Origin of the sequence: Cyanobacterium sp. HL-69 (assembly GCA_002813895.1) — a bacterium.
GTDB lineage: Bacteria > Cyanobacteriota > Cyanobacteriia > Cyanobacteriales > Cyanobacteriaceae > Cyanobacterium.
Window position 1 is genome coordinate 3,056,585 of the sequence record CP024912.1, and the last position, 56,178, is coordinate 3,112,762.

General features: G+C 35.4%; 64 protein-coding genes and 2 pseudogenes (2 of these 66 only partly in view). 26 read left to right on the plus strand and 40 right to left on the minus strand.

Annotated elements, in window-relative coordinates:
• The 9 genes from AA637_RS14225 to AA637_RS14265 form a co-directional block, all read right to left on the minus strand.
• On the minus strand, positions 1 to 1,639 hold the 5' portion of the coding sequence (locus AA637_RS14225) for a glycosyltransferase (protein ID WP_446683301.1). 1,457 nt of this gene lie to the left of the window's left edge; only the first 1,639 of its 3,096 coding nucleotides appear in the window; the start codon lies at positions 1,637 to 1,639; its stop codon lies off the left edge, out of view.
• 75 nt (positions 1,640 to 1,714) lie between these two features.
• Positions 1,715 to 2,233 (minus strand): class I SAM-dependent methyltransferase, encoded by a 519-nt coding sequence (locus AA637_RS14230; RefSeq protein WP_446684612.1) that lies wholly within the window; start codon positions 2,231 to 2,233, stop codon positions 1,715 to 1,717.
• 1,081 nt (positions 2,234 to 3,314) lie between these two features.
• Positions 3,315 to 3,581 carry a hypothetical protein gene (locus tag AA637_RS14235; RefSeq protein ID WP_446683302.1) on the minus strand — a complete coding sequence of 89 codons (267 nt, stop codon included), beginning with the start codon at positions 3,579 to 3,581 and terminating at the stop codon, positions 3,315 to 3,317.
• A gap of 407 nt (positions 3,582 to 3,988) precedes the next feature.
• Positions 3,989 to 4,690 (minus strand): N-acetylneuraminate synthase family protein, encoded by a 702-nt coding sequence (locus AA637_RS14240; protein WP_446683303.1) that lies wholly within the window; start codon positions 4,688 to 4,690, stop codon positions 3,989 to 3,991.
• A 147-nt stretch (positions 4,691 to 4,837) separates the two neighbouring features.
• Positions 4,838 to 5,896 carry a polysaccharide pyruvyl transferase family protein gene (locus AA637_RS14245; protein WP_446683304.1) on the minus strand — a complete coding sequence of 353 codons (1,059 nt, stop codon included), beginning with the start codon at positions 5,894 to 5,896 and terminating at the stop codon, positions 4,838 to 4,840.
• Positions 5,897 to 6,017: 121 nt separating this feature from the next.
• A complete protein-coding gene (locus AA637_RS14250) occupies positions 6,018 to 6,719 on the minus strand; it encodes a cytidylyltransferase domain-containing protein (protein WP_446683305.1) in 702 nt (233 codons plus the stop codon).
• A 288-nt stretch (positions 6,720 to 7,007) separates the two neighbouring features.
• Complete coding sequence (locus tag AA637_RS14255; protein ID WP_446683306.1) at positions 7,008 to 7,199, minus strand: type II toxin-antitoxin system YafQ family toxin; 192 nt, start codon at positions 7,197 to 7,199, stop codon at positions 7,008 to 7,010.
• 2 nt (positions 7,200 to 7,201) lie between these two features.
• Entirely contained in the window at positions 7,202 to 7,462 is a 261-nt protein-coding gene (locus AA637_RS14260) for a type II toxin-antitoxin system RelB/DinJ family antitoxin (RefSeq protein WP_446683307.1), read from the minus strand.
• Between the two features lie 101 nt (positions 7,463 to 7,563).
• Positions 7,564 to 8,025, minus strand: coding sequence for a DUF29 domain-containing protein (locus tag AA637_RS14265; protein ID WP_446683308.1), 462 nt, complete (start codon positions 8,023 to 8,025; stop codon positions 7,564 to 7,566).
• 165 nt (positions 8,026 to 8,190) lie between these two features.
• On the opposite strand from AA637_RS14265, the gene AA637_RS14270 reads away from it, so the two are divergent.
• From AA637_RS14270 to AA637_RS14280, 3 genes are read left to right on the plus strand one after another with little or no spacing between them, the layout of a single operon-like run.
• Positions 8,191 to 8,409 (plus strand): type II toxin-antitoxin system HicB family antitoxin, encoded by a 219-nt coding sequence (locus AA637_RS14270; RefSeq protein WP_446683309.1) that lies wholly within the window; start codon positions 8,191 to 8,193, stop codon positions 8,407 to 8,409.
• Positions 8,410 to 8,628: a type II toxin-antitoxin system HicA family toxin gene (locus tag AA637_RS14275; protein WP_446683310.1), complete on the plus strand. Its 219-nt coding sequence runs from the start codon at positions 8,410 to 8,412 to the stop codon at positions 8,626 to 8,628.
• Positions 8,606 to 8,794: a hypothetical protein gene (locus AA637_RS14280; protein WP_446683311.1), complete on the plus strand. Its 189-nt coding sequence runs from the start codon at positions 8,606 to 8,608 to the stop codon at positions 8,792 to 8,794. Before AA637_RS14275 ends, AA637_RS14280 begins: the two co-directional genes overlap by 23 nt.
• A gap of 30 nt (positions 8,795 to 8,824) precedes the next feature.
• Here the strand turns inward: AA637_RS14280 and AA637_RS14285 are convergent, their stop codons facing one another.
• On the minus strand, positions 8,825 to 9,124 hold the full coding sequence (locus AA637_RS14285) for a type II toxin-antitoxin system HicA family toxin (RefSeq protein ID WP_446683312.1): 300 nt from the start codon (positions 9,122 to 9,124) through the stop codon (positions 8,825 to 8,827).
• A complete protein-coding gene (locus AA637_RS14290; RefSeq protein ID WP_446683313.1) occupies positions 9,117 to 9,296 on the minus strand; it encodes a type II toxin-antitoxin system HicB family antitoxin in 180 nt (59 codons plus the stop codon). The genes AA637_RS14285 and AA637_RS14290 overlap by 8 nt, the downstream gene beginning before the upstream one ends.
• Positions 9,297 to 9,366: 70 nt before the next feature.
• Between AA637_RS14290 and AA637_RS14295 the strand changes: the two genes are divergently transcribed.
• The 3 genes and pseudogenes from AA637_RS14295 to AA637_RS14305 all read left to right on the plus strand — a co-directional run bounded on the left by AA637_RS14295 (position 9,367) and on the right by AA637_RS14305 (position 11,162).
• A complete protein-coding gene (locus tag AA637_RS14295; protein WP_446682652.1) occupies positions 9,367 to 9,663 on the plus strand; it encodes a transposase in 297 nt (98 codons plus the stop codon).
• Positions 9,664 to 9,668: 5 nt separating this feature from the next.
• Positions 9,669 to 10,205: a transposase gene (locus tag AA637_RS14300; protein WP_446684613.1), complete on the plus strand. Its 537-nt coding sequence runs from the start codon at positions 9,669 to 9,671 to the stop codon at positions 10,203 to 10,205.
• Between the two features lie 109 nt (positions 10,206 to 10,314).
• Positions 10,315 to 11,162 (plus strand): annotated as a pseudogene (locus AA637_RS14305) (IS630 family transposase).
• A gap of 133 nt (positions 11,163 to 11,295) precedes the next feature.
• Here the strand turns inward: AA637_RS14305 and rfbB are convergent.
• The 4 genes and pseudogenes from rfbB to rfbA all read right to left on the minus strand — a co-directional run bounded on the left by rfbB (position 11,296) and on the right by rfbA (position 14,644).
• Positions 11,296 to 12,345, minus strand: coding sequence for a dTDP-glucose 4,6-dehydratase (gene rfbB / locus AA637_RS14310; protein WP_446683314.1), 1,050 nt, complete (start codon positions 12,343 to 12,345; stop codon positions 11,296 to 11,298).
• A 3-nt stretch (positions 12,346 to 12,348) separates the two neighbouring features.
• Positions 12,349 to 13,209, minus strand: a complete 861-nt coding sequence (gene rfbD / locus AA637_RS14315) for a dTDP-4-dehydrorhamnose reductase (protein ID WP_446684614.1) — start codon at positions 13,207 to 13,209, stop codon at positions 12,349 to 12,351.
• Positions 13,207 to 13,743: pseudogene (rfbC, locus tag AA637_RS14320) on the minus strand (dTDP-4-dehydrorhamnose 3,5-epimerase); the annotation flags it as partial. The gene rfbD and the pseudogene rfbC, both read right to left, overlap by 3 nt.
• A 16-nt stretch (positions 13,744 to 13,759) precedes the next feature.
• Positions 13,760 to 14,644 carry a glucose-1-phosphate thymidylyltransferase RfbA gene (gene rfbA, locus AA637_RS14325; protein ID WP_446683315.1) on the minus strand — a complete coding sequence of 295 codons (885 nt, stop codon included), beginning with the start codon at positions 14,642 to 14,644 and terminating at the stop codon, positions 13,760 to 13,762.
• A gap of 438 nt (positions 14,645 to 15,082) precedes the next feature.
• Here rfbA and AA637_RS14330 point away from each other — a divergent pair, with 438 nt between their 5' ends.
• Positions 15,083 to 16,366 carry a DNA cytosine methyltransferase gene (locus tag AA637_RS14330; RefSeq protein WP_446683316.1) on the plus strand — a complete coding sequence of 428 codons (1,284 nt, stop codon included), beginning with the start codon at positions 15,083 to 15,085 and terminating at the stop codon, positions 16,364 to 16,366.
• Between the two features lies 1 nt (position 16,367).
• Here AA637_RS14330 and AA637_RS14335 read toward each other — a convergent pair whose 3' ends face one another.
• The 3 genes from AA637_RS14335 to AA637_RS14345 form a co-directional block, all read right to left on the minus strand.
• Complete coding sequence (locus AA637_RS14335; RefSeq protein WP_446683317.1) at positions 16,368 to 17,144, minus strand: hypothetical protein; 777 nt, start codon at positions 17,142 to 17,144, stop codon at positions 16,368 to 16,370.
• Positions 17,145 to 17,209: 65 nt separating this feature from the next.
• Complete coding sequence (ileS, locus tag AA637_RS14340; RefSeq protein ID WP_446683318.1) at positions 17,210 to 20,128, minus strand: isoleucine--tRNA ligase; 2,919 nt, start codon at positions 20,126 to 20,128, stop codon at positions 17,210 to 17,212.
• A gap of 172 nt (positions 20,129 to 20,300) precedes the next feature.
• Positions 20,301 to 20,549 carry a Ycf34 family protein gene (locus AA637_RS14345; RefSeq protein ID WP_446683319.1) on the minus strand — a complete coding sequence of 83 codons (249 nt, stop codon included), beginning with the start codon at positions 20,547 to 20,549 and terminating at the stop codon, positions 20,301 to 20,303.
• A gap of 67 nt (positions 20,550 to 20,616) precedes the next feature.
• Here AA637_RS14345 and AA637_RS14350 point away from each other — a divergent pair, with 67 nt between their 5' ends.
• Complete coding sequence (locus AA637_RS14350; RefSeq protein ID WP_446683320.1) at positions 20,617 to 21,840, plus strand: CCA tRNA nucleotidyltransferase; 1,224 nt, start codon at positions 20,617 to 20,619, stop codon at positions 21,838 to 21,840.
• Positions 21,841 to 22,030: 190 nt separating this feature from the next.
• Positions 22,031 to 22,837: an ABC transporter permease gene (locus tag AA637_RS14355; RefSeq protein WP_446683321.1), complete on the plus strand. Its 807-nt coding sequence runs from the start codon at positions 22,031 to 22,033 to the stop codon at positions 22,835 to 22,837.
• Positions 22,838 to 22,915: 78 nt separating this feature from the next.
• Here AA637_RS14355 and AA637_RS14360 read toward each other — a convergent pair whose 3' ends face one another.
• Positions 22,916 to 23,650 carry a 2-phosphosulfolactate phosphatase family protein gene (locus AA637_RS14360; protein WP_446683322.1) on the minus strand — a complete coding sequence of 245 codons (735 nt, stop codon included), beginning with the start codon at positions 23,648 to 23,650 and terminating at the stop codon, positions 22,916 to 22,918.
• A 111-nt stretch (positions 23,651 to 23,761) separates the two neighbouring features.
• Positions 23,762 to 24,460, minus strand: a complete 699-nt coding sequence (locus AA637_RS14365; protein ID WP_069791866.1) for a DUF3318 domain-containing protein — start codon at positions 24,458 to 24,460, stop codon at positions 23,762 to 23,764.
• Between the two features lie 93 nt (positions 24,461 to 24,553).
• Here AA637_RS14365 and AA637_RS14370 point away from each other — a divergent pair, with 93 nt between their 5' ends.
• The 3 genes from AA637_RS14370 (at position 24,554) to AA637_RS14380 (ending at position 27,476) form a co-directional block, all read left to right on the plus strand.
• Complete coding sequence (locus tag AA637_RS14370) at positions 24,554 to 24,952, plus strand: hypothetical protein (RefSeq protein WP_446683323.1); 399 nt, start codon at positions 24,554 to 24,556, stop codon at positions 24,950 to 24,952.
• Positions 24,953 to 25,679: 727 nt separating this feature from the next.
• Positions 25,680 to 26,426 carry a response regulator transcription factor RpaB gene (gene rpaB, locus AA637_RS14375; RefSeq protein WP_069791868.1) on the plus strand — a complete coding sequence of 249 codons (747 nt, stop codon included), beginning with the start codon at positions 25,680 to 25,682 and terminating at the stop codon, positions 26,424 to 26,426.
• 393 nt (positions 26,427 to 26,819) lie between these two features.
• A complete protein-coding gene (locus AA637_RS14380; protein ID WP_446683324.1) occupies positions 26,820 to 27,476 on the plus strand; it encodes a cofactor assembly of complex C subunit B in 657 nt (218 codons plus the stop codon).
• Between the two features lie 24 nt (positions 27,477 to 27,500).
• Here the strand turns inward: AA637_RS14380 and AA637_RS14385 are convergent, their stop codons facing one another.
• Together AA637_RS14385 and AA637_RS14390 are read right to left on the minus strand one after the other, a co-directional pair.
• On the minus strand, positions 27,501 to 28,004 hold the full coding sequence (locus tag AA637_RS14385; RefSeq protein WP_446683325.1) for a tetratricopeptide repeat protein: 504 nt from the start codon (positions 28,002 to 28,004) through the stop codon (positions 27,501 to 27,503).
• A gap of 96 nt (positions 28,005 to 28,100) precedes the next feature.
• Positions 28,101 to 28,541 (minus strand): YbjN domain-containing protein, encoded by a 441-nt coding sequence (locus AA637_RS14390; protein WP_446683326.1) that lies wholly within the window; start codon positions 28,539 to 28,541, stop codon positions 28,101 to 28,103.
• Positions 28,542 to 28,895: 354 nt separating this feature from the next.
• Between AA637_RS14390 and AA637_RS14395 the strand changes: the two genes are divergently transcribed.
• Positions 28,896 to 29,741: a hypothetical protein gene (locus AA637_RS14395; protein ID WP_446683327.1), complete on the plus strand. Its 846-nt coding sequence runs from the start codon at positions 28,896 to 28,898 to the stop codon at positions 29,739 to 29,741.
• A 38-nt stretch (positions 29,742 to 29,779) separates the two neighbouring features.
• On the opposite strand, the gene psaD is transcribed toward AA637_RS14395, so the two are convergent.
• The 4 genes from psaD to AA637_RS14415 all read right to left on the minus strand — a co-directional run bounded on the left by psaD (position 29,780) and on the right by AA637_RS14415 (position 33,706).
• On the minus strand, positions 29,780 to 30,214 hold the full coding sequence (gene psaD / locus AA637_RS14400; protein ID WP_446683328.1) for a photosystem I reaction center subunit II: 435 nt from the start codon (positions 30,212 to 30,214) through the stop codon (positions 29,780 to 29,782).
• Between the two features lie 181 nt (positions 30,215 to 30,395).
• The gene (hisH, locus tag AA637_RS14405; protein ID WP_446683329.1) at positions 30,396 to 31,022 is read right to left on the minus strand and encodes an imidazole glycerol phosphate synthase subunit HisH; all 627 of its coding nucleotides are present in this window, start codon (positions 31,020 to 31,022) and stop codon (positions 30,396 to 30,398) included.
• A gap of 142 nt (positions 31,023 to 31,164) precedes the next feature.
• On the minus strand, positions 31,165 to 32,460 hold the full coding sequence (gene purB, locus AA637_RS14410) for an adenylosuccinate lyase (protein ID WP_446683330.1): 1,296 nt from the start codon (positions 32,458 to 32,460) through the stop codon (positions 31,165 to 31,167).
• 115 nt (positions 32,461 to 32,575) lie between these two features.
• The gene (locus AA637_RS14415; RefSeq protein ID WP_446683331.1) at positions 32,576 to 33,706 is read right to left on the minus strand and encodes a quinone-dependent dihydroorotate dehydrogenase; all 1,131 of its coding nucleotides are present in this window, start codon (positions 33,704 to 33,706) and stop codon (positions 32,576 to 32,578) included.
• 496 nt (positions 33,707 to 34,202) lie between these two features.
• On the opposite strand from AA637_RS14415, the gene AA637_RS14420 reads away from it, so the two are divergent.
• The gene (locus AA637_RS14420) at positions 34,203 to 34,499 is read left to right on the plus strand and encodes a hypothetical protein (protein WP_446683332.1); all 297 of its coding nucleotides are present in this window, start codon (positions 34,203 to 34,205) and stop codon (positions 34,497 to 34,499) included.
• Positions 34,500 to 34,796: 297 nt separating this feature from the next.
• Here AA637_RS14420 and AA637_RS14425 read toward each other — a convergent pair whose 3' ends face one another.
• From AA637_RS14425 to AA637_RS14440, 4 genes are all read right to left on the minus strand, one after another.
• A complete protein-coding gene (locus AA637_RS14425; protein ID WP_446683333.1) occupies positions 34,797 to 35,453 on the minus strand; it encodes a hypothetical protein in 657 nt (218 codons plus the stop codon).
• Positions 35,446 to 35,670: a DNA-directed RNA polymerase subunit omega gene (locus AA637_RS14430; RefSeq protein WP_069791878.1), complete on the minus strand. Its 225-nt coding sequence runs from the start codon at positions 35,668 to 35,670 to the stop codon at positions 35,446 to 35,448. Before AA637_RS14430 ends, AA637_RS14425 begins: the two co-directional genes overlap by 8 nt.
• A 159-nt stretch (positions 35,671 to 35,829) precedes the next feature.
• On the minus strand, positions 35,830 to 35,946 hold the full coding sequence (locus AA637_RS14435) for a photosystem II reaction center protein I (protein ID WP_069791879.1): 117 nt from the start codon (positions 35,944 to 35,946) through the stop codon (positions 35,830 to 35,832).
• 38 nt (positions 35,947 to 35,984) lie between these two features.
• Positions 35,985 to 36,728: a response regulator transcription factor gene (locus AA637_RS14440; protein WP_446684615.1), complete on the minus strand. Its 744-nt coding sequence runs from the start codon at positions 36,726 to 36,728 to the stop codon at positions 35,985 to 35,987.
• A 256-nt stretch (positions 36,729 to 36,984) separates the two neighbouring features.
• Here AA637_RS14440 and AA637_RS14445 point away from each other — a divergent pair, with 256 nt between their 5' ends.
• A complete protein-coding gene (locus AA637_RS14445; protein WP_446683334.1) occupies positions 36,985 to 37,563 on the plus strand; it encodes a DUF3727 domain-containing protein in 579 nt (192 codons plus the stop codon).
• A gap of 227 nt (positions 37,564 to 37,790) precedes the next feature.
• On the opposite strand, the gene AA637_RS14450 is transcribed toward AA637_RS14445, so the two are convergent.
• On the minus strand, positions 37,791 to 38,318 hold the full coding sequence (locus AA637_RS14450) for a phycobiliprotein lyase (protein ID WP_446683335.1): 528 nt from the start codon (positions 38,316 to 38,318) through the stop codon (positions 37,791 to 37,793).
• A gap of 189 nt (positions 38,319 to 38,507) precedes the next feature.
• The gene (gene ribD / locus AA637_RS14455) at positions 38,508 to 39,590 is read right to left on the minus strand and encodes a bifunctional diaminohydroxyphosphoribosylaminopyrimidine deaminase/5-amino-6-(5-phosphoribosylamino)uracil reductase RibD (protein WP_446683336.1); all 1,083 of its coding nucleotides are present in this window, start codon (positions 39,588 to 39,590) and stop codon (positions 38,508 to 38,510) included.
• Between the two features lie 298 nt (positions 39,591 to 39,888).
• Between ribD and AA637_RS14460 the strand changes: the two genes are divergently transcribed.
• Entirely contained in the window at positions 39,889 to 40,845 is a 957-nt protein-coding gene (locus tag AA637_RS14460) for an RNA polymerase sigma factor, RpoD/SigA family (protein ID WP_446683337.1), read from the plus strand.
• Between the two features lie 75 nt (positions 40,846 to 40,920).
• Here AA637_RS14460 and AA637_RS14465 read toward each other — a convergent pair whose 3' ends face one another.
• Positions 40,921 to 42,858, minus strand: a complete 1,938-nt coding sequence (locus AA637_RS14465) for a transglycosylase domain-containing protein (RefSeq protein WP_446683338.1) — start codon at positions 42,856 to 42,858, stop codon at positions 40,921 to 40,923.
• A gap of 204 nt (positions 42,859 to 43,062) precedes the next feature.
• Between AA637_RS14465 and ndhC the strand changes: the two genes are divergently transcribed.
• From ndhC to AA637_RS14480, 3 genes are all read left to right on the plus strand, one after another.
• Positions 43,063 to 43,425 (plus strand): photosynthetic/respiratory NAD(P)H-quinone oxidoreductase subunit C, encoded by a 363-nt coding sequence (ndhC, locus tag AA637_RS14470; RefSeq protein ID WP_069791885.1) that lies wholly within the window; start codon positions 43,063 to 43,065, stop codon positions 43,423 to 43,425.
• A gap of 149 nt (positions 43,426 to 43,574) precedes the next feature.
• A complete protein-coding gene (gene ndhK, locus AA637_RS14475) occupies positions 43,575 to 44,318 on the plus strand; it encodes a photosynthetic/respiratory NAD(P)H-quinone oxidoreductase subunit K (protein WP_369816760.1) in 744 nt (247 codons plus the stop codon).
• Between the two features lie 6 nt (positions 44,319 to 44,324).
• A complete protein-coding gene (locus AA637_RS14480; RefSeq protein WP_446683339.1) occupies positions 44,325 to 44,855 on the plus strand; it encodes an NAD(P)H-quinone oxidoreductase subunit J in 531 nt (176 codons plus the stop codon).
• A 146-nt stretch (positions 44,856 to 45,001) separates the two neighbouring features.
• Here AA637_RS14480 and AA637_RS14485 read toward each other — a convergent pair whose 3' ends face one another.
• The 3 genes from AA637_RS14485 to AA637_RS14495 form a co-directional block, all read right to left on the minus strand.
• Positions 45,002 to 45,391, minus strand: coding sequence for a hypothetical protein (locus AA637_RS14485; protein ID WP_446683340.1), 390 nt, complete (start codon positions 45,389 to 45,391; stop codon positions 45,002 to 45,004).
• On the minus strand, positions 45,391 to 46,119 hold the full coding sequence (locus AA637_RS14490) for a sirohydrochlorin chelatase (RefSeq protein WP_446683341.1): 729 nt from the start codon (positions 46,117 to 46,119) through the stop codon (positions 45,391 to 45,393). Before AA637_RS14490 ends, AA637_RS14485 begins: the two co-directional genes overlap by 1 nt.
• Positions 46,120 to 46,291: 172 nt before the next feature.
• A complete protein-coding gene (locus tag AA637_RS14495) occupies positions 46,292 to 47,938 on the minus strand; it encodes an acetolactate synthase large subunit (protein ID WP_446683342.1) in 1,647 nt (548 codons plus the stop codon).
• Positions 47,939 to 48,057: 119 nt separating this feature from the next.
• Between AA637_RS14495 and AA637_RS14500 the strand changes: the two genes are divergently transcribed.
• Positions 48,058 to 48,672: a 2-dehydropantoate 2-reductase gene (locus tag AA637_RS14500; RefSeq protein WP_446683343.1), complete on the plus strand. Its 615-nt coding sequence runs from the start codon at positions 48,058 to 48,060 to the stop codon at positions 48,670 to 48,672.
• Positions 48,673 to 48,683: 11 nt separating this feature from the next.
• On the plus strand, positions 48,684 to 49,628 hold the full coding sequence (locus tag AA637_RS14505) for a glutathione S-transferase family protein (protein WP_446683344.1): 945 nt from the start codon (positions 48,684 to 48,686) through the stop codon (positions 49,626 to 49,628).
• Between the two features lie 111 nt (positions 49,629 to 49,739).
• Here the strand turns inward: AA637_RS14505 and AA637_RS14510 are convergent, their stop codons facing one another.
• The 4 genes from AA637_RS14510 to AA637_RS14525 form a co-directional block, all read right to left on the minus strand.
• Positions 49,740 to 50,105 (minus strand): hypothetical protein, encoded by a 366-nt coding sequence (locus tag AA637_RS14510; RefSeq protein ID WP_446683345.1) that lies wholly within the window; start codon positions 50,103 to 50,105, stop codon positions 49,740 to 49,742.
• Positions 50,086 to 50,421 carry a hypothetical protein gene (locus AA637_RS14515; protein ID WP_446683346.1) on the minus strand — a complete coding sequence of 112 codons (336 nt, stop codon included), beginning with the start codon at positions 50,419 to 50,421 and terminating at the stop codon, positions 50,086 to 50,088. Before AA637_RS14515 ends, AA637_RS14510 begins: the two co-directional genes overlap by 20 nt.
• A gap of 4 nt (positions 50,422 to 50,425) precedes the next feature.
• Positions 50,426 to 50,680, minus strand: a complete 255-nt coding sequence (locus AA637_RS14520) for a SemiSWEET transporter (RefSeq protein ID WP_446683347.1) — start codon at positions 50,678 to 50,680, stop codon at positions 50,426 to 50,428.
• Positions 50,681 to 50,825: 145 nt separating this feature from the next.
• A complete protein-coding gene (locus AA637_RS14525; protein ID WP_446683348.1) occupies positions 50,826 to 54,458 on the minus strand; it encodes a hydantoinase B/oxoprolinase family protein in 3,633 nt (1,210 codons plus the stop codon).
• A gap of 135 nt (positions 54,459 to 54,593) precedes the next feature.
• On the opposite strand from AA637_RS14525, the gene AA637_RS14530 reads away from it, so the two are divergent.
• The 5 genes from AA637_RS14530 to AA637_RS14550 all read left to right on the plus strand — a co-directional run.
• Positions 54,594 to 54,821, plus strand: a complete 228-nt coding sequence (locus tag AA637_RS14530; RefSeq protein ID WP_446683349.1) for a hypothetical protein — start codon at positions 54,594 to 54,596, stop codon at positions 54,819 to 54,821.
• A complete protein-coding gene (locus AA637_RS14535) occupies positions 54,814 to 55,071 on the plus strand; it encodes a type II toxin-antitoxin system RelE family toxin (protein ID WP_446683350.1) in 258 nt (85 codons plus the stop codon). The genes AA637_RS14530 and AA637_RS14535 overlap by 8 nt, the downstream gene beginning before the upstream one ends.
• Positions 55,072 to 55,202: 131 nt before the next feature.
• Entirely contained in the window at positions 55,203 to 55,400 is a 198-nt protein-coding gene (locus tag AA637_RS14540) for a type II toxin-antitoxin system HicB family antitoxin (RefSeq protein WP_446683351.1), read from the plus strand.
• Positions 55,397 to 55,600, plus strand: coding sequence for a type II toxin-antitoxin system HicA family toxin (locus AA637_RS14545; RefSeq protein ID WP_446683352.1), 204 nt, complete (start codon positions 55,397 to 55,399; stop codon positions 55,598 to 55,600). Before AA637_RS14540 ends, AA637_RS14545 begins: the two co-directional genes overlap by 4 nt.
• 168 nt (positions 55,601 to 55,768) lie before the next feature.
• On the plus strand, positions 55,769 to 56,178 hold the 5' portion of the coding sequence (locus AA637_RS14550; protein WP_446683353.1) for a hypothetical protein. The gene runs 109 nt beyond the window's last position; the window shows 410 of its 519 coding nt (coding positions 1–410); it begins with the start codon at positions 55,769 to 55,771; the stop codon falls past the right edge of the window.

A 56,178-nucleotide genomic window follows, 5' to 3' on the forward strand; every position in this document is an offset into this window, starting at 1 on the left:
AAAAAATATTTCTATCTTCTATCGCCCTATTTGGATGTTTCCAGTATGTTTCGCAGTATTTCTGCTCTGGAATGAAAACCTCACACATAACATTTTTTAATATTTCGGATTTTTGGATATTAAATCCATAATCTATCATTTCTTGTAAAAATCCGGTGATTGTATAACAATTATTGTTGTAAGCATAATGAGGTTTTATTTTCTCAAAAATGAGGTCTATGTTTAAACAAAGACACCAATAGTTATTGTATGTTTCTCCCCAAAATGTTTTTTCTATAACTCCGTAAAAAGATAGACCTTTTGCAGAAGCTATTTTTATAGTTTCTAGGGGAGATGCTAGTAATTTAACACTATCTTTAAAGATGTGAGCATATTTGTAATTACTAAATTTTTGCTTGGCTTGAATAACCGCTTGTACTAAGTTGGTATATTCTTGATTTTCTATTAAAGATATATTGTTGCTGAGGCAAAATTGTTTAAGTAAATCTATTGAATCTTTTTCTTGATTAGTTCCATCTGTAACAATCACAAGTTGACAATTTTCTAAAAACTTAACATTATCTAACCAAATATTTAGGAGTTTATTATTACCTGACCAATAAATAATTACAAGGTCAACATTTGATTTTTTGACATTTTCTTCATTATTTTTAATTTCTTTTGATTGCCATTGAGTTTGAGGTAGAAAAACTCTGCCTACTCCCTGACGATATAGATATTCTGCTTCGTCTAAAAGATTATTAGTTTCTTGAGGAGATTTCAAGTATTTACTACCTAAGTAATAGTCTGCAAATTGAAGTTGTTGTTTTTGATTGCTAGATAAGTTTTCTATGTCTTCCAATAAATCTGGTGCTCGAATTTGTATATTTATTAAACGTCCAAAATTAACGTTTTCTGTTTGACAGTTATCAGAAAGTTTATAGGATGCCTTATGGGTATTTAAATGAAAGTATTGACAACCAGCTTTTATTGAATAAGGAACATGAGAACCTAAACCATTACCACTAGAATATTTATGGAGCGAACATAGGTGATAAAATCTAAAAAGGAATAAAGGATCTGTTTTATATCCACAGGATACTATTCTTAAACCTTTATTTTGAAAAGGGATATGATTTCCTTGTCGAAAATCATTGTGATGAATGCAAACTGTTACAGGTTGGTATTGTTCGGGTAGGTTGGCTAATTCATCAGCCAAATTCTCCCAATTCGTTTTTACTTTTGCTAAGTATGATGAATGAGAAGGGAAAAAAATAGTGCCTTGTCTTTTCAGTTTACTGAAATCTTTTAGTAGCTCTGTAACATAGACAAAGGGAGCAGTTCCAAGAATTAGTTTTTTATCTATCTTATGATAAAAACAAGCATATTTGTATATTTCAAGTCTATGTTCTGGATATATGCTTATTATTGGTAGTGGATTTGTTAATTCACCTAATAAAACCATTTTTCCAGAAGTAATACCATGGGGAAAAATAATTTTTGGCTGAGTATCGGAAGGTCTTTGAGTATATTGATTGAGTATCAAATTTATTCCATAATATTCGTTCATCCAAAACAAAAAATTTGGATTTTCATTTCTGTACTGACATAGTTTATCTAAATCTTTTTGTTGTTCTAAAGTTTTTTCTAGGGTTAGCATAAAGATTTTCTTAACTTGAACTATAAATAATTTTGTATGACTTTACTTAAATCAGAATATAGCAACAGTGTATTTTTAATACTTATACTGATATAAGATTGTTAGCATTGATTCAAAAAAGGCGTGCTTCAGTGAATTTAAATTATCTTGACAATGATTAGTATACCTAATTGTTCCTTGCTGAATTGAATCACAAAAAGTTTCTATATCTGTGTCTTTTTTATATGGTGAGTCTGAATATAAATCTATAGAATCCACTCTTATAAGGTTGTTCAAAGCCGCTAAATAGTCTAAGTGATGGGATGAAAAATGTTGTATGTGACTGGGATAATGATGTTGAACCCAATTGTGACGATATAAAGTAGCACAGGGGGATGAGCCATTCGGTGTTGCTGTAATAAAAAGATAACCCCCTTTTGTTAGAATTTGAGATAAAGACTGAAATAAACCTCGAAAATCAGGCACATGTTCAATTACTCCTCTTAAAATGACAATATCAAAACTTAAATTTTCGACGATAATATCACTTAAACTTATATAGTAATTTTTTCCTTCAAAATTTTTATGCAGGATTAGATTATCATCTCCTTTAATAAAAGAGGAATATCATTGAGTTTTTCTTTAAAAATATCAGAAAATAACCTCCTGAACATCCATAATCAAAGATACATAAAGGTCTTTCTCTTGAGTGCGTTTTAAAATCAATATGGTTACATAGCCAATCAATTTCTTGATGATAAGATTGCAATCTTAGATCGTTTTTTCTGTAACAGCTTGATGATTTTTATCATGGTATAAAAGATAATGATCATCTAATTCTTGTTTTGAAGGTAAAGGATTTACACTGATAAAATTACAATCAAAACACTTTATATAAATTTTGGGTTTATTAGTCCAAGTATAAACTCGAAGCGAATCACAAAACCTACATTTTTTATTGTGATTATACATAATTTTTGTTAAGCAATATCTTTTTGTTATGAGTAAATTTATAGATAAACTCAAATAATTTTAGCACTTATAATTATTTATAATGGATGCTTTATTTAGATATTCGAGACATATATCAAAAATCCTATAAGATGATTGATCATCTAAATATGCTTTACAAGCAATATGCGTTGACATTAGCTTAGACTTTTGAGAAAAAATCTGATCCAGAATATCTCCATTTGATAATGCCTCTATTGAATCAAATACCCATCCTAATGAATTGTTTTGAAATGAACGCAAAAGAAATGAAGTATCAGAACTTTTTGGGAAATTAATGCTTGGTAAACCTGCATATATAGCTTCATAAGTGGACACCCTCCTTGTAGTAGGATTAATGAACAATTTGACATAACATCCCATAGAAACGATAAGTAGTGGCAAGAACTATTTCATGTTTTGAGTCTTGAGAAATCATAGAACGTAGAATATTAATGTCATGGGGGTAAGAGTTACTTAAAGCAACCCAAAGATAGTTTTGTTCCACTGGCAAAGAATTTCAAGAAGTTTATATGTTAGGTTCTGAGGATCAGTTCCTCCCAAAAAAATTCCTATTGAGGGTTTTCTTTGATACAGAACAGACTCATAATGTCCTGCACTAATTCTTATAGCATTTGGACCCAAAATTGCATAATCACATCCAACAAAAGTAGTAGGAACACTATCAATATTCAAAAAAATATCTTTAGGTTTCTCTAGTAAATAAAAGATCAACTTGCTCAAAGTGATTAAAAATAGGAGACAAAGACACTAAAATTTTACAGTTTTCCCTGACTCTCTCAATTTGTGAAAATGTACAGAATAATAAATCTAAAAAGATAATATCAAACTTTTCGAGTTTTATTTCATCAAAAGATGATGCACGAATAGCTTCAAGTTTCTTTCCTTCTGGAAGTGAAAGCTCTAATTCCGAAATAAGAAAATAATTAAATCTAACATCATAAGATGTCATAAGCAACTTTTTTCAGGAAATTATATGTTCTAAAATAATGTCCAATACAATATCTATTCCAGCGTGGGCAATTATGGCGATTTTTAACATTTTTTCAGTTATAAACTTTTTAAATTAAGATTGAATATCATTGGGAATAAATGGTGAAAAGATATTGATTTTACGTTTAGCTTTTTTCCCAATCAAATGACAAAATTCATCTATCGATATTTGTGTTTCAGGTCGAAGATAAAGAATATCGTTAGAGGTTATAGTTTCACCTGATAAAATATCCCGGGAAGCATATAGACCTCTTCTGGCTCTTTTACGGGTAAAAATTTCTTCTTCTAAAAGACTTCTATCAGTCTGTTCTAACGATATACTTATTGCTTTAACAAGGTTAACAAACTCTTTAAATTCTTTGGGTTCTAATGAATGTTTTGCATCAAGTCCCTCCCAATTTTTGTGATAGCGTAAAATGTTTTTCTATCCACTTTACTCCTAATGCAATTGCAACACCAAGAAGCCGTACTGCCTAACGTATGATCGGAAAATCCCACGTCACATCCAAATTCTTTTTGAAGAGTAGATATGTAACCTAACTGGGACATCGATTCATGATGAGGATAGACAGATATACAGTGCATTAAAACAAAATTATCACAACCTTTTGAATGTAAAAAGTTGACAGTTTTTTCTACATCCTTAAGAGTGGACATTCCAGTAGATATGATTAATTTTATTCCTGTTTGTATTGCTTCCTCGATCAGTGAATAAAAGTTTATGTCGCCAGAGGCTATTTTGATAAAAGGTGGATTGAGTTTTATGAGTTGTTTTAATGAGATAAATCCAAATGGAGTAGCAGTTGCTGGAATACCAATACTATGGGCATAGTTAAATAATTTATTCAGTTCATCTGTTGATAGATGAGATTCCCTACGTTGTTTTCTTACTTCTTCAATATCATAGTTTCCATACTCGTATTTTCCAGGAGAATATAATTCTTTTTCGTCAATCATCTGAAACTTTATGAAATCTGATCCTGTATCTTTCACCGCATCAATTAATTTGAGCGCTAATGAATAATTCCCAAAATGATTGACTCCTGCTTCTGCAATAATTTTGACCATGATGGTTTGTTATATTAAAAAATAAAGTGACTCTTACAATAAATAATAAGTGATATTTGTTATTAAATTCTTAAGTTATTTAATAATTTTTTCTCCTACTTGAATTACAAAGTGCGGTTTTTAAGATTTATTTTGTATTATTTGCACCTATTTCAACATAAGTATTGCTTTCTGTTGAATTTCATATAATTTTGACCAAATAATTTTTGTCTCAGACTTTTGTTTCATCATTTTATGAATATCTAACAATGATAATCTATCTGAAATATCAAGTAAAATATTATCAGATTTTAGAAGGTTGAGATCCCAATCAGCATAACCAATGGTGTGTAATAAACTTAAACTACGCTCATCGTAAGAAATATTAATAACAGGAGTACCCAAAGCCAAGCAAGGTAATGTTGCGTGAACTCGCATACTAACAACCAAAGAAGCTGATTTTATTAAAGATAAATATTCGTACACATCACTGGTATAAACATAAGGGATACCGATAGAGTTTGCGAATATTAAATCTCTTTGATCGTGACATAATATTTTCACTTTTTTATAACCTTTAGAAAAAACAAAATTATTAACTGAATTAATTAAATCGGGAATGGAATTAGCCACTGATAACGGAACATTCATTTGATTTGGATTTCTAATTGAAATTAAACAAATATCGGATTTCATTGTTGTTTGTTTAAAACTAAATGAACTTGTCCATTCATCAAGAAAAAGAGTAGGACACCCCCCCAGAGTAATATGTTTTGCTTCTGGTAAAAGATTTTTTAGATGATGAAATGTGGCGAGATCACGAGCTAATGAAAATTTTGCTTTTTTATTTAGTATAGTTAGCAATGAATCAGGCATGACATCTGTTCTTCGACTTAGATTAAAATCTCTACCATAAATTTTCCCAATAGAAAGACTAAACAACACTAATGGAACTGATAAAGATTCAAGTGCATTTAAATCAATTTTTAGTTCATTATTTTCATAAAGATTTCCGCCTCCAATAATGACAGCATCGGCGATTTGATTAGCTAAATATATGGTTTTTTTGGTTAAGCCACAATTCAAATGTTCCGCCATGGCAGGCAAGGTAATTATATTTGCAGAATGTCCGTAAATTTTATAGATCCATTTGCGAACAGATAAGGCAATGGCAAAGTTTCCAATGTTAAAACCTTCACCAAATGGAGAAATGTGAATAATATTCATTTTTACAATCCTTAAAATAAAATTGACATAGGTTTCTTTGGATGCCTACAAATTTAATCTTTTTTGCTTAGATAATGAGATGTGAAGTTAAATTAATTAAAATTAATGAAATGTTTTAAGACTAGTCTTTTTGTGTGTCTAGTAAATTAGACCAAGTAATTCTCGATGTTTTGTCCTTGGAACACAAACACAATTCCAACTCCATATACAACTTGACGTAATCCTCTATTGTGTCAACTACAAACCTTTTGTTAGTGAAAATTGGTTTTTTGTTAAATATATTAAAAATTTGGACTTGTTTTTTATTTTTCTCAATATATGGTGTTATATGTTCAGACTCCTCTGGAGAGGGTGGACAATTATTTATTAGATCAAGCATGGTACTAACTTTTAAAATTTGAATAGTTATTCCATAAGGGTATGTTCTAGGCATTAAATTAGTAATAATATCAGGCGAATATATGCGGTAGGCATCTATCGCAGTAATAACTAAAGATTCATCAATGAAAGGTGAATCGCAGTTCACTCTCATTACATATTCTGCATTCTGAGAAATTCCTGCTTGTAATATCCTTTTGAAAACATTGTTTGTAGAACCCCTATATACTAATAAACCTCTTTTTTCTGAAAATTTAGCCAGAGGATCATCTATGGAACGTTTCGTAGTTGCAAGTATTGGAGATGTTATGCAATCGAAATACTTTAGATAATCTAGTTGACTTAAAATGAAATCAATTATTGTTTGACCATTGGGTAAGACGAGAAATGACTTACAAGGTAGTCTTGTTGAATCGAGTCTTGCTAAAAGAACGGGAATAATCATAAATATTTAATAATACAAATAATATTATGGAATTTAGTGAATTAACAAATAATCCTTAACAATTAACCATCTTTTAAGTTACCCAATATCTGTGAAAGGTTAATCTAGTTTTTCAGGAGATTTTATAACAAGATACGATCGAATTTGGGAATGGGTAGATGCGATCGCCTTTAGGGTATATATAGAGTGCGATCAATCTTTGGTAAGTTAATTGAATAAATCTGAATGAGTACCTGTTCTTTCAACAATAATCTGATCATTTTGAAGAATTAGTTTATAAATTAACAATCAATCTGGCTCAATATGACATTCTCGACGATCAGTATAATTTCCAATTAGTTTATGATCTTTATATTTCGCTTCCAAAATTTCTTGATTAACTAATTTTATGATTATTTGTTTGAGTTTATCGATATTTTTTCCTCTTTTTTTCATCGTCTTGACATCTTTTTCAAAACGCCTAGTATAAGACGGTGTCACTATTACATCCCCAATTGCTCAAACATATTCTCTAAATTGTCACAGTGGATTAATTCCTCCTCCTGATCCGTTTTTTCCAATATTTTTTGAGTTGTCATATTGGGAATTTTCACTTCAAAAGGTAATCCTTGCTGTAACTCAACTTGTTTGTAAAAAAGATTAATTGCTTCTGTGGTAGTCAATCCTAACTTTTGAAAAATATGTTCTACTTTAGTTTTTAGGTCAGGCTTGATTCTAGCTCTTACAGTTGCGGTTTTAGTCATAATTTAAACATTTAATTTCTATCAACTATTGTAGCCTATTTGGGCTACTTTTAGTGATAATACAATTTTGTCTGACATCTGGTTTTAGAAATGGGGGGCGATTAAGGAAGCCAATTTTCATCTAAAATTTGTTCAATAGGTGCGATCGGTTTTTCGGGGAAGGTATTAAGGGGAAGTTGAGATTTATCGCTGACAATTTCTCTACTATCTTGATAAGATTCTTCAAATATTTCTCGTAAATAGCGTTTAAGACTTGGACTTGCTTTTAATTCTTTTTTTATTTGTTTGCGAAAGTTACGGATTTCCCCTTGCCAATGTCCTTTATTTCTTTCTTTTTCTATTTCCCAATATCCAAGTTTTAAGAGGTGTTCAATTAATCTGGCTAATAAACTTTCGAGTTTTCTTTTATCACTTCGGCTCAAACCTAACACCTCCTCAATTAAATTCTCCCAATCAAGAGAATCTAAATCCCTATTTTCCAACTTTTTGACGGTTTCTAATACCCAAAGATTATAATCAGTATCGTACAAGTTTTGAGCTTCAGTTTTTAATTGAGCTACCATATCTTTTCACTCTATTTTTGGCTTAGATCTACATTATAAGTTATTTTCAGGGAGGGGAGATGCGATCGCCTTCACAAAAAAATAGGGGCGATCGGGGTTTAGGAAAGAAGGAAGTTCGACTATAATAGAAGTTAAGCTCCTTTGCCAAAATCAAGCATATACACAATGAAGTTTCAAGTAATATTTACCTTTGATGAGGAATATAATGGCTATGTTGCTGAAGTACCGAGATTGCCCGGTTGTGTGAGCCAAGGAAAAACGATGGATGAGGCGATCGCAAATGTAAAAGATGCAATTCAAGGATATTTATATGTGCAAGAGAAACACCAAATTAATGAGTTAAAAGAGGAGACAATCTCATTCATTGGGGAAGTTGTTGTCTAAATGGGAATTTTAGCTAATATTTCGGGCAAAAAAGCCGTTAAAATTTTTTGCAAGTTTGGTTATGTTGTGGAGCATCAAACTGGTAGTCATATTATACTCTGGCATGATTCTAAACCAACTCTGTCAGTACCTAATCATAAAGAACTCGCTCCTGGATTGTTAAGGAGTTTAATTCGTCAAGCTAATATTTCTGTTGATGATTTTTTGGCAAAGAAATAATTTGTATTTGAGGAATAAGGAGGTGCGATCGAGTTTTTGGAAAGGGGTAAGGTGCGATAAGTCTTATGGGGGGTTAGACTGCCGTCGATGTTTGGGAATGGTGGAGGTGCGATCAAGTTTTTGGGAAGGGGTAGGGTGCGATCTTGATAAGTTTATAAATTGCTAATAATACCAAATCCGTGAATCAAAATATACCTTAGTTCAATTCATTGAACGATAAACTGTTAGCCTTGTAATTTATTGCAAGGCGGGGATGGCATACTCTACCATTCGGATTTGGTATAAAATCATTAACGGTGACTTGTGCCTGTTTTAGGATACCGCTTAAAGTTCCCACTCTCAATTCTTTGTGAAGTGGCACAACACAAACAATTTCACCACCAGAGATTAACTTTTTTAGAACTATATGGCTACCAGTCTGCCTAGATTTGACAAAGCCTATTTTTTCTAAAGTTTGAACTGCTTTTTTCCCTGAAATAATGGGCAATTTAGGCATAACTTAATTGTCCGTAAGTTACTTCCATCGTTGTTACTAATCTCGGTTGAGTTTCCACAAATGGACATTCTTCTAAATATAATTTTGTTGCTTCTCTTAAGTTATCAATGGCTTCTTCTATACTTTCACCTTGATCTACCGTACCTAACTCCACACACTCAGCAATATACATATTGTCTTCTTTATAGAACCCATTTGGTATCTAGTAGAATATTGAGATGAAAACATAGAGAAATAGAAGGATGGCATATTCTAGCAGTCTAAGTGATGAAGAATGGGAAGTAATCAAACCTCTGTTACCAAAAAAGAAACGAACTTGTCCACCAAAGTGGTCTAAAAGACAAATTTGGGATGGTATTTTTTATCAACTCAAAAATGGCTGTAATTGGTCTGATTTACCCAAGGATTTACCGCCTTATTCTACAGTTTACTGGCATTATAAAAACTGGAAAAAAGAGGGTATCTTTGAAATGGTGATGTGTGAGCTTCATAAGCAACTAAGGGAAAAAGTAAAAAAAAATCCACTTGGACTCGATTAATAATCATTGATTCTCAAGCAGTACAAAATACTTGTAGTGCAGGAGTAGAGAGTAAAGGATTTTGTAGGTATAAACTCACCAATGGTATTAAAAGACATTTAGCAGTGGATAGTCTGGGATTTCCTTTTTTCACTTGTTGCACAAAGGCAAGTGTTTCCGATGATCGAGGATTAATCATGATGTTGAGTGAGAACATAGATTATTTTCGTGCCAAACCCATGAATGTTCATAAAATTACGATCCTCGTGGATTCGGGTTATCATCCTGATTTTATCATGAGGGAATTAGAAAAAGTTTATCCACAAATTGGAAAGAAAATTCGTATGGAAAAATCAGGCAAAATCTCTTCTGAACAAAAAAAATCAGAAGGAAAAAAAGGATTTGTGGTAGTCAAAGCAAGATGGATCATTGAAAGATCTAATGGTTGGATGGAAAGATGTAAAAATTTGGTCAAAAACTTTGAAAGAACCTTATTCAACTCCACCCAAAAAGTTAACTTATGTTTTATTCGATTACTTTTAAAAAGACTCACTGCTTCCTGAGATACCAAATGGGTTCTATACAGAATTACAGTTATAGTCACTTTACTTAAGTATGAACCAATCAAGGGTAAAATAATGGATGAAGTAATTATTTTTATATTTAAGTATAATGCCCCATGATATAGAATTAAGACAAAAAGTAATTGACTATGTAGAAAATAGAGGTAACGTAACAAAAGCATCGAGAATATTTGGAATATCAAGAGCATCAATATATAGATGGTTGAATAGAAAAGATTTAAGACCAACAGTGGTCAAAACTCGTCAAAGAAAATTAGATAAATCAGCACTATATGAAGATGTAGTGAAAAATCCAGATGATAAATTAATAGATAGAGCGAAAAAATTTGGAGTAACAATGTCAGCAATATCTCATGCATTCAAAAAAATGAACATAACAAGAAAAAAAAACAGTTACGTTATAGAGAAAGAAATAGAAAACAAAGAATAGAATACTTACAAAAATTAAGAGAATTAGTCAAAAAATACGGAAGTAAGAGTATGGTATTTATTGATGAGTCAGGATTTGAGGAAATAAGTACTTGCATTTATGGGTGGTCAAAAAAAGGAAAAAAAATTTATGATGAGAAACAAGGAAAACGAGGAAAAAGAGAAAATTTAGTAGCAGGAAGAAGAAAGAAAGAAAAAGATTTTATTGCTCCAATGATCTTTACAGGAAGTTTAAATGCAGAAAGTGTTGAATCATGGCTAAAAATGTATTTATTACCATCACTAAAACAATTTTCAATACTAATAATGGATAATGCACCAATCCACCGAAAAAATATGATAAAAGAATTAGTAGAAGAAGCAGGTCATCTAGTAATGTTTTTACCAACTTATTCACCAGATTTAAATGATATTGAACACGATTTTAGTGCTTTAAAAAGAGCAAAAATGTATAGCAATAGTACAATAACTTTATATGAAATAATTTACAATTATTGTACTAGCTAAATGTCTCAGTCTTATTTTGATTGACTATAATGTTTGTTTCTTCATAGGAATCTTTCTCTTAATAATTTAGTATTAGCTTAACATTGTTTTGAGGGATTAAAGTAAAGAACAGCGATGGTGCGATCGCCCATTATCAAAGATACATAGAGTCATAATACTTAGCATAATCACCGCTGACGATATTTTCTACCCAGTCGAGATTATGAACATACCAATCAATGGTTTCTTTAATGCCCTGCTCAAAAGTATAACGAGGCTTCCAACCTAATTGAGAAGTTATTTTACTATTATCAATGGCATAACGGCGATCGTGTCCTGGTCTATCTTTTACAAATTGAATTAAATTTTCATTCTTATTTAAACTATCAATAATTAAACGAATAATATCCAAATTTGCCTTCTCATTATTACCGCCAATATTATATATTTCCCCTACCTTTCCCCGATGTAAAACCACATCAATAGCATAACAATGATCCTTCACATGAAGCCAATCCCTAACCTGCATACCATCCCCATACACAGGAATAGGTTTATTTTTTAAACAATTATTAATAGTCAAAGGGATTAACTTTTCAGGAAATTGATACGCTCCATAATTATTACTACAACGGGTAATATTAACAGGCATCGCAAAAGTTTCATGGTAAGCCCGAACAATTAAATCTGCACTGGCTTTAGAAGCCGAATAAGGGCTATTAGGAAGTAAAGCCATGGTTTCGGTAAACATTCCCGTCTTACCCAGCGCCCCATAAACTTCATCCGTTGACACCTGTAAAAACTTTACTCCATCTCGATATTTTCCACAGTATTTATCATCAGGGTTAATTTTCCAATACCTTTTCGCCACATCTAATAAAACCTGTGTACCTATGATATTAGTGGTTAAAAAAATATCTGGGTCAATAATACTCCTATCAACATGGGATTCAGCCGCAAAATTGATGACAGTATCAATGGAATAGACTTGAAAAATTTTCTCTACGGTTTCTCTATTCCTAATATCACCTTTTATAAAAGTGTAATGGGGGTTATTTTCAATGGTTTTAAGATTTGCTAAATTCCCTGCATAGGTTAACAAATCAAGGTTAATAATTTGATAGTCGGGGTGAAGATTCAACATTTCCCTGACAAAATTACTACCAATAAATCCTGCACCACCAGTTACTAATATTTTTTTCATAATTTATTTTTCTTTGATTTCTTGTAAATATCTTTTGAGGGCGTTTTTCCAATGGGGTAATTTTTCTAGCCCAATATTTTCTGTGGCGACGGTAGATAAACGAGAATTTTTTGGTCTTTGGGCTTTAGTTATGTATGCTTGGGATGATATGGGTACTATCTTCATATCTTGTGCCAGTTGAGCAAAAATTTCTTGGGCGAATTGATACCAACTACAATAACCTTCATTAACTCCATGGTAAGTGCCATAGTTTTCTGTTTGAATTAAGTTACTGATAAATGTAGCTAAATCTTTAGTATAGGTTGGAGAGCCAATTTGATCGTCAACTACTTGTATTTTCTTTTTTGATTCCCCTAAGTGCATCATGGTTTTAACAAAATTATGTCCGTTAATTCCATATACCCAAGAGGTTCTGATGATAAAATGTTCTTGAATGTAATTTTTGACAATTTCCTCTCCTTCTGCCTTGGTTTGACCATAATAGTTAACAGGATTTATCAAATCTGTTATGGCATGGGGGGTGTTTCCTGAGCCGTTAAAGACATAATCGGTGCTGATATAAACTAATTTAGCGTTTATTTCCTGTGCACTTTGAGCTATATATTTTGTTCCTTCTACGTTAACTGAGTAACATATCTCTTGCTCTTCTTCGGCTTTGTCAACAGCGGTGTAAGCGGCACAGTGGATGATAATATCGGGCTTCGTTTCGATGATAAATTGTCTTGTGCGTTTTTCGTTGGTAATGTCTAAATTATCTTTGGTGGTAGTAATTACCTTGATTCCTATTTGGGATAATTGTTTACTGACATCATACCCTAGTTGCCCATTTCCCCCTGTTACTAATGCTTTGATTTGAAAGTTCACATCACTATCTTTGAGTAAGGGGGCGACTAAGTCTTTTTCGGACATGATGGGGTTTTCAATGCCCCAATTGATACCTAAGGCTGGATCATTAAATTTTAAGGTGCGATCGCACTCAGGACTATAATATTCATCAACTTTGTATTGAACTTCCGCATCATCGGTTAAAGTCAGAAAGCCATGGGCAAATCCTTTGGGAATGAGTAACTGTTTTTTATTTTCCGCCGACAACTCCACCGATACCCATTTTTGAAAAGTAGGTGAACCCTTGCGTAAATCAACAGCCACATCAAGGATACTTCCCCTAGTACATCTAACCAATTTTGTTTGTGCTTTAGGTTCAACTTGAAAATGTAAACCCCTTAAAATTCTTTTTTGTAAAGATAAAGAATGATTATCCTGAACAAATTTAATATTAATCCCTTTTTCTCGTAATCGTTTATCAACATAGGTTTCCATAAACCATCCTCGATTATCCGAGAATAACTTCGGTTCTAAAATTAAAACCCCATCAATAGCTGTTTTACTAATTTGCACAATTGCTCACTCCTCGCTAATAAATAATTTGACCCTCTGCTACCTTCTGTAAATGTTGACCATAAGGAGATTTACCATATTTGATTGCTGATTTTAATAGAGTATTTCGATCAATCCAACCATAATAATAGCCAATTTCTTCGGGGGCAGATATTTTGATACTTTGTCTTTTTTCAATGGTTTCGACAAAATTTGTTGCTTCCACTAAACTATCCATCGTACCAGTATCAAACCAAGCGTATCCTCTTCCTAATAATTCTACATTTAAACTTTGTAGCTCAAGATACATATTATTTAGGTCTGTAATTTCTAGCTCTCCTCTGGGGGAAGGCTTAATTTGCTGGGCAAAATCTACTACTCTATTATCATAAAAATAAAGCCCCGTAACACAGTAGTTTGATTTAGGATTTTTTGGTTTCTCTTCGATAGATATAACTTTAAAATTTTGATCAAATTCTACTACCCCAAAACGCTCTGGATCATTGACATAATATCCGAAGATAGTTGCCTGACCATTTTCTACATTTTTCTTAGCTTTTTTTAATATTTTTGTTAAACCGTTACCATAATAAATATTATCCCCCAAAATCATGGCCACATTATCTTTTTCAATAAAATCTTTGGCAATTATAAAAGCCTGTGCTAAACCGTCAGGAGAAGGTTGTGGTGCATAGGATAGATTTATTCCAAATTGACTACCATCCCCCAACAGCTTTTGAAAATTGGGTAAATCTCTGGGGGTAGAAATAATTAATATATCCTTAATTTTACCCAACATCAATATTGATAAAGGATAATAAATCATGGGTTTGTCATATACTGGCAAAAGTTGTTTACTTGTGACCATGGTTAGAGGGTAAAGCCTAGTACCAGAGCCACCAGCTAAAATGATTCCTTTCATATCGTCATGTCATAAATTTATTGTTATGTTAACCAATACTAAGACTTTCCTCTTCAGTATTTTGTGGGGTTAAGGTATATCAAGGCTTAGGGGGGTTAGGAGCAATCAACTTTTTTATTGTTTTGTGAATGGGAAAAGTGGGTAAATCATGTATAACATTTTTTTGGCGATCGCCCTTATAATAAAATTTTGTAAAGATTTAATATTGTGAAGGGGAGTTTTTAATTCAACCCATGGAGAAATCAGCAGTCAAATTAAAATAAAAGGGTGAGAAAATTCCCACCCTATATATAGTTAGAAATTACCGACTAAGGCTTCCTTACACCGATCGCAAATTAGGGGTTCATCAACAAAAGTGTTGATTATCAAACAATTATAGTTTTTAGGTACTCTATAAGTTTATAATTACAGTCAAACTCAGTATAACCAAACTTTATTATGAGTGCAAAAAAAAGAATCTTATCTTTATTTTCAGGTTGTGGAGGAATGGATTTAGGAATGGAGGGAAATTTTTGGATTCATGAAGATTTTATTAATGAAAAAATACATTCTAATTGGATTATTGATCGAAATCAACATTTAATTAAACTAGCCAAAACATCTTTTGAAACAGTTTTTGGCAATGATATTGAAATCAGTGCAAGAAATGCCTGGTTATCTTACTTTAAGAGAAATATTTTTTACCAGCAAAGTGTCGTTGATTTGGTAGAAAAATATAGTAAAGGAGAATTTACCTTTCCTCAAAATATAGATATAGTAACGGGAGGTTTTCCCTGCCAAGATTTTAGCATTGCTGGAAAAAGAAAAGGTCTAAATTCCCACAAAAGTCATGACGGTAATTATTTAGATGAAAAAAGTCATAATCATCTAAAAAATAGAGGAATGCTTTATTACTGGATGAAAAAAGTCATTGAAATTACTCAACCCAAAATATTTATTGCTGAAAATGTAAAAGGCTTAAACTCTTTATCTGAGGTTAAGAGTCAGATAGAGTCTGATTTTAAAGCAATTAATAATCAAGGTTATATCATTTTTTGCAAATTACTGTATGCTCCAGATTATGGTATTCCTCAAACTAGAGAAAGATTATTTTTTATTGGTATTAATAAACAATACCTTAGTAAAAGATTGCTTAAACTTTCTAACATTAAAGACTTTATTAATCCTTTTCCAGAAATAACTCATTGCGATCCACAAAATAGTATTATTCATAATAATATTTTAAAACCTTATTCTACAGTTAGATCTGCGTTAAGTGGATTACTAGAGCCAGAGTTAGAAACAAAAGATCAAGCTCAAATGAAATTCTCTCGAGCTAAATTTTATGGAAAAACTCAAGGACAAATAGAGGTAAATTTAGATGGATTAAGTCCTACAATTAGAGCAGAGCATCATGGAAATATTGAATTTAGAAGACTCTCTGTAGAGTTAGGGGGGCGTTATCATGATGAAATAAACTCGGGAAAAAAAATGAGACGTTTAACAGTTAGAGAATGTGCAAGAATACAAACTTTTCCCGATAACTATCAGTTTGTGAGAGATAGTAAAATATTAAAAACTGATTTACCTGTTTCTGCGAGTAAGGCTTATAAATTGATAGGTAATGCCGTACCTCCATTATTGAGTTATCATATCGCTATGAAATTAGAATCTATTTGGGACAATTTGTTTGATGATAATTATTTAGATAACCGAGAGCAACAAAAGTTAGGTATTTTTTAAATCAATTATTTTCTATGTTTTTGATTTTTGCTATTAATCTATTTTTATCAATAGATAGTTTGTCCATAATCTCCTCTAAAATTTCTGGATTATGTAAGAGATATTTAATGATCTCAATAACTAAATCATCTTGCCAAGAACTTTTATTAATTTTATTGTTAATGATTCTATTCACTGCTACTTGAGCATACCTTTTAATCCATTCTTTATCTTTTTCTACAACTTTATCATCAGGATTATCTTCTATTTTTTGAAAACCACTCCATGCTAATCTAGGTCGAGGAGTTCTATCTTGAAAAAGATCATTTTCAGTAATTTTTAGACCTTTATAGTATCTTCCATATCTAATATCAAATTGTCGATTATTGTTTTTTCTTAAAACAAAAATAACCCAAATATTTATATCGAGTTTTCCAATGGTGGATCCTGGTATGATGACATCATTAGCCTTTTCTGTATAACCACTCTTTAGTTCTATTTTTCTCTTTATGGTAATTTTACTATCTAAGATAGTAAAAAATATTTTTAAATCAGGTGATTGAACTTCAACGGTAATTTTATTTTTAAATAATGGGTATAAACTGATAATTTCTTGAAAAATATTTTTAGCTTTTTGCCCTGCTAAATAAGAAAAATCTGTATCTGTATTTGCTTCCCCTTCTGCCCATTTACATCGTTGCAATTCTTCTTGAGAGTTTTGTAATTTGCTTGCAATTTGTCTTGTTAATTTGGGCATTAAATCTTGATCTATAAAATCTTCGTAATCTTTTTTCTTCATTTAGTATTTATAAAAATATTTTAATAAAAATTAAAGGGTGAGAAAATTCCCACCCCATAATGTAATTAAAAATTACCAGCTAAGGCTTCCTTACACCGATCGCAAATTAGGGGTTCATCAACAAAACTACCTACAGCATTAGAATAATTCCAACACCGATCGCACTTACGCCCTTCTGCATTAACTACTGCTACCTTAAGAGTAGTATCCGTTAAAGTGATTTCCCCTCGATATTCACTCTCATCCAACGCAGACTCATCATCCACTAACTCCACCTGAGATACTAACAAGAGATAACGCAACTCATCCACCCTGTTACCATCATTAAGCGCATCATCAGGATTTAGACTTGCCAAAGTGTCGGCTAACTTACCAGTGGTGTCATATACCAACACCTTCGCCTCTAAAGAAGCACCGATGAGCTTTTGGTTACGGGCATCATCTAAAATCTTATTAACTCCCGTGCGAATATGGCGTAATTCCTGCCATTTTTGGGCAAATTCAGGGCTTTGCACCCATTCAGGTTTTAAATTAACCCAACCCGCCTCAAACACGGAATTACAAGGTTTCTCATAGGGTAAGTTTTGCCAAATATCCTCCGCCATGTGACATAGTACAGGAGCGATCGCCCTTACCAGATTTTCTAGTATAATAGCCATAACAGTTTGACAACTGCGACGACGAGCAGAATTAGGGTCAGAAATATAAAGCCTATCTTTCGCAATATCCAGATAGAAATTAGAAAGATCAACTACACAGAAATTTTGCACCTTCTGGAAGAACTTGAAAAATTGGAAACTCTCGTAAGCCTCAGTAATTTCCGTAAAAACCTGATGGGTTTCATGCAAAATGTACTTGTCCAACTCAGGTAAATCAGCATAACTCACCGCATTTTGAGTAGGATCAAAATCATGTAAACTACCGATTAAAAATCGAGCCGTATTACGAATCTTACGATAAACATCCGCCAACTGCTTGATGATACTATCCCCAATGCGCACATCCCCAGAATAGTCCGTAGAAGATACCCAAAGCCTCAACACATCAGCACCGTAAGGAGGTTGTTGTTTTTGATTTTTACCCCCATTAATGATTAAATTAGGATCAACCACATTACCGATAGACTTACTCATCTTCATGCCCTTTTCATCCAACACAAAACCATGGGTTAACACAGTCTTATAAGGCGCATGACCATTTACCGCTACACTGGTTAAAAGACTAGACTGGAACCAGCCTCGATGTTGATCAGATCCCTCCAAATATAGATCCACAGGGTATTTCAATTCCTCCCGTTGATTTGCCACCGCCGCCCAAGACGAACCAGAGTCAAACCAAACATCCATGGTATCCATACCCTTACGGTAGGTTTTACCATCGTTGCGGTAACTTTCAGGCAATAACTCCTCCACCGACATCAACCACCAAGCATCAGAACCCTTTTCCTTGATAATATCTCTCACATGGTTAACAGTCTCCTCATTTAACAAAGGCTCATTAGTTTTCTCATCATAAAACACAGGAATCGGTAAACCCCAACTACGTTGACGGGAGATACACCAATCGCTTCTCTCACTTACCATAGGAGTAATTCTATTTTCCCCCTGCGCAGGAATCCAGTTAACCTCTTTGATAGCCTTTAATGCTTCCTCTCTGAAACCATCCACCGAAGCAAACCATTGCTCCGTTGCCCTAAAAATGGTCGGCTTTTTGGTACGCCAATCATAGGGATACTTGTGTTCGTAGGCTTCCTCTTTTAATAAGCTACCTTTACCCGTTAAAGCATCAATAATGGCTCGGTTGGCATCTTTTAAGACATTTAAGCTCTGAAATTCCCCTGCTTCCTCCGTAAGATTCCCTTTATCATCCACAGGAGAAAGAATTGGTAAATTATACTTCTGCCCTGTCATATAGTCTTCTTGTCCATGACCAGGAGCAGTATGTACTAATCCTGTACCAGATTCTGTAGTGATATAGTCACCACCGATAACGACGGGGCTTTCTCTGTCAAAGAGGGGATGTTGGTAAGTGGATAATTCTAAATCTGCACCTTTGATGGTGGTTTTAACTTCTAATTTAACACCGAAGGTATTACCAAGGCTTTCTACTAAATCTTGAGCAACAATGAGGAATTGCCCCCCCCTTATTAAGGGGGGTTGGGGGGAATCATTTTCCGCAATTACCTCCACCACAGCATAATCTAACCTGCTATTAACCGCTACTGCCAAGTTACCAGGAATTGTCCAAGGGGTAGTCGTCCAGATAGCAACACCCAAATTAGGCATATATTTCTCTAAACTAGAGGCTTTATCACTCAACTTAGTGATAGTGAAACTAGCATAGATACTGCGAGAAACGTGTCCTTGAGGATATTCTAATTCTGCTTCAGCGAGGGCGGTTTGAGAACTAGGACTCCAATGAACAGGTTTTAAACCACGGTAAATATAACCATTGATGGCCATTTTGCCAAATACTTCCATTTGGGCTGCTTCATATTCAGGTTTGAGGGTGAGGTAAGGGTTTTCCCAGTCTCCCCAGATGCCATAGCGTTTAAATCCTTCGGCTTGTTTTTTTTGGGTTTTGATGGCAAAGTCACGGGCTTTATACCTTAGTTTAATGGGGGTTAACTCAGCCCTTTTTTCTTTTTCGATGCTTTGTAATACTTTTAATTCGATGGGTAAACCGTGGCAATCCCAACCAGGCACATAACGAACTTTATGCCCTTGTAATAGTTTATATTTATTGATAATATCTTTTAGAACTTTGTTTAAGGCATGACCCATGTGTAAGTCACCGTTGGCATAAGGGGGGCCGTCATGGAGGACAAATAATTCTTTGGGGTTATTTTCGGCTAGATTTTCATATATTTTATTTTCTGCCCAAAATTTTTGCAATTCTGGCTCTTTTTGTACCGCATTAGCTCTCATATTAAAGCTAGTTTGGGGCAAATTTACGGTATCTTTATAATTTTTAGGTTCACTCATGGATAAGAGAGATTAATTAATATAACTTTTTACATTCTGCTATTGTATTGCGAATAGGTGTTGTATCTCAATGTCAAAATTGACGAAGAAAGACTTAATCGAATTATTTTTAACTATAAAAAAAGAGGGATAATCCCTCTGTGATGAAAAAATTAATCAGCTTTGCTGTTATCTAAGTGGGAATTGCTTCTCCGGGGCGTAGTTTTGCCCATTTATTTTTTTCCTCTGTAAAGCTATCACAACCGACAACATCCCACTCAGTTTCTATATAGTCTTCACGGGTGCGAATATTGACGTTTATGGAAGGATTTTCTGGCTCAAAACTAGGATTGTTTGTTAAATGGGGTTGCTCATGTTGAGTTTCTACGGCATGATAAGTATTGCAACGATCAACGTAGTAACAGTTTACACAGATACACATAGGCTTTTTCTCCGACTGTCTCTACTTCCTAATCTAGCTTAATTTTAATAAGGTTGGTTATTTATTAATGTTTATTGCGGATTTTTTAAGACAAGTATTGCCTTTTGATTTGGATTTGTTGCCCCCTGATGCTTTTTTGGTGGGGGGAGTGGTTAGGGATGCTTTATTGCACAGGAGAAGGGATTATATTGATTTAGATTTTGTTTTACCCCATGGGGCTATTCAAACGGCGAAGTTTATTGCTAATAAGTATGGCGCTGGGTTTGTGGTGTTGGATGCGGGGCGGGAGATTGCTAGGGTGGTTTTTCCTTCGGCAACGGTGGATTTTGCTAGACAGGAGGGGGATTGTTTGGTGGATGATTTATATCGTCGTGATTTTTGTCTAAATGCGATCGCCCTTAACCTATATACTGAGGAAATAGTAGATCCCTTAGAAGGTCAAAAAGATTTAGAGAAAGGTATCATCAGAATGGTATCACCAAAAAACCTTGAAGATGACCCCCTCAGAATTTTAAGGGCTTATCGTCAAGCCTCCCAATTAGGTTTTAAAATTACCCCTGATACCCGTAAAACTTTGCAAAAATTAGCCCCTCTTCTGTCTCGGGTAGCGGCGGAAAGGGTAAAGAGTGAATTAGACTATCTCTTACAATCGAAGAATGGTTGTCATTGGTTACAATTGGCTTATGAAGATAATATATTATCCCATTGGTTAGCAAATATTACCTCAGAAAGTATTGTTAATTTATTGAAAATAGATCTAATTTTAAGTAATCTTGCACAAAAATATACCCCATTTCAAAATCTATCTTCAGAGTTTTTAGGATTAGCAAAATTATCTTGTTTAACTTCTAATGTTCCTGAATTAGTTCAAGAGGAATTAATTAATTTAAAGTGTTCTAAAAATGAGATTAAAACGGTAACTACTATTATTAAATATCTTCCTAAGTTACTTAATTTTAATTTTAATACTACCCTTAGAGAACAGTATTTTTTCTTTCTTCATGTTGGTGATACTTTTCCTTTAATAGCTTTTAGGGCAATAGCTTCTAACCCTGAAAATAAATCGACAATATATCAATTAACAGAGCGTTATTTCAACCAAAATGATTTAGTAGCCCATCCTCAATCATTGATTACAGGAAATGATCTTATAAATGAACTAAATTTTAAACCAAGTCCATTAATAAAAGAAATATTAATAGAAGTACAAATTGCCCATTTAGAAAACAAAATTAATAATAAACAAGAAGCCCTTATTTTTGCTCAAAAATATTGTAATGAAAATCTCTAATTATTTACCCATATTAGTCATATATCTAACAAGGGGCTTAAGCCCCTTGCCTTGTCATCACTCCCTCTTTCTTGTCTCTTATTCATCTGATTAATTCATCTTTTCATGAAGCCTTGCGTAGTGATTATTGATTTTGTGAAACCAAATAAAGGACAATAGAAAAATATTAAATCTTAAAAAAATGATACCTATGAAGTCAAAAAAAATAGATAATTTACCTTTAAAAGCTATTTTAGAAGATACCCTAACTATTTTCTGGGCTGAATGGTTAGATTTACGGGCAAGAATGGCTCAAATTGCCTCTACGGGGTTAATTTCACCGTTAATATATGTCCTTGCTTTTGGCTTGGGTTTGGGCAATACCATTGATAGGGTTAGCACTCCTGCGGTGGGGGATAATTATTTAGAGTTTATTTTGCCTGGGATGGTGGCGCTATCTTCCATGACGATTAGTTTTGGGGGGACTACTTTTTCCATATGTGGCGATCGCCTTTTTAGCAAAACTTTTGACGAGTTGTTATTATTACCAGTACATCCCCTTGCTTTACATTTAGGAAAAGTGTTGGCAGGAATTGTGAGGGGGTTAATGACGGCATTTTCTGTGATACTGGTGGCAATTCTGTTTACAGGGAAGGTTTTCAGTTTTATTAATCCCCTGTTTATTTTAGTTGTAATCCTCAATTGTGCTGTTTTTGCTGGAATTGGGGTAATTATCGGTTTAAGGGTCAAATCCCTTGAATCTGTGGGGCTTTACAACAACTTTTTGATCGTGCCGATGTCCTTTTTAGGAGGTACCTTTTTCTCCCCAGAAAGCCTACCGATGGTTTTAAAGGTGATTGTTTATTTACTACCCCTAACCTACACTACCACTGCTTTAAGAGCGGCGGCTTATCAACCCATCAGCGTTTTTCCTTGGTATAGTATTCCTATACTATTAGTAATTGCGATCGCACTGGCTTTTGTGGGTGCTTATCAATTTTCCCATCAACAAGAATAACTAGAGATTAGGTAGTAGGATTTAGGGGTTAGGTATTAGGTTTAATACGCACCGCCGTAAAAGCTGAAGCCTTAGCGGTTAAAAATGATTTTTAAAAAGTAAAGTACCTTTACCCTGTTGCATGGGTAAGGTATTGATGATATTTTCTTGGGCGCAATATTCCAAATCATCCACGAGATTAAGTCTCACTAATCTTTGTCCATGACTGGCGAGGGAGAATAATTTTACTAAATCATGTTGCCATTGTTGATAAAGTGCGATCGCACTAATAACCTCATCATTACCAATCATATCTATATCATAGTTGGAAATGAGCCTGGAGGCGATCTCTCCTGCGCAGATAGTATCCTCAAGGGAATAACCCCCCTCCCAACCTGAGCCCACCAACCAGACATTTTCGGGTTTTGTTTGCTCCAAAAAATCAACTACCGCCCCAAAATTAATCATCGCCCCAGTGACTACCACCTCAGCATTTTGCACCCTCTGCAAAGCCCTAGTGCCATTAGTTGTGCTAATAAACAACTGCTTATCCTTTACCACTTCAGGGGTACAATCAAGGGGAGAATTACCCATATCACAAGACTCAACCTTTTTTCCTCCTCTTTCCCCTAATCTTAACCTTTTCTCAGAAGACAAAGACTCACTCTGTGCTAATAATAAATCAATATCACTAAAAGCCCTTACCGACTCCGCCCCTGCATCTATCGCCGTCGCCATGGTAGTAGTGGCACGAAGTACATCAATAACCACAGCGCAATCAGGCACTTGATTTTCAGGAGTTGACTCAGGAGTATGATAAACAGAAATTTTCACGATGATTATTTTACCTATGCTTTCACAATCAGCAATTATATATCACCGAGGGAATCTCCGTTAGTTTAACCATTGGTGAGGGATAAAAAAGAATCTATCCCTCAATCCTAATTAAATATTGCGCATTCTAGCACTACTACGAGAGCGAGGAGAAGGGGGAGTTTGTAAAGGTTGATTGCCCGTATTTTGTGCTTCCCGTTGTTTAGCCTTTGTGGCACTACGACGCAACGCCTGTAAACGCTCTTCATATTTCTTCCGTTGATTGCGTTTAGGAGTTTGCTCAATTAAAGTTTTAAGGGCGCTACCTAAACTCTGATAAGCATTTTTCAAAGAATAACCGAAACGGGTAGCCAAAATAATTGCTTTCTCATCGGCTTCCATAGCATCCTTGAGATTCTTTTCACCATTATTTTTTTGCCAAAGACGATAACCAGAAATACCACACAAAGATAAAGCTAACAATAACAATAAACCATCTTGTACCCAAAGCTCTCCCACAGCACCCCCTAAACCAATGGCAAGGGCAGCCATTTCCCATCCTTCCTTGGGAATAGTATCATTCTGAATTCTAGCAACTTCATGCCAAAACATCAGATTTCGTTGGTCAATAGCTAAGTTTTCCCATTTTGCTAAGTCGATTTGAATTTCTACCTCATCTTTGCCTAACTCTTCACTGCGGATTAGGGGAGGATTAACTTCAGTGGAAGATTCTACCATTACCCAACTTTGCAATTCTGGGGGTAACAGGGTTTTTAATCTTCTTAATTCATTCATTTCTGCTCTGGCGGAGGATGTTGTATAAGAAGTCATATAATTATTTTACTTAACTATTATCTATAATTTTGATCTTGTTGATCTTATTCTATGGTAATCTAATCTTAATTTGAGTTGCTAAATTCTAACATGGAACGTGGTTTGTTTTGGTTGCCGTTATTAATACTCTTTTTTTGGTTAGCATGGAGCGGTAAAAATGAATACCAAAAGTTAGAAAATTATAAAGTTTGGGCAGAAAATTTTGATAAGTCTAAATATGATATTTACTCGGTATTAGGAAAAAAAGGAAATATCATTACTTGGGGCAAACCGACGGCAAAGGGAATTATCAATGAGAGTCAGTTTTGTTTAGATGACATTCAAGAAATTAATCTATTGAGCAAAGATAAAGTCGTCTCAGAAGCAGATTTATCAGAAAAAGAAGAAGCAAATTTACAGTTTATTACTAAGGAAAATAACTCTATTATTATTCCTTTTACTCAAGGTACATTGGCAGGAAAATGGTATCAATATTTGAAACGATTTTAAAGATTGTAAATAGGCGTAAATAGCTTTGTTAAATCAATTATAGCTTTTATTTTATTAAGACTATTATGAACAAGGGGTTTAAACCCCTTGCCTAAATCGATTTAATTATGCCCACTTACTTAATCTAGCTTACTTTTATCGAGCGATTACCTATCTGTAAAAAAGAATTTAGTAATAACACAAATAATATTTTGTTACTTTTACAATTAATTTGATTGAGGTTTATTAAACTATTGCCATAGCAAAATGTGATATTATTATGGAGACTTGATAAAACTCTTTACTTAGAAAATAAAAGAAAAACTTGGTTTGTTTGTGTGTTATATTTCTAATAAATAGATAAAAAATATACTTTTCTACACAATTCTGACTTAAACTTCTCATAAATTTTTCTTTTGGTTGGAAGAAGATAAAATCTTAATTCAATAGTTTTTTTATCAATAATCAATGATTCTAAAATTTATTTCTAGTGGGGAAATTCTGCAAACAGAAAGACTGTCTCATTACCTTTCGTCTTGGGTAAAAGTAATTCGTTATGTTGAGAGGCTAAAATTATTGTAAATTAATATTATGATTATTAAAAAGCCACTCTGGACACATAACCTAGAGACACAAACAAATAATTTTAAGGTTTCCCGGTTAATTTTATTGATTTTTTGAGGAAATCTTTTCCATGAACAGATATTTATAAGAGTACACTATATTAGGGATCGAGGAGTTTTGTAAATTGGATACACAAAAAGAAAGAATTTTAGTTGTTGATGATGAGGCTAGTATTAGACGGATTCTGGAGACTCGTTTATCAATGATTGGTTATGATGTGGTAACGGCTGCGGATGGAGAAGATGCGATCGCCACTTTCCACGAAACCCAACCAGACTTGGTGGTATTAGACGTGATGATGCCCAAGTTAGATGGTTATGGGGTATGTCAAGAACTACGCAAAGAATCGGACATTCCCATTATCATGTTAACAGCTTTAGGAGATGTGGCTGACCGTATCACAGGACTAGAATTGGGTGCGGATGATTATGTGGTAAAACCTTTCTCTCCCAAGGAATTAGAAGCAAGAATTCGCTCTGTATTGAGACGGGTAGATAAGGATGGAGTAGCTGGTATCCCTAGCTCTGGGGTTATTTCGGTCAATTCTATTCGCATTGATACAAATAAAAGACAGGTTTATAAAGGAGATCAAAGAATTCGCCTCACGGGAATGGAATTTAGTCTATTAGAGTTGCTAGTGAGTAAGTCTGGAGAGCCTTTTTCTCGTTCCGAAATTCTCCAAGAGGTATGGGGTTATACTCCTGAGCGCCATGTAGATACTAGGGTGGTAGATGTCCATGTTTCTCGTTTACGGGCTAAACTAGAGGAGGATCCTAGTAATCCTGAATTGATTTTAACTGCTAGAGGTACAGGATATTTATTTCAACGTATTTTAGAACCGGGAGAAAAAAGAGCTTCTAGTGGTAGTTGATAATTAGTTATCTTCTTTTGAAAGGTTATTACACCAATTCTATTTTATTTACGGAATATTAGAAAGTAGCAAAAAAACAGTTCTATTAGTAATTAATGAGGGGTGTAAAACCCTTCACTATAGATATATTTTAATTTAAAAATTAAAGTCAAGTATAGGCGTTATTATTTGTCTTCCTGCTTATTTACTGCCCCTACTTTTCAATGATTAATACCAAATCCGTGAATCAAAATATACCTTAGTTCAATTCATTGAACGATAAACTGTTAGCCTTGTAATTTATTGCAAGGCGGGGATGGCATACTCTACCATTCGGATTTGGTATAATTTGTTATCCATGCCTTAGCTCTGTAATAATGCAACGGAGTAATGGAAATATTTTCATAAAAAATAATGCCAGAAAAAATCAAATCTTCTGAAAATAGTCTTTTAAAAAATTTACCCTTAATTGCTGGTATATTGGGGGGAACTTTGTTAATGATAAATCGCTTAGTTACTCCCACTTTATTAGATTCTCAGGCTCGTTCTGATGCTTTGGGTATTATTCTATGTGCTATGTTATTATTAACCAGTATTTTAGCTAGGCAAATTCAACCAGAACCTCCTCAAAGTGTAGTATTACAAGGAGAAGAAGGCTTTGAGTTAATAGATGATCTACCTGATAAAATAAAGACAGAATTGGCTTGGGCTAGTCACTTAATTCTTACTAACACGGTTAGTAAATCAGTGCTTATTTATTATCAAGAAAAAATTCTTTTAAGAAGAGGTATTCTAGGTACAGAAAAGGAAATAAAAGTTGGGCAAATTGTAGATAGGGTTATCAAAACACAAAAGCCTGTTTATCTGGTGGATTTAAAACACTATCCTGGTAAGGTTGAGTTTGATTATTTTCCCGAAAATATACAGGGTTTGATTTGTTTACCGTTGAATGATGGGGGAGTCATGATGGTAGCCACAAATATTCCCCGTAGTTATACAAAACAAAATGAAAATTGGATCAATGGTATTGGGGCCAAAATTGCCCTTACGTTAAAGGAAGAATATGCCTAAATGTTGTTTTTGTGGTGATGGGTGTCAAAGTATAAATAAAGAGGCGATCGCCCCTAGGGATATAATTAAACTAAGTAAAAGAAACTGATTATCCTTGGTGTTAACTGTACTCAAATCTACCAACTCTATTTGTCTTTTTGGCTCAATTTTGCGAGGGCTACTAGCACGACGATTGACAGGTAAACTAGATTTAGCATTGAGATCTGGAATTTCCGTCATCCATTCCTTGGGGCGTTGCAATTCAGGGGCTTTGAGAATGTATAGCAAACGTTGAGCCTGAGTTTTGGTGTCTGTATAGGGATGGGCGCATAAACTTTGGCAAAGGGCGATCGCACTTTCACCCTCCCCCATGGCCTGATAGGCATTTACTAACCACATCTGCACTTCTCCTCCCAAACCACTATTAAGGGATACCAACTTACAAGCATCCTCCAAATATCCAACACTCTGGCGATACTGCCCAGACTCAAAAGCCGATTTGCCCTGACTATATCTTTTGGTAAATTCTTCCTGTGCAAAAGAGTTCACAATGGTTAATTGATTCAAAAACTACATTAATCACCCCAATAATGAAAATTTAGGGTGTATAGTTGATTGTACACTTTTGATTGATTGATTTGACAATCAATTATTACCAAATTCCTCTCTCAAAGAATCATCATTATCATCAGCAATACTGGCTACTAAAGTAATTATACGAGAAATCTCACTAGGATAAAGATCAGCAATAGTACGTTGGGCAGAAACCACTATCTGATTATCAAAAATACTAAAGCAAGTCTCAAAAGTACCACTCCAGTTTGTTTCTAATAACCTTTTCATCAATTCAGGTTCATTTTTGGCAGGTAAAGGTAAAACCACTGACCAAACCGTTAACAAATCATCTTCACTTTCCCCCGTCAGTTGTACAAATACCTCCACGCTACCATACTGAAATTTCCACAGATAACCCTCATCATTTTTCAGCACCATAGCGCTGTCATTTTCTTCTAGGCTATAAATAACTGTCTCGATTTCATCCTTATGATTAACCTTATAATCATCCATAATTAAATTGTCTTCCATAATAAATTTTTTTCTTATTAACGTTACTCTACTGATGAAGGCTAATTTCTGATTTAGCACCACTCAAATATTAAACCAAATTGACAATTATTTGACAATCTTGTACGTCATAACACAGAATAGGGATTATTAAAACCATTGATAATTAAGACCAAAGTATTATTTATAAATACTTTCTGCGAAACTTAGGTTATGATCAGTGCTTTATTTTATATAGCAATTATCATGGTTACGGAGTACAAGATAATCCCCCTAAATCCCCCTTAATAAGGGGGACTTGAGAATAATGAATGTATCTCATAATTATAAAAAACGCTATATTACTTTTTAAGTTAATTATTATATTTTAAATTTGTGCCACATCTAAATATTTCTACCTTAAAAGGGGCTTTATGGGGGGCTTTAGCAGGAGATTTTTTTGCGCGTTATCCCCACCAAGATTTATATTTAAATTATGATTTAGAATCTTTTTCTCCTTATTTAGAAGTTATTTTTATAGGCTTTGAAAGGATTATTAAAGATAATTCTTTTAATGTAGAAACATGGATTAAAGAGATAAAAAATAACAATTATTACATTCAAGGTTTGATCATAGCTGATAATGAACAGAATATAGTAATTCCCTTAGAAATAGCTCTTTTACCTCTAGTTTTATCCTGTTATGAAAGCAAGAATAAATTAGAACATCATCTCGATCAGTTAGATTTATCTTTAAATATTAATAATAACAATCGAGAAAACATTTTTAACTTACACTTAATTATTAACTGCATCCTTACCCATAACAACAATAATATTACTCAAGTATTTGATTTAAATAGTAGTAAAAAAATAGAAAAAGTAAAACAATTTATTAATCAGAAAAAAAATATTAACGAGCTAGAAAAAGAATTTAACCAGCACTATCATCAACAAGAAATTAGTCTTTATCAAGGAATATATAGCTTTTTATCCCTATCTAATTATGTCGAACTGTCACTACTCAGAAGCACTAACTTTAAAAATCAAAAGTCCTCTACATCAATTCTGACGGGATTTTTATTAGGCTTACATAACGGTTATCATGCCCTTCCTTTCTCTTTGAAAAAATACTTTCAACTAATACCCATCGTCAAAGAGAAAAATATAGACTTACTAAGTCAACAATTTATCGATAATTGGCAGGGAAAATATACAAAAAATCCCCTCTCTAAGTTTTGAGAAGGGAATATTATTATGGCAGTTTTTAATGTTGATGATTAAACATCATAAGGGTTTTTGCCAGAAAACTTGAGGGTGACAGGCTCAGGATTTCTGCCGATATTTCTATCTTTTTTGCCGTGGAATTCACGCCCTTCGTTCACTTTTTCAGGGAATACACCATCAGCGGGGTGGAGATATTGAACTTCACCGTTAGGATATACACGGTAAACTTTATAATCTTCCATTTTGGGCTTAAATTTGGTGCGTAATTGAGTACCTAAAGCCAAACATTGCTCTTTACGGGCAAAGTAGTATAGGTTTTCACCTTCATTCATGATTGCAGCGCCACCAGTAGGCATTTCAAATACTTGCTCTTTGCTGCTAGTCCAGGTGATGGCGTATTTTTCTTCTCTGTCAGCTGCAGAGAGTAAACCGCCCGTACTTCCGCCAAATTTAGGCATTTGACCTGTTAATTGGATTTTTTCGCTCATAGAGATATTGCTTTTATAGAAATCACATTTACTATCTAGGCAATGCTATCACTGACTTAACCCCTATTTACTATGTCTGTTATGAACTGTAACAGTTTGTTACCTTTTGTTATTTAATGGGGAACGGGGAATGGGCAATGGGCAATGGTCAAACTTCATTCTTACTCAAGGATGGGGAACTTTAATATTTATTATTAATGAGGTTAACAAAGTTGGAGAGGATTTTTAAGCCGTAATCGGAGGATTTTTCGGGGTGGAATTGCACTGCCATAAGGTTTTTATGGGCGATCGCACTTGTAACTTTTTGACTACCATGGGTAACTTCCCCTGCAATTATGCTTTTATTGGTAGGATCGACATAAAATGAATGCACAAAGTAAAGATAGGTTTCAGGGGGCAACCCAGCCCACAGAGGGTGATTAGGTTGAGTTTTTTCCATAGTATTCCATCCCATGTGCGGAATGGTTAAATTAGGCTCTGATTGTAAACGACGCACCTTACCTTTTATTACTCCTAATCCTTGCTCTTTACCTTCTTCCGAGGATTCAAAAAGGATTTGTAACCCTAAACAGATACCTAAAAATGGTGTTCCCGAGGCGATCGCACTTTTAAGAGGTTCAACTAAATTACGTTCCTTTAAATGTTGCATAGCAGGATCAAATGAGCCAACTCCCGGCAACACAATCGCCTTTGCTTGGGCTATTACATCCGCAGAATAGGTTATTTCGGGAATCGCCCCCGCCTTTTCCAAACCCTTGCATACCGAGTGCAAGTTACCCATATCATAGTCAATTACAGCAATTTTCATAGTTTTATAGAAAAGTGATTTTTTATATTTAATGGGTGGTTACAATATCTTACTTATCTCCCCCAAACTTGGAGGTAGGAGGGTTTAGTTTCTAAATCTTCTGTATTTATTCCCCCCTTATTAAGGGGGGCTAGGGGGGATCTTAAATACCTAGTCTTTCATACACTTGGTCAAGATTTTTCAAGTGCTGATTAGGATCAAAACAAGTCTTCAAATCATCCGCCGATAAATGCTTCTGAATATCAGGACTAGATTCGATTAACTTACGGAAATTGCCATCTTGGGTATTCCATGCTTGGTGAGCACACCCTTGTACAATGCGATAGGCCTCTTCTCTACTCATACCTTTTTCCACCAAAGCCAGTAAAACTTTTTGGCTGAAAATTACCCCACCATATACATTCATATTACGGAGCATATTTTTAGGATATACCAACAAGTTTTGCACTAAATTAGTGGTTTCCTTGAGCATAAAATGGATCAAAATGCAAGTATCAGGTAAGATAACCCTTTCCACAGAACTATGGGAAATGTCTCTTTCATGCCAGAGAGCAACGTTTTCAAGGGCTGCCACCGCATGACCACGGATAATTCTCGCCATCCCCGTAATACGCTCACTACGAATAGGGTTACGTTTATGAGGCATGGCAGAAGAGCCTTTTTGTCCTTTAGAGAAGTATTCTTCTACCTCCAAAACGTCCGTGCGTTGCATATTACGAATTTCCACAGAAAATCTTTCTAGGGAAGCCGCTACGAGGGCAATTTGTTGTACAAATTCGGCGTGTATATCTCTGGAAATTACCTGAGTTGATGCGGTATCAGGCTTGAGTCCTAAAAGATTACAGGCGATCGCCTCTACCCTAGGTTCAATGTTTGCATAGGTACCCACCGCCCCAGAAATTTGACCTACTGCCACATCCTGACGTAATTTTACTAAACGGTCACGGTTACGGCGCATTTCTGCCAACCAACCAGCTAACTTAAAACCGAAGGTGATAGGTTCGGCATGGATACCATGGGAACGTCCTACCATGACAGTATAACGGTGTTGCTGTGCCTGATAGCGAATTGCTTGAATTGTATCCTCCACCGCCTCTAAAATGAGATCAAGACTAGCAACCATCTGCAACGCCAAAGCAGTATCAAGCATATCAGAACTGGTCATACCCAAATGGATATAACGGCCCACATCTCCCACATACTCATTAACATTGGTCAGAAAAGCGATGACATCGTGGCGCACTTCCGCTTCAATTTCCAACACCCTGTTAACGTCAAAAGCTGCCTTTGCTTTGATTTCTTCCACTGCTTCTTTGGGAATGTTGCCCAACTCTGCTTGAGCTTCACATACCGCAATTTCCACTTGCAACCATGTTTTCAGTCGATAGTTATCAGTCCAAATTTCGCCCATTTCGGGCAATGTATAGCGTTCAATCACTGCAATTCTTTGTTTCTCTGCAAATACGACTGTTATATTTTACCTTAAGTTGGACAACTCCAAAAGAATGGACAATGGAAGATGATCAGTTATAGTCAAGTTTGTATTGACATTATCAATTATCTATCCCCACCGCTTCACTAATATTACTTAAACCTTTTCCCTGTAACCTTGTTTGTAGCCCTGTCATAATATCTTTCACTGCCCAAGGCCCTTCATATACCCAACCGCTATACATTTGTAAAAGAGTTGCCCCTGCGGTAATTTTATCCCAAGCGTCCTGAGCGTTGAAGATACCACCCACCCCGATGATGGGTAACTGTCCTTGAGTTTCTTTGTAAATAAAACGTATTACTTCGGTGGAGCGTTGTTTGAGGGGTAAACCACTGATTCCCCCTGCTTCATCTATTAATAGATTACCTGTCTCTTTGAGGATTTTGGTGGTTAGTTGCTCTTTTTTGATGGTGGTATTAGTGGCAACGATACCCGATAAATTGTAGTTTCTCGATAGGTCTAAAATAGCCCTAATATCGTCCCAGCTTAAGTCAGGGGCAATTTTAATTAAAATTGGTTTTTCCCCTTGATTTGCTTCTTGTAGGGTTCTTAAAATGGGTTCTAATTGTTCTCCCCCCTGAAGCGATCGCAACCCAGGGGTATTGGGAGAACTAACATTTATCACAAAATAGTCGGCATAGGGGCGTAAAGCCTCAAAACTGCCCAAATAATCCTGATGGGCTTCTTCTAGGGAGGTTATCTTTGATTTACATAGATTTATGCCTATAGGAATGGTTCTAGGACTTCTCTCCCATGTTTCTTTTAGTCTAAGGGCGATCGCCTCTGCCCCTTCATTATTCGCCCCCATCCTATTCAAAATAGCTTTATCCCCCTCAATGCGGAACATTCTTGGTAAAGGATTACCATATTGCCCATGGAGAGTTACTGCCCCCAATTCCGCAAAACTAAAGCCAAAATTAGCCCAAATCCCAGCCCCCACCCCATTCTTATCAAAGCCAGGAGCAAGTCCTATGGGATGGTCAAAATCTAGCCCCCAGAGGGATTGTTTAAGGGAGGGTATATCTACACAAAAAGACTTTTCAAGCTCTTTGATTGTCCATTTTCCCCAATACTTATGCCGATGGTAGTCAATTTTCGCCAAAATATCCAAACTTTGTAGATGGGCTTTTTCAGGATTACCTTTCAAAGAAGCGAAAAATAAGGGATAAAGAGGGCGAAACACATTAAGCATAGTTCAGAGCTTTTAAAAAAGACAATCTTGAAGAATATTGATCGTAGTTCATTTTACCCTGATTTTCATCATCACTTTTACACTAAATCAAAAAATGAGAAAATTTATCTCACCAAGTAACTTTTTCTCAGTAAACTAAGTAAATCACATCATATCAATATTCTTTATTGTATAAAAATATGTCTTATTCTATAACTGTTTGATTACATGGTTATAGATAAATATATATTCAATGTAAAAAGAAGTCTTTTTATCTTGATCCCTGTTTGTTTTCCTCCATAACAAGAAAAACGCAAAATTATTAAATATACAGCATTTAGAAATGTTTGTAAATATGTCTTTGTATGAAGCAATAGTTAAGACAATATAAAAAATAAATACTTATAAATATAGTCGATTTCCTCATTCTGTCTAGCTTATAAGCAAAAAAGCCTTGATCCCAGATAGTTAATAATAAAAAGAGAAGGTTTTAATAAAAAAAATATAGAGAAAGAAAATGATACCCAACAATAATAAATGCGCGTCAGCCTGTCGATATTGTCGCTTTTACCATCCAGAGGGTAGGAGAGGTGGAATGTGTGAACAATTAAATGTTTCAGTACAAGGTGCATGGAAATCTTGTAGTTTAGCAGTTTTGGCTTTCGGAGAGTCTTGGGAAACCATGCCAGAAATTGTTTTACTAGAAAAATCCTTTTCCCTCGGATGTGCTACCCCTAATATCGAAGTAAATACTCCCAAAATCACCCAATACTTACCGGAAAGTACTCCTGTCAAAGTAGAAGCTACTCTGTAATTTATCAAAATTTAGTAGGTTTATCTCGATTCCTATGTTTTTTGGTATCTAACTTTTTCCATAGTATATGGTCGCACCATTAAAATAACACCATAATTAAAACATCTTTAACAATTTATTTTCACCTTTGGGGAAACAAAATATACTTTATATAACTAACCATCGCAACAAGTTAATCATTCATAAATCATTCATATTGTTTACCCCACTAAATAGCATTATCAAACCGCCTATCACGATTAATAAAGCGATAATTCCTAGTACAGCGTCTAATTTACTGGTATCCATTTTTAAATCTTAAGGCATTAATAAATTTGCACCCCCCCTGCGAGGTAGTGTCGAGGGGGTATTGTTGTTGTCGGAGGGAGGATTTTCTATGGGGGGAGAATCCGTTATTTCTTCTGATGGTGAAGTGGGAGGTTGATAGACACTAACCAACAGATCTACTAATTGATTTCTTTGGTTTCTTGTTAAACTTTTTATTAATTCTCTGTCTTCCGTAAAAGGATTTTCGGTTAGGGTACTAAAACCTGGATACCTTTCTTGTGTCATGGTTTCGTTGTAGCCTAGGTAATCAGCGAGGGTTAGTTTCCAGTCGAGGCGAAAAACTACGGGGCGAGATTTTATGTACTCGTGATACCTAATAAAGCGACTTATTAGGGTATGTTGAGGCATTACTTCTCCCGTATTACTAGATATGTATTGATTATTTTTAGGTATTTCTGGCATTTGCTCATATATTTGTTGAGCAATGGTTTCGGGGGTGAATCTTTGGGCAAATGCGGGGGCATTCCATGACAAACTCGCCGATGGTTGCTCGATGATTTTTTCTCCATGAACAAAATGCACCCCAAAAAAAGTTATAAGTGCGATCGCACCATAACCAAACACATTAAAAGAAGTACCGCAAAAAAGACGGTACCACCGAGAAAAATTCTTTAATAACCTAGTCATCACTAATAATTTCAGGTTGAGTAAGCTCATCAGACATTTCAATAATAGCCCTTAAAACAGGCTTCATGATTTCTTCAACATTATCAAAATCTTCATAACGTCTTTGTTTAGCCCTTTTTGCAACCTGCACCGTAATCTTGTAACGATTGGAAGCCGCCTCCATTAACTCGTCACTACGAAACATAACTTGTCCAGATTCAAAGTTGTTTTTTAACATTCTTTGCTTTTATAGTTTTTGTGAAGAAAACGCACCAACAATCATTCTATCAAGTTTTGGGAAACCACACCATATTAAGCTCCCATAAACACAAAAAAGCCCGTTACATAGCAATGATGATAACGGGTAAATTAAGTCTATTATTGTATTATAGTAATATTATTCCGCATCTTTGCGTCCAGGGTTACGCGCAGGGTCTCCAGAGAGGAAGCCAAAAATAAACATTAAAATGAAAGAAGCAACCACTATATTGACAACAATTTTTAAAGTTAACATTTTATTTTCTCCTAATTATTAACAGACATTACTATATTTTACACCTCTTTCAGATTTTCTTGAACTCCAAACCAATATCCTTTTCCATAAATCGTATGAATCAAAGCTTTTTCCCCCTTCATTTCAATCTTTCTGCGTAACAGTCTGATTACCGCAGCCACCACATTACTACTTGGCGCTTGCTCCTCCGACCAAAGATGATGATATATTTGTTCTTGGGTAACTAACTGATTCGAGTGCAACAAAAAAAATTCTAATAGTCGAATTTCCTTCTCCGAAAGTTTAAGTAACCTCCCCTGACGGTAAGCCAGTTTACTATCCATATCCAACTCCAAATCATCCATGGTTAATAACTTTTTATCCCTCTCCTCTCGAAGAATCTCAACCTTTGGACTACCCCTTCTCAATAAAGCCCTTACCCTAGCCAATAATTCTCTCAATTCAAAAGGTTTCATCAAATAATCATCCGCCCCAGCATCCAATCCCAAAACCCTATCATCCAAAGTATCCTTAGCCGTCAAAAACAACACAGGAGTATCAGCCTCAGTTTTAGCTAGACTATCATTTGTACCTTTGAAACCACGCAAAGACTCACAAATACTTAATCCCGTCCTATAAGGCAACATCCAGTCCAGAATTAAAAGATCAAAAGAATCTTCCAAAACAAAACTCCATCCTTGCTCACCATCATAGGCAATTTCCACCTGATAACCTTCTTTTTTTAATACATGGGCAAGACTATCAGCCAGTTGCCTTTCATCTTCCACTAACAATATTTTAATTGACATAAAAGTTCGGCTACTTATCAATGATATACACAGAATTATCAATATTAATCATTAATTTAGCAGTTTTAGAGTTTAATGATTTTTGCCTTCTGCAAAACCAACATCGAATCATTTAACCACAAGGAAGTTCAATAAATTTTTGCCCAGAAAATAATCCATAAGGTTTAGAATGTGTAGAGACAAAATTAACTAATCATGGTATCGTTTATGGTACAAATAAAAATCAATCAAAATCCTAGTAAAACCAATTATGTCTCCTTCCCAATTTGGGCAATATGACGACAAAGAAATTGTTATCATTCATGATGATGAAGAAAGGTTTCTTGAATGTTATGTTGAAAACGAAATTAACTATCAAGGTAACAAATATCTGTTACTAATGCCCGTTGATAGCACTATTATTATCTTAACTGATGATGTGGTTGATGAGGATGATCCTGATTCTACCGAAACTGTCATTGTGGAGGATGATGATGAAATCGATGCTATTTTCGATGATGCCAAGGCTGTGTTAGGGGAGTTGAATTTATCCTTAAAACGTTCGGGAATTAGCCTTACCGCTAGTGGAGAATTACCCCCCGAAGAGGATGATGACATCATTAGTTTGGAATTAGATGATGAGGAAGAAGGGCTAGAGGTAGAGGAATTACAGTTTTTAGCTAGTTTTTATAGCTTAGAACAACGATACGATATTTGTACTCCCCTTGCTCCTATTCTCTTGATTGGCGAACAAAAATCCTCTAGCAAAGTAACGTTGTTTAATCCAGACAAGCCGGAGTTGCAAGGAATTGTCGGGGAGTTACTTTTAGACTTTAATGATGATGATTAGTTTTTGATATTTACAGAAAGTATTAAATTCAATATTTGATAAGGGGGATTACACCCCCTGCTTTGAAACCCATCAAAACTATTTTTTAGCCATTAGCTAATGTAGCTGTATTTTGAGTTAATTTTAATGGAGTTAGGATAATCTAAAAATAATAACAATTAGTAATCTTACATCAGGGAATGTGAGTTATTTTTTAGATAGAAAAGTAATCAAATTTTATTGACGGTTTAGCTTTTACTTTCTTCCACTTTTATTTTTTTAATCTCAGAATAAAAAGAGGTTTCAATGACTTGATTTTTACTTTTTACGACAGTATTTCTCATTCGTAAGTTATCATTTGCAAACCAAATTCTTTCTTCTACATATTGATTGTCTGCAGTGATAGTTAAAGTTAAAGAGTCATCATCGGCGATGGTATATTGTCCTTCTAATACGTGTTTATTATCAACTAAACGCCAAATTTTACCGTTTTTTAGGTCGTTGTCTTGATGGTGAATAATCATGGTGCTATTACCAGTTTTTTTGGGTTTTCCCCAGTCGGGGGAGTTATCCCAATAGGAAGTGATGATAATATTATTTTCTGGGTTTATGTCATTTTGTTGATAAATAGCTTTTGCTTGGTCGCTATTTTGTTCTAATAAGTTGATGTTTAAGTTAGCTTTGCTGTTATCTACAGCTTCTTTGTTTATATTGTAGGTGGTACGTTGAGAAAACCAACTCCCTGCAGTTTTCTCTATAAAGGTATTTATATCCATTAATCTTATATTTAGTTATTTTTTATAATAAATCGATCGCCCCTAACTGTAAATGTAGTTATTGGCAAAATTAATTATAGCGCCCTGAGATCAATGGACAATGAAAATTAAGGTGTTCGGTATCAAGTTTTATGAAGATGAATATCAATTACTATTTCTTTGCTTTAATTATCCATTCTCAATTATTAATTATTGAATATATCCCTCTATCAAAAAATCATCATCAAATCTTTGCAAGGTAATATTTTGTAATGATAAAGCATCCTTCATGGCAGTGATGCCCAAATCACCTAAGGGGTTAAAGCCCTGTTGCCCACCAATGATTTTTGGTGCCATAAAAGCCAATACCTTTTGTATATTACCAGATGCGATCGCCCTTGCCCCCAAATTACCACCACATTCCCAAAAAACAGCATTAAAACCACGACTATATAAATCATCCATCACCACCGTAGGACAAAGATTGTCAAACTCCAACACCTCCACCCCCTGTGACAATAAATGTGCCTTGAGGGCAGAATCAGAGGCTTGAGGAAGAGTATAAACCACCGTCGGTGCCATTGCCGTATCCCATAAATTACAATCAAAAGGTAAATCAAAACTAGCTGACATCACCATCCGCATAGGATTGTGAGTAGTGACACCATGAGTAGTCAAACGAGGATTATCCTTTCTGACAGTATTTCCTCCCACCACCACCGCATCGCAACTAGAGCGCAGAAAATGTACATAATCCCTAGATTTTTGGCTCGTAATCCACTTACTATCCCCCGTCGCCGTAGCAATTTTCCCATCCATGGTCATAGCATACTTTAAAATACCAAAGGGGCGCTTATGAATTACTCGATGAATAAAAGCCTCATTTAATTGTCGACAGGCTTCTTCCTCCACCCCCACTTTTACATCTATACCAGCAGACACCAAACGCTTTATACCACCCCCTGCAACCCTTTCATCGGGATCCACCATGCCCACCACCACCTGACTAATTCCTGCCTGAATGATAGCCTCTGTGCAAGGGGGAGTTTTTCCGTAATGATTACAGGGTTCAAGGTTAACGTAAATAGTCGCCCCCATAGCATCCTCTCCAGCCTCCTTTAGGGCAAAAACTTCGGCATGGGGTAATCCCGCCTGAGGATGGAAGCCCCTGCCCACAATCTGACCATTTTTAACCACCACTGCACCCACCAAAGGATTAGGAGAGGTTTTTCCCAGTGCTTTTTTTGCTAAGGTTAAGCACTCATGGATCATTTGTTGATCAAAGTTATTCATAACTCAATGATAGAGAGGATAAATCAAACATTAAAAACTCTGTAACCCTGATGTAACATAAACTGTAGTGATTTTCAAAAAAAAGTTTTACAAAACTTTCCCTTATGCCTTATGATTGATAAGTGGTCAACTTTACTATTATGCCGTAACTAATCCATGAAAGACAAGGTCGGTAATAGTAAAAGGCGAGTTTATTATGCGAAAAACTCAAAAAAATGACCAAGATTTACGCACTATTATGTATAATTTTAAATCCCTAGATCTTATTAACTAATCTAGTATAGATAATTATTGTCTTATGCAACCTTTACCCAAAAATATTGATACAATCCGTGTTTATTTGAAAGAAATTGGTCGAATTCCTCTATTAACTCAAGAGGAAGAGATTATTTATGCTAAACATATTCAAGAGCTAGTCAGCCTTGAGAAAAAGAAAGAAACCCTTGCTAAAAAACTTGAAAAAGAACCTACTTTAGAAGAATGGGCAAAGGCTGCCAAAATTTCTGAAAAAAATTTAAATATTAAAATTACTCAGGGCGAAAAAGCTAAACGTCGCATGGTGGAAGCCAACTTGCGTTTAGTAGTATCCATCGCCAAAAAATACCTCAAACGTAATTTAGATCTCCTTGATTTAATCCAAGAAGGCACCATTGGGATGCAAAGGGGTGTGGAAAAATTTGACCCCACCAAAGGTTATCGTTTCTCTACCTATGCTTATTGGTGGATTCGTCAAGCTATTACAAGGGCGATCGCAGAGAAAAGTAGAGCAATCCGCTTACCTTTACATATTACTGAAAAATTAAACAAAATTCGCCAAACTCAAAGAAGATTATCAGAAGAAAAAGGTCGTCCTGCAACCATTGCCGAATTAGCCCAAGAGCTAGACTTAAGCCCCGAACAAGTTAGGGAATATCTTGGCAAAGCCCGTCAACCCCTCTCCCTCGATCTCAAAGTAGGAGACAATAACGACACTGAGTTAGGAGAATTATTAGAAGATAAAGGACAATCTCCCGAAGACTTCACCGACTATTCTTGTCTTCAATTTGACCTCAAAAAAATGATGTCCGAATTAACCCAACAACAACAAGACGTAATTAGATTACGTTATGGGTTAGAAGACGGCAAACCTCTTACCCTTTCAAAAATCGGTGACATTCTCAGCATCTCCCGCGAAAGAGTTAGGCAAATCGAAAGAGAAGCCCTCACCAAGTTGAGAAAGCGCAAAGAAGTAATTCAAGAATATATCGCTAGTTAAATATTTTTTTGACCTCCACATTGGGGGTTTTTTTTGTAGCAAAGAATACCTTTACAAAATCTGCCCCATAAAAATCTAATCTTTAGACTCAGGACGCTTAAATTGAGAAGCCGCAGGAAACGGAAGCACAGGCTCATTCTCTAAAGCCATATTCATAAATTGTCGCCATACAGGGGCTGCTGTTCCTCCTCCTGTGACTCCTCGCCCTAGGGTACGGTTAAAGTCATCATTGCCAATCCAAACCGCCACGGATAATTGGGGTACATAACCCACAAACCAAACATCTCGCTCTCCGCTAGTGGTACCCGTTTTACCCGCCGCTGGTCTGCCAATATTGGCCGCCGGGGCTGTTCCCCCCGGACGCAGTACATTTTGTAATATAGTGGTGAGGGATGCCGTTGACCATTCGTCCAAGACTAATTGGGGTTTGGGGGTATTATCAATAATAACATTGCCATTATTATCGGTAACTTGTAAAATCATGGTGGTATCAGACTTCCAGCCATTGTTGGCAAAGGTTGCATAGGCACTCGCCATTTCCATGGGGGTAATACCAATGGGGCCAAGGGGAAGGGACACCACGGGCTGTAAAGGGCTTTCTATACCCAAAGTTCGAGTCAAATCAATGACTCTATCAAGACCTATTTCTTGACCTACAACCACCGCTGGAATATTTAAAGAAACAGTGAGGGCTTGGTTAATGCTAACATCGCCCCCTCCCATGTCACCGCCATAGTTTTCGGGGCGATAAATCCCAGAGCCATCTCGAAAGCCTTTGGAGTAGTTAGCCACGCTACTGCTAGGAGTATATTTGCCACTGGCAAAGGCTTCATAAAATACGAAAGGTTTAAAAGCTGAACCGGGTTGACGACGAGAGTGTAACACTCGGTTAAATTGGCTGGTTTCGTAGTCGATGCCCCCCACCACAGCTTTAACGAAATGGGTACGAGGATCGATCGCCACTAGAGCCATTTGATCCGCTTGAACCCCTGAACGACGTAAGTTTTGGTGGGCGTTACGGACAATTTCTTCTGCCCGAATTTGCATATTATAATCAAGGGTTGTTTGCACATTCAAACCCCCCCGAATCAACATATCACTACCAAAACGATTAATAATATCTTCCCGCACAGCATCAGTAACGAAAGGAAGTCGGCTTCTTTGCCATGCTTGAGGTTTTCCCACTCCTAGGGGTTCTACCTTAGCCGCTTGGGCTTCTTCTTCCGTAATCCAATCTAAGTCCACCAGGCGATCGAGAACTAACGCTTGTCTTCTTTTAGCTATTTCATAGTTAGCAAAGGGACTAAAGGCTTCAGGAGCCTGAATAATACCCGCCATCATGGCAGATTCTGCCAAATTTAACTCGGAAGCAGGTTTATTAAAATAACTTTTGGCGGCGGTTTGTACCCCATAATTATTATGACCCCAATAGATATTATTAAGGTACATATCAAGAATTTCATCTTTACTAAAAACCTGCTCGATACGCAGGGCCAAAATCGCTTCTGCTAATTTCCGAGAATAACTTCTTTGGTGAGAAAGAAACATATTTTTGGCCAACTGCATAGTGAGGGTAGAAGCCCCCTCTACAACTCCTCCGCTACGATAGTTAACCAAAATCGCCCTTGCCACACTGGTAGGATTAATGCCCTCATGGTAATAAAAATTGCTGTCTTCAATGGCCAGTACAGCCCTTTTTAACTCAGGGGAAATTTCATTTAACTCCACCGTCTGCCGATGTTCCTCAGAATGAAAACTAGCCAGTAAAACTCCCTTTACATCATATACATAACTGGTTTGGGCAGGAACATGACCCCTTAAAACCCTCACATCAGGTAAATTCCGAAAACTAATCGCCAACCCCGCCAACCCCCCTGCCACCACAGAGGTAGTCAACAAAGTTAAACTGAGGAAAGTTCCCCCCGCAACCTTGGTGACACCCAACACAAACTCCTTGGCTGCGTTTATTTTTGGTCGTTTAGTTTTTAGTTTAAAAGTAGTAGAAGATGACACGGTGATTTATATATAGCGATAGGACAGGTTTTTAATAAAGCTGGGTCAAAAAAAGCATTAGAACAGCCATGGATAAATATTGGCAATGAATAACATTAAAAATAACTGCGCATGATTCTAACACAAACACTTTATAATGTATCAAGATATGACTTGACATTTAATTACAATTATTTTAAAGCAAAATTTAGTCTAACTTAACTCATGTTTGTTCTTAGCGGTTACGAATATTTTCTCGGATTTTTACTTGTCAGTAGTTTAGTGCCTATTTTAGCCTTAACTGCTTCAAAATTACTTAGACCTAGAACTGGGGGACCAGAAAGACGCACCACCTATGAATCGGGAATGGAACCCATTGGGGGCGCTTGGATTCAATTTAATATCCGTTATTATATGTTCGCCCTTGTGTTTGTGGTGTTCGATGTGGAAACTGTTTTCCTCTACCCTTGGGCTGTGGCTTTTAATACCCTCGGATTACTTGCCTTTGTAGAAGCTCTTATTTTCATCTCTATTTTGGTCGTTGCTCTCGTCTATGCTTGGCGTAAGGGTGCTTTAGAATGGTCTTAAGTAATGGATAATTATTTTTCATGATCCACACCATTATCAAAGATTCAGTCAAGATAAAATGCTTTTAACTACTCTGTACGAGCATAAGAAGTTCAAGAGTACGGTTAAAATTGAGATGGAAGCAAAGACAGCTATTAAAATAAAAAATTATTATGAACAATTCAACTCCTGATTTAGCAACTTTGGAACAAACAGCCAAAGACAAAATTCTTAATCCCATTGCCAGAAGTCAGGTTACTCAAGATTTATCAGAAAACGTCATCTTAACCACCGTTGATGATTTGCATAACTGGGCTAGGCTATCTAGTTTATGGCCAATGCTTTACGGTACTGCCTGTTGTTTCATCGAATTTGCGGCTTTGATCGGTTCTCGCTTCGATTTTGATAGATTTGGTTTAGTACCACGTTCTAGCCCCCGTCAGGCTGATTTAATTATCACTGCTGGTACTGTCACCATGAAGATGGCTCCTGCGTTGGTTAGATTGTATGAAGAAATGCCTGAGCCTAAATACGTTATTGCCATGGGTGCTTGTACCATTACTGGGGGTATGTTTAGCAGTGATTCTACCACCGCTGTGCGTGGGGTTGATAAATTAATCCCTGTGGATGTTTATATTCCTGGTTGCCCTCCTCGCCCTGAAGCGATTTTTGATGCCATTATCAAGTTAAGGAAAAAGGTGGCAAATGAATCTATCCAAGAGAGGGGTACTGTACAAAGTCAGACTAATCGTTACTATAGTACAACCCATAATCTAAAGATGGTTAAACCCATTTTAGATGGTAAATATCTTCGCAATGAGTTGTTGAAAAATCCCCCTGCAGAATTGGCGGCGGCTATGGGTATGCCCGTAAATTCAGCATTAGAAACCAGTAAAGAAAATGAGGAGGCTTAAGAGTAAATGAGTGAAGAAAATCAAGAAAGTGTAGAAACCACTGAAAATGCTGAAATTGTTGAGGCTGGAGTGGCTTCTAAGTGGTTGACGGAGAATGGTTTTGATCATCAATCTTTGGAAAAAGATCATTCTGGTATTGAGTTAATCCAAGTTGAGCCTGAATATTTGTTACCTATTTGCACGGCTTTATATGCCTATGGTTTTAATTATCTTCAATGTCAGGGGGCTTATGATTTAGGGCCTGGTAAGGAGTTGGTTAGTTTTTATCACCTGACAAGGGTTAGTGATAATGCGGATACTCCTCAAGAGGTTAGAATTAAGGTTTTCTTAAATCGTGAAGAGCCTAAAGTTCCTTCTGTGTATTGGATTTGGAGAGCGGCAGACTGGCAAGAAAGGGAGAGTTATGATATGTATGGCATTATCTATGAGGGTCATCCTAATCTTAAACGTATTTTGATGAATGAGGATTGGGTAGGTTGGCCTTTACGGAAGGATTATATTTCTCCTGATTTTTATGAGCTTCAGGATGCTTATTAACACCTTTGTTATTAATCAATTTTTGGGCGATTTTTTTGCGTTTTTATGGGACGCAGGGCGATCGCCCTTTTCTATGGCTTTATAATAATGAATAGGATAATTTATTTTATCTCTAGTAATCCCGAGTAAATTAAGATCGTGATCAATTAATTTATTCTCATGACGAAAACTAAAGTAGGGGCGAGGAATAAAAAACCCATACCAATTGCTAAAAAACCTCCTCGATAGATATTGAAGTCATATCCAATGCGTTTCCATGAATAGTGAAAAACATATCTACCCAGTAAAATATCAAAACTGAGCATTAAAAATAACCATAATAAACCAATTAATAAACTATCAATAATAGTAGCGGGTTTTATCCAAGGAATAGCGAACCAACTAATTAAAAATATCAAACAACAACCGCTAATTATACCGAGTTTCTTTGCTAAAGGTTCTCCTATTTTTCGGCTCACAAATTTAATTCTGATAATGCCCTGTATTGTTTCGGCTAAAGCTATTAATAACCATACAATGAGGGCTTTTATGATCATTATTTGAGGAGATTTTCTACTATTATATCGGCCAATTCAGAGGTAGCTCCTAAAGGGTCTATAATCTGTATATTAACATTATCATACTGGGTTTTTATCTCTTCGGCTCTAAGGACGATCGCCTTTAAAATTTTACCAGGGAATAAAAAATAAGGAAGCATAGCGATATTTTTAGTACCTGATTCAAGTAAATCGATGATAGTTTGATCATAAAAAGGATTCATTGACCAAAAAGTAAGTTTTGCGGAGGTTTTTTGTGCTAATAATTGAGCTTCTTTTTTTCCTTTTTCTAGTCTTGTGCCGTGGCTTATTAATAATCGAGCATGATTAGGATATTTTTGATATTTTTGTTCTAACAAGTCTGTTACTGAATCTTCTGAGCCTAAATGGGGTAATATTTTTATATCTATACCAATCTTAGAAGTATTTTTAAGGGCGATCGCACTTTCTTCGGGTATATCTTCCATTACATGGGTGCCTGAAAAAAGGAATAGAGGTAATATTTTGATTTGTTTATATCCTTTCTCATGGCAAAAGTGGGCAAATTTTGTTATTTTTTCCCCCAAAGATTGTTGAGAAAGTTCGAGATATGCAGTTTCCAAATGGCTTTTTATGGCTTTTTTTTCCAATGCTTGACGAGTTAAATTAGCGAGGGTATCAAGATAAATTTGATATTGGGAATTTCTACTACCATGCACTACCAAAAGATAGCCTGTGTCATTATTCATTGATATTTAGAGTTTAATAAAAAAGTGCTTTAATTCAGGAGATCAGTGAAAAATAGTAACAATAAAGGGATTGATTGAATAATTTAGTAGTATTTCATACCATCATTAAACAACACCAAAATTTTATTATCAATTACCTCTTTTAAATAATCTTTTACCTTGTCATAAGCCGTTAAATAGGACAACTTAAATCCCCTGCTTTTTGAGAAAAACGAAGATTCTCCGCATAATCCACAGGGCAATCAATGACAGCGGGAACATTTTGGGCGAGGGCTTCTTTGAGGGTAGGAATCAAATCTTCACTGGAAGTAACTCGATAACCTTTTAAACCCATGCTTTCGGCAAACTTGACAAAGTCTGGATTAGTAAAATTCACAAAACTAGATGAGCCAAATTGATTATTTTGTTTCCAGCCGATTAAGCCGTAGGCGTTGTCATTGAAGATAAGAGTAACAAAGGGAGTTTTTATTCTCACGGCAGTTTCTAATTCTTGGCAATTCATCATAAATCCTCCATCCCCCGTTACTGCCACTACTTTTTTATCGGGGTGGACTAATTTGGCAGCCAATGCCCCCGGAATAGCGATACCCATGGCAGCGAAACCATTAGAAATAATGCAGGTGTTGGGTGCTTCTGCGTGGTAATGCCTAGCCATCCACATTTTATGGGCGCCTACATCACTAATAACTATATCTTCTGAACCCATTACCTGTCTTAAATCGTAGATTATTTTTTGGGGTTTGATGGGAAAGCCTTCATCATGGGCATATTGTTCGTAGTCTTCTCGAATATCGTTCCTTAGGGTCGCAGAAAAAGGAATTGATTTACCAGTGCGATCGCACCTTTTGCCAATTTCATCAAGGGCATCGGCAATATCACCCACTACCTCCACTTCAGGGATATAACTACTATCAATTTCCGCCGAATGGGTGCCAATATGCACAATGGGAGTAGTGCCGTCAGGATTCCATTTTTTCGGGGAATACTCAATTAAATCATACCCCACCGCAATAATAAGATCTGCCTGTTCAAATCCACAGGTAATAAAATCCCGTTGCTGTAAACCCACCGTCCACAAAGAGAGAGGATGAATATAAGGAATAGCCCCCTTACCCATAAAAGTATTCGCCACAGGGATATTTAAACGGGTAGCAAACTCCGTCAACGATTCCGTTGCCCTTGCCCGAATAGTGCCATTTCCTGCCAAAATTAAAGGATTTTTTGCCCGTGCGATCGCCAAAGCAGCCCCATTGAGACTACGGTGAGACGCATAAATTTTCTCTTTTTGGTCAATTCTGAGGGGCTTTCCATCAGCTACCATAGCCGCAATATTTTCAGGTAAATCGATGTGTACAGCCCCTGGCTTTTCCTTCTGTGCCACCTTAAAAGCCTTGCGCACCACCTCTGGAGTAATGCCTGGGCGCACAATTTGTTTATTCCACTTTGTCACAGGGGCAAACATCGCCACCAAATCCAGATACTGGTGAGACTCAATGTGCATCCTATCCGTGCCTACCTGCCCCGTAATGGCTACCAACGGCGCCCCATCAAGGTTGGCATCAGCTACCCCCGTCATGAGATTAGTAGCCCCTGGCCCCAAAGTAGATAAACACACCCCCGCCTTACCCGTTAAACGTCCATAAACATCCGCCATAAAGGCTGCCCCCTGTTCATGACGAACAGTGATAAACTGGATAGTAGAGCTTTTTAGTGCTTCGAGGATATGTAAATTTTCTTCCCCCGGTAAACCAAAAATGTACTCTACCCCTTCATTTTCTAAACATTTAATTAATAATTCTGCCGTGTTTAGTTGAGACATATCTACTCCTCACATTTTTATGTTTAATTTGTTCCCCGTGCCTCAGAAAAAGCTATCCTAAAGGTAACTGAATATATAATCTTTTCTATTAATCCTTAATCTTAATAATTAGAGTGAATTTGAGTAATCCCCCTTTATCTAATCCTAATCAATTTTTACCCGATTTAGATGGCTTTTCTTATAATCCGATTCCCACCCCTAGCCATCCTAAACAATATCGGGCTATAGGAATAATACAAGGAAAATACACTCCTCTCGAAGGAAAACTAACTAAAGGGGTGATGGAAACAAGGGATGGACAAAAATGTGATAGCGTAATTTTATCAAGGGCTATTGGCTCTATAAAAAATTATGTTGATGTTAATGTATCTCAAAATTGGATTGTTTATCCCCACAAAATTCGTAATAGTGACCAACTTTACTTACAGATAGTAGGTATTTCTCCCTGCGAAGACTTAAGCCACATTGTATCAGAAAAAAGCCTAAAAAAAGATTATTTTTCTATTCGGGGAGAAATTTTATATTTCAATAGAAAAGCAGAAAAAGTTATTGTAAAAATACGTTTTAATAGAAAAATTAAAGGCAAAAAATCAAGATTTTTTAAATTAGAATTAAAAGGTACTATTGAGAACAACTCTATTCACCACTTTTATAGCCTTGATACTATTTTAGAAGACAATAAATTAGTAATAAAAAAATATATAGATCTAGGTTTAATTGCCGTTAATATATAAAATATAAATGTATGTTAAATCAAAAATGGTTAATTCAAATTGCCCAAACAACGTGGAAAACTATGTGGCAATTAATGATGTCCAACTTAGCCCCTAGTGACAATGGCAACTATCAACGCCCTTCAAGCACCTACCGTAATATAATTAATGAAAATGGCGATTATCAACCAGAAAAATATCGCTATACTATCTACGCTGGTTTAAGTTGTCCTTGGGCTCATCGTACCCTCATGGTTAGAAAATTAAAAGGTTTAGAAGAAGTAATTGACTTAGTAATTGTTACCCCTTCTCCAGCAGATGGAGGATGGATAATTCCCCAAGGTTCAGAAAATTGTTATACCCTAAAGCAACTGTATTCCAAGGCTAATCCTAGTTATCAAGGACGCTGTACAGTACCCATTTTATGGGATAAAAAAACTAAAACTATTGTTAATAATGAAAGTTCAGAAATAATTGTTTTACTTAATAATTGTTTTAATCAATTTGCTTCTTACCCAGAATTAAATTTATATCCTGATGAATTAGGCGAAATAATAAATAATTGGAACAAAAAAATATATCACTATGTTAATAATGGAGTTTATCGTTGTGGTTTTGCTCAAACTCAACAAGCTTATGAAGATGCTTGTTACGGATTATTCAACCTCTTAGATGAAATAGAAATAGTATTAAAGAATAATCGCTATTTATGCGGAGATGGATTAACCCTTGCTGATATTCGCTTATTTACTACTTTGATACGTTTTGATTTGGTTTATTTTGGTTTATTTAAATGTAATATTAAGAGGATTGCTGACTATCCAAATCTTTCTCATTATTGTAGGGAAATATATAACCTAGAAGGGGTTCGGAAAACTTGCAATTTTGAAGTGATAAAACAAGACTATTATGGTAATCTTTTCCCCCTCAACCCAGGGGGAATAATCCCATTAGGTGTACCAAATTATCAAGATTAAGATGTAGCAATTACTATGCTCACCAAATACAAAGTAATTCGCCTAACTCCCCCACAAATTCGGGAAACTTGGAAATAATAAGCATTCTTCATCACTACGATAAATGCTACATTAATTATCAGAAAAAAAACTACTGACAATTAATTGAGTTTTCTTTTCTATTTCATCCCAATTTAATTCTCCAGAGTCATTTACTAACATGGAATCAATTTCGACGGGTTCATTTTTTTCTGTGGTAAACTCTTTAAAACAAACTTGAAAACAGATAAACCAAACATTAGTTTCTTTTACTATATCTCGTTTTTTTTGAGTTAAAATATGACTGGGAAAGGGTTCATTAATTTCCTTATAGGTTACATCCCAATTATTTATCTCTGCTTGTTTTCTAATGTTATCTACTACTCTGATATAGACAGGTTGCATTAGTAGATTTGCTTTTTCATAGTCAAGATTTGTTTTAAATTGTGGTGATTTCATGGTTAGATATTATCGAAATGTTTGCTTTGCGGGTAATAGTATAAATTATTCTCGCAATTACAATAATTTTTTGAATTTTTTGATAGTTATACTTCCACTGTTGATATTTTAATTTAGATTTTTTTACTTCTAAGCCTACGGTTAAAATTGACAGAGAAATTTGTTTTAATACCAGATTTAACTCTGGTTCTATTCCTTCTAATAATTGATTGATTTCTTTTAGTTTACTATTAATTTTTATTATTTTTATAAATATTAAAATAAGGGCGATCGCCATTAAAACATTTATAGAACAAACTGTAATAATAAGAATCATTAAATTACTTAAATTTCAGTTTAAAAAACAGAATACTACCTGCCAAAATTAAAGTCACTAAATTAGTTAACAATACAGGAATATCTTTAACAAAGAAACCATAAATAATCCAAAGAATTACCCCAATACAAAAACAAAGAAACATGGCTAAAGAAATATCTTTCGCTGATTTTGAACGCCAAGTTTTGAGGGCTTGGGGAAGAAAAGAAATAGTGGTTAAAGTACCAGCCATCAAACCAACCATTGTAATAATATCCATAAATAAGGTATAGAAGGAGTATTTAGTTAAGTTATCATATCATTGCTTAAAATCTTTAATAATCAAGAAAATCAAATAGTTAAAATTTTCCCTGTAATCAACCCTTTAATATTAAAGAATATTATCAATTATCCACTATCAATTATTAATTATTAACCCCTCCGCCCCCTGGAGTTTCAATGACAAAGACATCATTAACATTCATTTGCACTTCCGCTGTTGCCCCCAAAGTTTCAACCTCTCCACTCTCTCTTATCACATAATTCTTACCCACCATACCCTTACCACCACCATTTAAACCCGATGGAGGTATTAAACGATGACTCGATAAAATACCCGCCGTCATTGACTCCAAAAAGCGAATTTGACGGATTACCCCATCACCCCCTCGAAAATCGCCCTTACCACCGCTACCCTTGCGGATGGAGAAAGAATCTAAACGCACGGGAAAACGCCACTCCAACACTTCAGGATCTGTTAATCTGGAGTTAGTCATATGGGTTTGAATGGCATCTGTACCATGGTAATTATACCCTGCCCCTGAACCTCCACAAATGGTTTCATAGTATTGATATTTGTCATTGCCAAAAGTAAGATTATTCATAGTGCCTTGGGAGTTTGCCATGACACCCAAAGCGCCATAGAGACAATTAGTTATTTGTTGGGAGGTTTCCACATTTCCTGCTACCACGGCGCATGGATATTGAGGATTTAAAAAACAGTTGGAAGGGATGATAATTGTTAGGGGCTTGAGACATCCTGAATTGAGGGGAATATCTTTATCAACAAGGGTACGAAATACATATAAAACCACTGCCTTACATACGGACATGGGGGCGTTAAAATTATTGTCTAGGGGCGCTGATGTGCCTGTAAAATCGATGGTGGCTTGATCTTTATTCTCATCAATGGTTACTTTTATACTAATGGTTGCCCCATTATCTAGGTGGCTAGTGCATTGACCATTTTTTAGTAATTTGATGACATCTTTTACGCACTCTTCGGCATTTTCTTTGGCAAAATTCATATACTGCTTTACTGTTTCTAAACCATAATAATCCGCTAGTTTTGTTAATTCTTGTAAGCCCTTTTCATTAGCAGCAATTTGTGCTTGTAAATCCGCTAAATTTTGCTGGTAATTACGTACAGGATATTTATGATTGGTAAGTAGTTTTAATAGTTCTTTTTTCCTTAATTTTCCTGCTTCTACTAAACAAAAATTATCGATTAAAATGCCTTCTTCTTCAATAGTTTTACTCATGGGAGGCATGGAACCTGGAGTGATTCCCCCGATGTCGCTATGGTGTCCCCTAGAAGCTACAAAAAAGTCTGGTTTTTCTGAGTTAATAAATACGGGAGTAATGGCGGTAATATCAGGTAAATGGGTTCCACCATTATAGGGATTATTTGTAATATAAACATCTCCTTTTTTTAGTTGGCTTCCCTTACTATTAATTAGGGCTTTTACTGTTTCCCCCATAGAACCGAGATGCACAGGAATATGGGGAGCATTAGCGACTAATTGTCCTTTTTTGTCAAAAATTGCACAGGAAAAATCGAGTCTTTCTTTTATGTTGACAGAATAGCTAGTTTTTTGTAATGTTATACCCATTTCTTCGGCGATAAAGCGAAAAAGATTGTTAAAAATTTCTAGTAAGATTAAATCTTTTTCAACTGCTTTTTTCTCGGAAGATAAGTTATTATTTTTTACTTGATTATTGACTGTTGTGATAATTAAATTGTTATCTTGATTAATTTCTCCTTGCCAACCTAATTCGATTACATTTGTGCCCGTGGATTCGATAATTAATGCTGGACCTATAATAGGTTGATGATGGGGAATTTCTTGCCGTTGAAAAACAGGGGTATTATGCCATTGATTTTTGCTGTAAAGTTGTACATGGGTAATGGGAGTTACTTGTTTTACTGTTTTTTGTTCTATTTCTGGTAATGTATCTCCATAGGTAGGGTTAATTAATTCGAGAGAAATTTGTTGAACTGTCAGGGGTTTGTTGTCTAAGATAAAGCCGTAAAGTTTTTTATGAGCTTGGTTAAATTGTTGGATAATTTCTGAGTAGTTATGATAGTGTATTTCGAGGGGTGAATCTGTGCCTTGATATTTGAGATATATTTTTTGTTTATAGGTAATTTTTTCGGGTTCAATTTTGTTTACTTGATGAGATAATTCGGTGAGAGTTTCTTGTTTAAGTTGCTCAAAATCTTGGTTTAATGAGCTTATTAGGGAAGGGGTAAAGGTTTTTTCTTGGCTTTTTTCTTTGATGATGCGAATGTCTGCTAAGCCAATTCCATAAGCAGATAAAACTCCAGCGAGAGGATGAATAATGATATTTTTGATACCCAAGGATTCAGCGATTAAACAGGCGTGTTGTCCCCCTGCCCCCCCAAAACAACAGAGGGTATATTCACTGATGTTATAGCCTTTTTGTAGGGATACTTTTTTGAGGGCGATCGCCATTTTTTCTACTGCTATTTGTAGGAACCCTGAGGCAATTGTTTCAATAGAAATGGGATTATCTAATTGATTTTGTAGATCAATAAACTTCTGTTTAACTACTTCTATATTTAAGGGTGATTTACCATCCATAGCAAAAATTTGTGGGAAAAATTGAGGTTGTATTTTACCTAAAAATAAATTACAATCAGTTATGGTTAAATCTCCCCCCTTGCCGTAACAAGCAGGCCCTGGATTTGCCCCTGCTGACTCTGGCCCCACTCGATAATTTAACCCGTCAAAGGTACAAATAGAGCTTCCTCCAGCGGCTACTGTGTCGATGGCCATCATGGGGGTGCGTAGTCTTACCCCTGCAATTTCGGTGTCTAGGGTGCGCTCGTATTCCCCGTTAAAATGGGCGACATCGGTGGAAGTACCTCCCATGTCAAAGGTGACAATCTTCTTAATTCCTGCTTTTTGACAAGTTTTCACGGCGCCCACAATCCCCCCCGCAGGGCCTGATAATATGCTATCTTTACCTTGAAATTGAGATGCGCTGACTAACCCCCCATTGGACTGCATAAACATTAGTTTGGGTAAGGTGTCTTTTTGTCCCCGGGTTACCATTTCCTGTTGCACTTGCTCCACATAACGGCGTAAGATGGGGGATAAATAGGCATCGACGACGGTAGTATCTCCTCTACTGATTAATTTCATCAGGGGGCTAACTTCATGGGAGAGGGAAATCTGCGTAAATCCGAGGTTACGGGCGATCGCCCCTATACGTTTTTCATGGTCTGGGTAACGATAACCATGGAGTAAAACAACGGCACAGCACCTAATTCCTTGATTATATACCCGTTTTAGATCTTGAATAACTTTTTTCTTGTCAAGGGGTCTTAACTCATCACCATGAGCCGAATAACGGGCTGAGACTTCGATGACTTCCTCATATACCATAGAAGGTAAAACAATTTCATGGGCAAAAATATTAGGGCGATGTTGATAACCAATGCGCAAAGCATCTCGAAAGCCCTCATTAGTAACTAAAACTACCCTTTCCCCTTTTCTTTCTAACAAGGCATTGGTGGCTACCGTCGTTCCCATTTTCACCACTTCAATGTTTTCTAAGGATATGGGTTGCCCTTCGGATAAACCCATCAAAACTCTAATCCCCTCCACGGCAGCATCAGAATATTGACTGGGATTTTCTGACAATAATTTATGGGTGATTAGCTTTTTTTCTGGATTTAGGGCAATAACATCGGTAAAAGTACCACCCCTATCAATCCAAAACTGCCATTTATTATTATGTGCGATCGCCATTTTCCTCTTTACTTCTCCACAGTAAAAATCTTGCTATAAACAGTATAAAAGGCGATCGCACTCTATATCTATACTCTCAACAAAGCTGCGATATTTGATTATAATGCTATCTAGTGTAGATAACATCGCAAAAATATGACTGTTTATAATGAAATATTAAATCAAATTCAAACTCTTAGTATTACTGACCAAAATCGACTTTTTCAAGAATTAAAAAAACGTTTTGATAATTTAGATGATGATTTTACAGATGAAGATTTGGCTGAGTCTGAGTCTGAGTGGCAAAATTATCTTAAAGGTACTGATCAAGGAAAATCTCTCCAGAGTCTTGAATTAGAATTATTTGGAGGAGAAGTTGAATAGCTGGAATTTAATTATTCTTAAAAAACCAGAAAAATATTTACAAAAATTATCTCTTCCTGAGCAAAAACGAATTATTCAAAGTTTAAAATTGTTGATTCAAGATAAAACTTTAGTTGATATTAAACCATTAAAGGGACGTTCAGAATGGCGTTTAAGAGTTGGTGATTTTCGCATTTTATATCGAGAAGATAGAGAAAATAAAACTTACGTTGTCACGAAAATTAAATCTCGTGGTGATGTTTATAAATAAAATAAGGCGATCGCACTCTATACTCTCAACAAAGGGGAGATCGCTATTTTACAAGTAGATCTAAAAAAATAGTTATTTACTATAATGAATGTCAGATTCCTAAAAATAATCAATCATTCAAATAAAATAAGATGAAAGTTAAAGCAATCATTCATACAGCACAAGAAGGCGGATATTGGGCAGAAGTTCCAATTTTTCACGGATGCTATACACAAGGTGAAACTATTGAGGAAGTTTTAGAAAATCTTCAAGAAGTTATCAGTTTATATGCAGAGGATGAACCAGAAAATCTTAGCCCCTCAGATAAAGTTGTAGAATTAACTGTATGAAATCAATATCAGGGAAAAAATTAGCAAAAATCTTGGAGAAAAAGGGATGGCGTTTAGTTCGGGTTAAAGGTAGTCATTATCGGTATCAAAAAGATAATCAAAGTATTTCTATCCCTATTCATGGTAATCAAGATTTAAAAATTGGCTTATTAAAAACTGTTATGAAACAAGCAAATTTAACTGATTCTGACTTAATTTGAACTTTTATTGAAACAAAATCGCATCTTAACCAGATCGCACTCTATACTCTCAACAAAAATGCGATCGCACCCGTAAAAATAATTAACAGTTAAAATTAGAAGTATATGAGTGGCTTGATTTAATATTTGGGTAATATTACTTCATGTAGATAGTAAAAATTAATCATTATGAATCAAGTATTAACGTTATCCCAAGCAAATTTAAAAATGGCTTTATGGCAAATAAAAGCTGATGCAGTTAATGATACGGATTTATACGTTAAGGTTTCTAACCTTGGTTTTTCTGATGATATAGCCCTCAGATTACATGAACTGATAAAAAAAGTTCAAAAAATTGGTAATAAAGTATTTTCTATAGGCAAAATTATATTAATTAAAATAATCGAATTTATTAAATTGCATCCCCATTTAGCCGTTGGTGTAGCATTAGGAATCGCTGTCGGTATTTTAGTTAATTCAATTCCATTTTTTGGTTCATTTTTAGCTCCTTTAGCTATGATACTAGGCGTTGGTCTTGGTGCGATCGCAGGTCATCGACTAGATAAAAAACACAAAGGTGAAGACGTTTACGGATTAAA

Excerpts from the sequence above, each read along its gene's own strand:
- AA637_RS14240 (WP_446683303.1), bottom strand. The coding sequence starts at position 4,690 with ATGGTCAAAATTATTGCAGAAGCAGGAGTCAATCATTTTGGGAATTAT.
- AA637_RS14490 (WP_446683341.1), bottom strand. The coding sequence starts at position 46,119 with ATGAATAATGACACAGGCTATCTTTTGGTAGTGCATGGTAGTAGAAAT.
- AA637_RS14285 (WP_446683312.1), bottom strand. The coding sequence starts at position 9,124 with ATGCCTAAATTGCCCATTATTTCAGGGAAAAAAGCAGTTCAAACTTTA.
- hisH (WP_446683329.1), bottom strand. The coding sequence starts at position 31,022 with ATGAAAATTGCTGTAATTGACTATGATATGGGTAACTTGCACTCGGTA.
- AA637_RS14485 (WP_446683340.1), bottom strand. The coding sequence starts at position 45,391 with ATGATCATAAAAGCCCTCATTGTATGGTTATTAATAGCTTTAGCCGAA.
- AA637_RS14275 (WP_446683310.1), top strand. The coding sequence starts at position 8,410 with ATGGGAATTTTAGCTAATATTTCGGGCAAAAAAGCCGTTAAAATTTTT.
- AA637_RS14260 (WP_446683307.1), bottom strand. The coding sequence starts at position 7,462 with ATGACTAAAACCGCAACTGTAAGAGCTAGAATCAAGCCTGACCTAAAA.
- AA637_RS14515 (WP_446683346.1), bottom strand. The coding sequence starts at position 50,421 with ATGATTCTTATTATTACAGTTTGTTCTATAAATGTTTTAATGGCGATC.
- AA637_RS14525 (WP_446683348.1), bottom strand. The coding sequence starts at position 54,458 with ATGGCGATCGCACATAATAATAAATGGCAGTTTTGGATTGATAGGGGT.
- AA637_RS14355 (WP_446683321.1), top strand. The coding sequence starts at position 22,031 with ATGAAGTCAAAAAAAATAGATAATTTACCTTTAAAAGCTATTTTAGAA.
- AA637_RS14330 (WP_446683316.1), top strand. The coding sequence starts at position 15,083 with ATGAGTGCAAAAAAAAGAATCTTATCTTTATTTTCAGGTTGTGGAGGA.
- rfbA (WP_446683315.1), bottom strand. The coding sequence starts at position 14,644 with ATGAAAGGAATCATTTTAGCTGGTGGCTCTGGTACTAGGCTTTACCCT.
- AA637_RS14430 (WP_069791878.1), bottom strand. The coding sequence starts at position 35,670 with ATGTTAAAAAACAACTTTGAATCTGGACAAGTTATGTTTCGTAGTGAC.
- AA637_RS14370 (WP_446683323.1), top strand. The coding sequence starts at position 24,554 with ATGGAACGTGGTTTGTTTTGGTTGCCGTTATTAATACTCTTTTTTTGG.
- AA637_RS14420 (WP_446683332.1), top strand. The coding sequence starts at position 34,203 with ATGATACCCAACAATAATAAATGCGCGTCAGCCTGTCGATATTGTCGC.
- AA637_RS14480 (WP_446683339.1), top strand. The coding sequence starts at position 44,325 with ATGAGTGAAGAAAATCAAGAAAGTGTAGAAACCACTGAAAATGCTGAA.
- rfbB (WP_446683314.1), bottom strand. The coding sequence starts at position 12,345 with ATGAAAAAAATATTAGTAACTGGTGGTGCAGGATTTATTGGTAGTAAT.
- AA637_RS14415 (WP_446683331.1), bottom strand. The coding sequence starts at position 33,706 with ATGCTTAATGTGTTTCGCCCTCTTTATCCCTTATTTTTCGCTTCTTTG.
- AA637_RS14390 (WP_446683326.1), bottom strand. The coding sequence starts at position 28,541 with ATGGAAGACAATTTAATTATGGATGATTATAAGGTTAATCATAAGGAT.
- AA637_RS14245 (WP_446683304.1), bottom strand. The coding sequence starts at position 5,896 with ATGAATATTATTCACATTTCTCCATTTGGTGAAGGTTTTAACATTGGA.
- ileS (WP_446683318.1), bottom strand. The coding sequence starts at position 20,128 with ATGAGTGAACCTAAAAATTATAAAGATACCGTAAATTTGCCCCAAACT.
- AA637_RS14345 (WP_446683319.1), bottom strand. The coding sequence starts at position 20,549 with ATGTGTATCTGTGTAAACTGTTACTACGTTGATCGTTGCAATACTTAT.
- AA637_RS14520 (WP_446683347.1), bottom strand. The coding sequence starts at position 50,680 with ATGGATATTATTACAATGGTTGGTTTGATGGCTGGTACTTTAACCACT.
- ribD (WP_446683336.1), bottom strand. The coding sequence starts at position 39,590 with ATGAATAACTTTGATCAACAAATGATCCATGAGTGCTTAACCTTAGCA.
- AA637_RS14510 (WP_446683345.1), bottom strand. The coding sequence starts at position 50,105 with ATGAAATCACCACAATTTAAAACAAATCTTGACTATGAAAAAGCAAAT.
- AA637_RS14295 (WP_446682652.1), top strand. The coding sequence starts at position 9,367 with ATGGCATATTCTAGCAGTCTAAGTGATGAAGAATGGGAAGTAATCAAA.
- AA637_RS14290 (WP_446683313.1), bottom strand. The coding sequence starts at position 9,296 with ATGTATATTGCTGAGTGTGTGGAGTTAGGTACGGTAGATCAAGGTGAA.
- AA637_RS14335 (WP_446683317.1), bottom strand. The coding sequence starts at position 17,144 with ATGAAGAAAAAAGATTACGAAGATTTTATAGATCAAGATTTAATGCCC.
- AA637_RS14435 (WP_069791879.1), bottom strand. The coding sequence starts at position 35,946 with ATGTTAACTTTAAAAATTGTTGTCAATATAGTGGTTGCTTCTTTCATT.
- AA637_RS14350 (WP_446683320.1), top strand. The coding sequence starts at position 20,617 with ATGTTTATTGCGGATTTTTTAAGACAAGTATTGCCTTTTGATTTGGAT.
- AA637_RS14450 (WP_446683335.1), bottom strand. The coding sequence starts at position 38,318 with ATGGATATAAATACCTTTATAGAGAAAACTGCAGGGAGTTGGTTTTCT.
- AA637_RS14505 (WP_446683344.1), top strand. The coding sequence starts at position 48,684 with ATGTTAAATCAAAAATGGTTAATTCAAATTGCCCAAACAACGTGGAAA.
- AA637_RS14540 (WP_446683351.1), top strand. The coding sequence starts at position 55,203 with ATGAAAGTTAAAGCAATCATTCATACAGCACAAGAAGGCGGATATTGG.
- AA637_RS14495 (WP_446683342.1), bottom strand. The coding sequence starts at position 47,938 with ATGTCTCAACTAAACACGGCAGAATTATTAATTAAATGTTTAGAAAAT.
- AA637_RS14280 (WP_446683311.1), top strand. The coding sequence starts at position 8,606 with ATGATTTTTTGGCAAAGAAATAATTTGTATTTGAGGAATAAGGAGGTG.
- AA637_RS14425 (WP_446683333.1), bottom strand. The coding sequence starts at position 35,453 with ATGACTAGGTTATTAAAGAATTTTTCTCGGTGGTACCGTCTTTTTTGC.
- AA637_RS14250 (WP_446683305.1), bottom strand. The coding sequence starts at position 6,719 with ATGATTATTCCCGTTCTTTTAGCAAGACTCGATTCAACAAGACTACCT.
- AA637_RS14445 (WP_446683334.1), top strand. The coding sequence starts at position 36,985 with ATGTCTCCTTCCCAATTTGGGCAATATGACGACAAAGAAATTGTTATC.
- AA637_RS14545 (WP_446683352.1), top strand. The coding sequence starts at position 55,397 with ATGAAATCAATATCAGGGAAAAAATTAGCAAAAATCTTGGAGAAAAAG.
- AA637_RS14380 (WP_446683324.1), top strand. The coding sequence starts at position 26,820 with ATGCCAGAAAAAATCAAATCTTCTGAAAATAGTCTTTTAAAAAATTTA.
- psaD (WP_446683328.1), bottom strand. The coding sequence starts at position 30,214 with ATGAGCGAAAAAATCCAATTAACAGGTCAAATGCCTAAATTTGGCGGA.
- AA637_RS14530 (WP_446683349.1), top strand. The coding sequence starts at position 54,594 with ATGACTGTTTATAATGAAATATTAAATCAAATTCAAACTCTTAGTATT.
- ndhC (WP_069791885.1), top strand. The coding sequence starts at position 43,063 with ATGTTTGTTCTTAGCGGTTACGAATATTTTCTCGGATTTTTACTTGTC.
- AA637_RS14365 (WP_069791866.1), bottom strand. The coding sequence starts at position 24,460 with ATGACTTCTTATACAACATCCTCCGCCAGAGCAGAAATGAATGAATTA.
- AA637_RS14270 (WP_446683309.1), top strand. The coding sequence starts at position 8,191 with ATGAAGTTTCAAGTAATATTTACCTTTGATGAGGAATATAATGGCTAT.
- AA637_RS14265 (WP_446683308.1), bottom strand. The coding sequence starts at position 8,025 with ATGGTAGCTCAATTAAAAACTGAAGCTCAAAACTTGTACGATACTGAT.
- AA637_RS14235 (WP_446683302.1), bottom strand. The coding sequence starts at position 3,581 with ATGACATCTTATGATGTTAGATTTAATTATTTTCTTATTTCGGAATTA.
- AA637_RS14460 (WP_446683337.1), top strand. The coding sequence starts at position 39,889 with ATGCAACCTTTACCCAAAAATATTGATACAATCCGTGTTTATTTGAAA.